The sequence below is a fragment of the Microbacterium sp. KR10-403 genome, assembly GCF_040196215.1.
Taxonomy (GTDB): Bacteria; Actinomycetota; Actinomycetes; order Actinomycetales; family Microbacteriaceae; genus Microbacterium.
In genome coordinates, this window is record NZ_JBEGDC010000002.1 from 112,754 (window position 1) to 169,395 (window position 56,642).

The following is a 56,642-nucleotide window of genomic DNA, read 5'->3' on the forward strand; positions in this document are numbered from 1 at the left end:
AGAGCGGGTCGCAGCCGTCGGCGTTGCCGCTCGAGAGCGCCACGACGTCTCCGGTCACCGGCGCGCTGCTCCAGTCGTACGCGATCGAGTTCTGACCGGTGACGACGCCGGCGTCATCGGCGGGCCGATCCACCTGCAGCCCGTCCATCTGCTGGTACGAGTCGACGGTGCTCGCGACCGCGAGCGCGCCGACCGCGTTGCCGGGAGCGCCCCCGGTGTCGGTGAGGTCGCCGTTGTTGCCCATCGCGATGACGGGCAGCACGCCCTGTGCGGCCAGGGCGTTCACGACGTCGTTCTCGGGGTCGTCGACCGTGGCGTAGTCGGCGCCGAGCGAGAGGTTCACCACGTCGGCCTTGACCATCGAGCCGTCGCCCTTCAGGTCGAGCGCCCGGTCGAGCGCCGGGATGACGACGTCCGTCGACCCGGTGCACCCGAAGACCTTCAGGGGGTAGACCGTCGCCTCGGGAGCGGTGCCGGGAAGGACCTTCATCTTCGCGACGTCGTCGGCGCTGAGCGTCGAGTAGTCGCCCGTGTACGTGGAGCCGTCGGCGTTCTCGCCGTAGCCGGCCGTGATGCCGGCGACATGCGTGCCGTGCGCGGCACAGCCGATCGGGTCGGGGTCGGGGTGGGCGACCGGCTGGTAGTCGTCGGCGTCGGGGTCGGCGTTGTAGTCGTCGCCCGAGAAGTCGTAGCCGCCGCCGACCTTGACCTTGGCGGCCGCCGTCAGGGTGTCATACCAGTTCGCGTTCGCGTTGTCGGCGTGTGCGGCATCCCACGCGGCCGTCGTGCCCTCGCCGCCGAAGTCCGCGTGCGTGTAGTCGAGGCCGGTGTCGATGATGGCCACCTTCACGCCCTCACCGGTGTTGCCGCTCTCCTCCCACGTCGCGATCGTGTTCGTCAGATCGGTCGCATTCGCATTCAGCGCGTGCTTGGGGACGAGCGGGGTGATCTTGACGACGTCGCTGCGGTCGGCGATCTCCTTGATCGCGCTGACGTCGGCGTTGATCGCCACGCCGGGGAGGGCGTTGCCGACCTGCCAGAGTTCCTTGGCCTTGCCGTCCTTCGCGCGCGCGTCCTTGACGACGGCGTCGGACTTCTTCTTCGCCGCCGCCTTCGCGGCCTTGGCGTCGGCCCGCTGCGAGCTCGCGCTCTTGCCCGCGCTCTTGGCCTCGTCGGCAGCGGCCGCGGCGCCCTGGCCGCTCAGCTGCACGAACACGGACCGGCGCCCGGTCATGCGATCGAGGCCGCCGGCGAGCTTCGAGGCCGACAGCACGCCGTGCGCGGCCGTGGGCACGGCATCGGCGTTCGGGTCGTCCGGCGTGCTCGCCGCGTTCGCCCCCGCGGGCCACATCATCGCGCACGCGACGGCGGCAGCAGAGAGGGCGGCCACCGACCGCCCTCTGGATCGGAACTTACTGGTCATGTACCGACACTCCTTCGTGCCAACAGCCCGGCCGCGCGACGGTGTGGTTCACCGCCGTCGACGCCCGCCCGAACGGGGGACTACCGGGACATGGACGCGATTACGCTATCGGTCCGCGTCGGCGCGCCGCCAGAGTGAATCGCCGCATAGCAGGCGCATAACCAAAGATGAGCAAGTTGTAATCTTCGGGGCCCGTGGCGTGCGTCGTCAGTCGGCGTCGTCGAGCTCGCGCGGCTTCACATACGGGTCGGACTCCCCCGCGTAGGCGGCACCCGCCGCCAGACCCGCCACGTGCGCATCGCGCTCGTGCGCCTCGCGCAGCAGATCCTCGATGTGGCCGGCGTTCTCCGGGATCGCGTCGGGGATGAACTCGAGCGTCGGGGTGAGACGGATCGCGAGCTGGCGACCCACCTCGCTGCGCAGCATCCCGGTCGCCGCCTTCAAGGCGTCGGCGGTGTCCGCGCGCTCCTTCTCGTCGCCGAGCACCGTGTAGAACACGGATGCGTGCTGCAGATCGCCGGTCACCTTGACATCGGTGATCGTCACGAAGCCGAGCCGCGGATCGCGCAGCCCCTTCTCGAGACGCTGGGCGATGAGAACGCGGATGCGGTCGGCCAGACGTGCCTGTCGTTCCGAAGACATGATTCCTCCTGTGCGCGGGGGCGCCCGCAGGCGCCCCCGCGTCGCGCGCTATGCGCGGGGCTTCTCCACCAGCTCGGTGGTCTCGATCTCGTCGCCAACCTGGATGTCGTTGTACTTGCCGAGGCCGATACCGGCTTCGTAGTCGGTACGGACCTCGGTGACGTCGTCCTTGAACCGGCGCAGCGACTCGATGGCGAGGCCATCGGCGAGCACGACGCCGTCGCGGATGACACGGGCCTTCGCGTTGCGGGTGATGGTGCCCGACCGCACGATGACACCGGCGATGTTGCCGAACTTCGAGGAGCGGAACACCTCGCGGATCTCGGCGACACCCGACTGGACCTCTTCGTACTCCGGCTTGAGCATGCCCTTGAGCGAGTTCTCGATGTCTTCCAGCGCGGAGTAGATCACCGAGTAGAAGCGGATGTCGACGCCCTCGCGCTGTGCGCGCTCACGTGCCTTCTGGTCGGGACGCACGTTGAAGCCGACGATGATCGCGTTGTCGATCGTGGCCAGGTCGACGTCCGACTCGGTGACGGCACCCACACCGCGGTGCAGGATGCGCAGCTGGACCGAATCGTCGACCTCGATCTTCATGAGGGACTCCTCCAGTGCCTCGACGGCACCGGACACGTCGCCCTTGATGATGAGGTTGAGGGACTCGACCTTGCCCTCCTCGAGCGCCTTCGTGAAGTCCTCGAGCGAGATGCGCTTGCGGGCCTTGGCCAGCTGCGCGTTGCGCTCGGCCGCTTCACGCTTCTCGGCGATCTGGCGGGCCATGCGGTCTTCCTCGGTCACGATGAACGTGTCGCCGGCGCGCGGCACCGAGTTCAGACCCTGCACCTGGACCGGACGGGAGGGAGCGGCCTCTTCGACCGCGTCGCCGTTCTCGTCGAGCATCGCCCGCACGCGCCCGTAGGCGGTGCCGGCGACGATCGCGTCACCGACGCGCAGCGTGCCGGACTGGATGAGCACGGTCGCCACAGAACCACGGCCCTTGTCGAGCTTGGCTTCGATCGCGACGCCGCGGGCGTCCTTGTTCGGGTTCGCACGCAGGTCGAGGCCGGCGTCGGCGGTGAGCAGCACGGCGTCCAGAAGCTCCTGGATGCCGATGTTCTCGCGCGCCGAGACGTCGACGAACATGACGTCCCCGCCGTACTCCTCGGCGACCAGGCCGTACTCGGTGAGCTGCTGGCGCACCTTGGCCGGGTTGGCGTCGGGCTTGTCGATCTTGTTGACCGCCACCACGATCGGCACATTCGCCGCCTGGGCGTGGTTCAGCGCCTCCACCGTCTGCGGCATGATGCCGTCGTCGGCGGCGACCACGAGGATCGCGATGTCGGTCACCTGCGCACCACGGGCACGCATGGCGGTGAACGCCTCGTGACCCGGGGTGTCGATGAAGGTGATCGCGCGCTCGATCTCCTCGTGCTCGGTCCAGATCTGGTAGGCGCCGATGTGCTGGGTGATGCCGCCGGCCTCGCCCGCCACCACGTTCGTCTGCCGGATGGCGTCCAGCAGACGGGTCTTGCCGTGGTCGACGTGGCCCATGACGGTGACCACCGGAGGACGGATCTCAAGGTCCGAGTCGTCCTCGTCGGCCAGCTCCTGCTCGAGGTCGAGCCCGAAGCCCTCGAGGAGCTCCTTGTCCTCGTCCTCGGGCGAGACCATCTGGATCTTGTAGCCGAGCTCGGCGCCCAGCACCTCGAAGGTGGCCTCGTCGAGCGACTCGGTCGCCGTGGCCATCTCACCGAGGTTGAACAGGATCGTCACCAGCGTGCCCGGCTGCACGGTGTAGCCGCGCAGCGCCTCGAGCTTGTCGGCGAAGTCGGAGATCGACGCACCGCGGCGCAGGCGGATGATCTCGCCGTTGCCCTTCTGGACGTTGACGCCGCCGACGACGGGCGCCGACCGCATCTCGAACTCTTGCCGCTTCGCGCGCCTCGACTTGCGCTGCTTCGACTTGCCGCCGCCCTTGCCGAACGCGCCGGCTGTGCCGCCGCCGCGACCGCGACCGCCGCCACCGGGACGACCGGCGAAGCCGCCGCCCGGACGGCTCGGGAAGCCGCCGCCTGTACCGGCACCGGCACCGGCGCCGGGGCGCCCGGGACGCTGCTGGAAGGGCGCGCCGCCGCCGGGACGACCCGGACGACCGCCACCCGCACCGCCGGGACGACCCGGGCGCGGGGCGCCGGGACGGGGCGAGCCCGGGCGCGGCGGCTGAGGCCGCGGCGCCTGCGGACGCGGGATGTTGCCCGGGTTCGGGCGCTGGCCCATGCCCTGCGCGGGCGCGAAGGGGTTGTTGCCCGGACGGGGACCCGCCGGACGCTGGCCCATGCCCTGGGAGGACGAGAAGGGGTTGTTGCCCGGACGCGGACCCGAAGGACGCGGGCCCGGAGTGGGCGCGCCCGGCTTGGGCGCGGATGTCTTGTCGGACGCCGCGGACGCCGCCGGGGCCTCGGGGGCCGCCTCGGCGGGCTTGGGCGCCTCGGTCTTCGGCTCCTCCGCCGTCGGCGCCGCGGGCTGCGCGGGTGCCGCGGGCTTCGCGGACGCCGGCGTCTTCGCGGCGGGCTTGGCCGCCTGCGGCTTCGGGGCCGCGGGCCGCACCGGGCCGGGGCGTCCGGCCGGCTGGGGCTTCGCGCCGTCGGCCGCGCCGTCGCCGGACGCCTTCGCGCCGTCGGCCGCGAGGGCATTGCGGAGCTTACGGGCCACCGGGGGTTCGATGGTCGACGACGGGCTCTTGACGAACTCGCCGAGCTCCTTCAGCTTCGCGAGGGCGACCTTGCTGTCGACGCCGAGCTCGGAAGCGATCTCGTGCACGCGTGGTTTTGCCACAATTCTCCTGTCTGAGGTCTCCCCCGGACAGGGCAGACCGTTAGTCGCGGACGGGTCTCATTTCGAGCCGTTCACTTTGTTTCCATAGCCGTTCAGCCTTTTCGCTGCAGATGCTCTTCGATGGTCTGCGTGTCAAGCGGACCTGACACACGCAATGCGCGTACGAACGCCCGTCGCCGCACTGCGGCCTGCAGGCATTCACCCGTGTCGTGGACCCAGGCGCCCCGCCCGGGCATCGACGCACGCTCGTCAAGGACAAGGTGGGAGTCGATGGCCACCACTCGCAAGAGAGAGGACCGGGGGGAACGCCGACGGCACCCGACGCACGTTCGTACGGGGTCCATCTTACCCTGTCACGCGCCTTCGAGAATCGAGTCCGGCTGGATGTCGATCTTCGCGCCGGTCAGCTTCGCGGCGAGCCGCGCGTTCTGCCCTTCCTTGCCGATCGCCAGCGACAGCTGGTAGTCGGGCACGAGCGCCCGAACGGCCTTGGTCGTGGCATCCAGCACGAAACTCGATGTCACCTTCGCGGGCGACAGCGCGTTCGCCACGAACTTCGCGAGCTCGGGGTCGTAGTCGACGATGTCGATCTTCTCGCCGCCCAGCTCGTCGGTGACCGCGCGCACGCGCCGCCCCAGCTCGCCGATGCACGCGCCCTTCGCGTTCACCGCCGGGTCGTTGGCCTTCACCGCGATCTTCGTGCGGTGCCCGGCCTCGCGCGCGAGCGACACGATCTCGACGACGCCGCTCGCGATCTCGGGGACCTCCAGCGCGAACAGCTTGCGGACGAGGCCCGGGTGCGTGCGCGAGACGGTGATCGACGGGCCCTTCGTGCCCTTCGACACGCTGGTCACGTACACGCGCAGGCGGGCGCCGTGCGCGTAGTCCTCGCCGGGCACCTGCTCCTCGGGCGGGAGGATCGCCTCGACGGTGCCGAGGTCGACGTGCACCATGCGCGGGTTCGGGCCCTGCTGCACGACACCGGCGACGATGTCGCCCTCCTTGCCGCGGAACTCGCCGAGCACCGCGTCATCGGCGATGTCGCGCAGCCGCTGGCTGATGACCTGCTTGGCCGCGAACGCCGCGATCCGGCCGAAGTCCTCGGGAGTGCTCTCCTCTTCGCCGATGACAGCACCGTCGTCATCGAGCAGGGGCACGTAGACGGCGACGTGGCCGGTCTTGCGGTCGAGCTGGGCGCGCGTCCCCTCCGGCAGCGTGCCGGTCGCCGACGTGTGCTTGGCATAGGCGGTCAGGATCGCCTGCTCGATGATGTGCACGAGCTCGTCGAAGGGGATCTCCTTCTCCCGCTCGACCGTTCTCAGCAGTCCCAGGTCGATATCCATCGCGGCCTCCCTCTTCAGCTTTCGCAGGCGCGCACACGCGCCGACATCCCTACAACGTTACCGGATGCCGCGTCCGCCCATTCTGTGAGGACGCCGGTCAGGCGCAGCGCGAGGTCGGCGCCGCACGATGGGCGAACAGCCCGCCGGTCCAGTCGAGGAGCTTCGAGATCGCCTGCGAGCCCGGCTGCAGGATGTCCTGATGGTGGGTCACCGGATACTCCACCCATTCGACGTCGTTGCCGGCCTTGCACAGCCGCGTGACGTAGGCGACCTGCTGGCTGGTCGGGATGACCTCGTCATCGGCCCCCCACTGGATCAGCAGCGGCGCCGGCCAGGTGCCCATGGCCGTGTTCTCACCGAGCCGGCGACCGAGGTTTCCGGCGGTCAGGTCGCCGATGTACAGCGTCTGGTGCTCGGAGATGCCCAGCGCCGCCAGCACCGACACCATCAGCGCCGGCTCGCTCGGGCATCGCTGCGCCAGCTCGCGGACGATGGCGCGGGTGCCCGGCGAGACATAGTCGGCCAGGCGCACGTCGGGGTACGTCTCCGAGTAGGGCACCAGCACCCAGGCTGTGAGGACCGTCAGCTCGGGGCTGGCGAAACCGGCGGTCAGGTCGCGGGCCAGGGCGAGCGGGTCTCCGGCGGGCGCCAGCGCGGCCGTGCCCAGGACGTTCAGATCGGGCGTGTACTTCTTCGCGAGACGACTGGCCCACAGCGCCGCATGCCCGCCCTGCGAGTGCCCCCACACGACGACGTCGTCGGACGCCCAGACATGCGGCAGCTTCTCGGCGGCCACCACCGCGTCCAGCGCGGACCGCCCCTCACCCTGCCCGATGAGATAGGGGAACACCCCGGGGGTGCCCTGCCCGGCGTAGTCGGGTGCCACGACCATCCATCCGTGCGCGAGCGCCCGGTCGAGCCCCGGGATCGCCCACTTCGTGGCGGCGTTGTCGGTGAGGCTCGGTGCGCACCCGCGCGCGACGCCCGTGGTGCCGTGGTTCCAGAGCACCACCGGGTGCGGTGTGAGCTGGATCTCCTCCTCCGGGACGATCACCAGTGCGCTGGCGGCGACTGTCTGGCCGTGCGCGTCGGTCGTCGAGTACAGGATGCGCGTGACGGTCGCACCCGGCGGGATCGTGCCGCCGTACGGTGCGGTGCGGATGAGCTCGCCGTGCCCCGACGGCAGCGTCGCCGGCGGATCGTAGAACGCGTCGACGACCGGTGCGCCGTCTTCGAGCCAGCCGTTGAGGAACCATCCCCCGGCCGTGGTGACCACCAGCAGAAGAGCGAGCACGTAGCGTCCGGCGTCGGCCAGCCGGGGCCGCGGACGGCGCGCGGGCAGCGGTCGTCCCCCACGGTCGGGGCGGCTGCGCAGCAGCACGACGCCGCGCGCGAGCAGGGACGCGCCGAACACCAGGGTGCGCACGCCGAACACGACGGCGACCACCAGGACCGTGACATCCGGCCAGGTCAGCGACAGGATGCCGAACACCACCTGCGCGCCGCCCCAGGCCGCCGACAGCACCCGCTGGCTGACGCGGACACGCTCCCCCGACCGGCTCGGGATCAGGGCGTCGCCGATCGAGGCGATGCCGCTCAGCAGCAGCAGGATCGCCAGCACGGTCGGCAGCACGTTCAGGCTCGAGCCGAGCCAGACCAGCACGAGGATGCCGGCGACGATCCACACGATGGCGAAGATGCGCGTCCACCACGCGGGCGACCGGTGCCGGGAGATGAGCTCGACCACTCCGGAGATGACCGCGCTGGCGCCGACGTACACGCCGAGCAGCACGAGCGAGGTCAGCGGGCGCGAGACGGTGAGCACGCCGAGAACCGTCACCACGGCCCCCACGACGATCATCGCCCGGGGCGGCGCCTGCGAGACGAGGCCGGGCAGGGCGCTCCACCGCCGAGTGCCGCGATCCGTCATCGTGCCATGATAGGTCGGCCCCGCCGGGCGGCCGCCGAGTGCGCGATCGTCACGCGGCGTCGTCGTCGACCCAGTCGTTCACCGCCCCGATGAGCCGATACAGGTCGCCGACCTCGAACGGGTTGTAGTGCATCACCAGGCGCGGCAGCTCGAGCCGGTCGCCGTCGTGCTGCTCGTCGCGCAGCGGGCCGCTGCGCTCGATCTCGCCCTGCGTGAGCCGGTGCGCGAAGCGCTCGTTGAGCTCGATCAGCTGCGCATCGGTGGGCGCCGTGCGGATGCGCAGCACGAGCCGCTCGCGCACCCACCGCAGCGAGTCGTAGTTGCGCCAGAACCCCAGGATGTGGTCGATGGCGGCCCGCACCGAGTCGGTCACCAGCACGCGGTCGAAGTCGTCCGCGTTGATGACGCCGGCCGGCACCAGGTGCTGGTCGACGAAACGGCGCAGACCGCCCCAGAACGTGCCGCCGGGCTCGTCGAGCAGCACGATCGGCATCGGCTCGGCCTTGCCGGTCTGCTGCAGAGTGAGCAGCTCGAACATCTCATCCATCGTCCCGAACCCGCCGGGCAGGCAGATGAAGCCGTGCGACTCCTTCATGAGCATGAGCTTGCGGGTGAAGAAGTACTTCATCGACACGACGTTCTCGCTGTCGGCCAGCAGGGCGTTGGGCTTCTCCTCGAACGGCAGCCGGATCGACACGCCGATCGACCGGTCTGCGCCGGCGCCCTCGGTCCCGGCCTGCATGATCCCGGGGCCTGCACCGGTGACCACCATCCAGCCGTGCTCCGAGAGGATGTGCGCGGCACGGCGTGCCTGCCGGTACAGCGGGTCGTCGGGCTTCGTGCGCGCCGACCCGAACACCGTCACCTTCGGCACCGCGCCATAGGGCGCGAACAGCGAGAACGCCGAGCGCATCTCGGTGAGCGCGGCCGAGGTGATCTTCAGATCGAGCCGGTCGGTGTCGTCCATGCCCAGACCCACACCGGTGGCGAGGATCCGGGCGACCAGGTCTTCGTGCTCGTCGATGCCCGCGGCATCCATCGCCTGCCGCAGCGCCTCGGTGACCTCACCCGGCAGCATGTTCGTGGAGGAATCAGCCATGCCTCCACCTTCGCATGCGCAGAGCCGGTCAGCGCTCCTCGACGAGCCGGGCGACCGCGTCGGCGGCCGGCAGCGTCTCGCGCTCACCGGTCCGGCGGTTCCACAGTTCGACCTCGCCTGCGGCGGCTCCCCGGCCGGCCACCAGCACGCGCGGCACGCCGATCAGCTCGGCGTCGCCGAACTTCACACCCGGCGAGGTCTTGGCGCGGTCGTCGTAGAGCACGTCGAAGCCCGCGCCCTCGAGCTGGGCCGAGAGCTTCTCGGCGAGCTCGAAGGCCGCAGCGTCCTTGCCCGTGGCGACCACGTGCACGTCGAACGGCGCGACCGAGGCGGGCCAGACGAGCCCGCGGTCGTCGTTGTTCAGCTCGGCGATGATCGCGAGGATGCGGGTCACGCCGATGCCGTACGAGCCCATCGTGACGGTGACCTGCTTGCCGTTCTCGTCGAGCACCTTCAGCCCCAGCGCCTCGGCGTACTTGCGCCCGAGCTGGAACACGTGCCCGATCTCCATGCCGCGCGCCAGATGCACGGGGCCCGAGCCGTCGGGGGCCGGATCGCCGTCGCGGACGCTGGCCACCTCGACGAAGCCGTCGCCGGCGAAGTCGCGGCCGGCCACGAGCGAGTGCACGTGCTTCTGGTCGATGTTGGCGCCGGTGATCCAGCGGGTGCCGTCGACCACGCGGGGGTCGAGCAGGTACCGGATGCCCGTCGTCGACTCCTCGCCCAGGACGGGGCCGGCCTCGGACCACGGCCCGATGTAGCCCTTGACCAGTCCCGGGTGCTTCGCGAAGTCCTCGGGGGTCGCCGCCTCGACCTCGGCGGGTGCGAAGGCCACCTCGGCGCGCTTGTCGTCCACGTCGCGGTCGCCGGGGATGCCGACGATCACCAGCTCGCGGGTTCCGTCGAGGTGGGTGAGCGCGAGCACGACGTTCTTCAGCGTGTCGGCGGCGGTGTACTCGCCGTCGAGAACGGCGTTGCTGTGCGCGACGAGCGTCTCGATGGTGGGCGTGTTCGGCGAGTCGAAGATCTCGGCGGCCGGCGCGTCGTCGAACGGCAGGGCCTCGGGCACCACGGTCGTGAACGCCTCGACGTTGGCGGCATAGCCGCCGTCGGAGCGGACGAAGGTGTCTTCGCCGACGGCGGTCGGGTGCAGGAACTCCTCACTGCGCGAGCCGCCCATGGCCCCGGCATCGGCCTTCACGATCACGTACTCCAGCCCCAGGCGCTGGAAGATGCGCTCGTACGCGTCGCGCTGGGTGAAGTACGAGACGTCGAGCCCCTCGTCGGTGTGGTCGAACGAGTAGGCGTCCTTCATGGTGAACTCGCGGCCGCGCAGGAGGCCGGCGCGGGGACGGGCCTCGTCGCGGTACTTGTCCTGGATCTGGTAGATCGTCAGCGGAAGGTCCTTGTACGACGAGTACAGGTCCTTCACGAGCAGAGTGAAGGCCTCTTCGTGCGTGGGGGCGAGCAGATAGTCGCCGCCCTTGCGGTCCTGCAGGCGGAACAGCAGGTCGCCGTACTCGTCCCACCGGCCGGTCGCCTCGTACGGATCGCGGGGCATGAGCGCCGGGAAGTGCACCTCCTGGGCGCCCGCGGCCTCCATCTCCTCGCGGATGACCTTCTCGATCTTCGCCTTCACGCGCAGGCCGAGCGGCAGCCAGGCGAACACGCCGGCCGCCTGCCGCCGGATGTAGCCGGCGCGCACGAGCAGCTTGTGACTGGTGACCTCCGCGTCAGCGGGGTCTTCCCTCAGGGTGCGGACGAAGAACTTCGAGAGACGGGTGACCACGATCCCCCAGTCTAGAGGGGTGGATGCCGCGGGTCCCGCCCCACTCTGGGGCGCGCCCCGTACACTGACGACGTGCCCGGCCGTCGACCACATCTGACCTCCGCTGCGGCCGGGGACGCCCTGGCCGCCTCTCTCGCGGCGCTGCGCGCCGAGCTCGAGCTGCCCGACGGCTTCGCGCCGGACGTGCTGGCCGAGGCCGATGCCGCTGCGCGCGACGTGCGCGCGGCGCCCGGCGACGCGCTCTTCGACCTGCGCGACGTCGAATTCCTCACCATCGACCCCGAAGGGTCCCGCGATCTCGACCAGGCCCTGCACCTGCAGCGGACGGCGACCGGCGGCATCCTGCACTACGCCATCGCGGATGTTCCGGCGTTCGTCCGCCCGACCGGCGCGATCGACGCCGAGGCGCGTGACCGCGGCGAGACCCTGTATGCGGTGGACGGGCGCATCCCGCTTCACCCGCCCGTCCTCAGCGAGGGCGCGGCCTCGCTGCTCGAGGGCCAGGACCGCCGCGCATTCGTCTGGCGGTTCGAGCTCGACGAGCGCGCCGAGCCCGTGGCGACCTCGCTGCGGCGCGCCGTGGTGCGCTCCCGCCGGCAGTGGACCTACCCCGACGCGCAGCGCGCGATCGACGACGGCTCGGCCCCCGAATCGCTGAAGAACCTGCCGTGGTTCGGGCAGCAGCGCTCCGAGCGCGAGCGCGAGCGCGGCGGTGCGAGCCTGAACTCCCCCGAGGTCGAGGTCACGCCCGTCGACGGCACGTACCGCCTCGAGCGGCGCCGCACGCTGCCGGTCGAGGACTGGAACGCGCACGTCTCGCTGCTGACGGGCATGGAGGCGGCGCGCATCATGCTCGACGGCGGCGTCGGCATCCTGCGCACGATGCCCGCGGCCGACCCCGAAGACGTCGCGGCGTTCCGCGCGCAGACCGTGGCGCTCGGACTGCCCTGGCCCGAGGACATCGGCTACGGAGAGTATCTGCGCGGACTGAGCGGCGACGACGCGAAGACCCTGGCGGTGCAGGATGCCGCGGCGAGCCTCTTCCGCGGCGCCGGCTACACCGCGTTCGACGGACAGGTGCCCGACGACACCGTGCAGTCGGCCATCGCGGCCCCCTACGCGCACACGACCGCTCCCCTGCGCCGACTCGTCGACCGGTGGTCGCTCGTGGTCTGCGAGGCACTGGCGAACGGTCGCGACGTGCCCGTCTGGGCCCGCGAGAGCCTGCACGAGCTTCCGAAGCTCATGGGCCGGGCGGGCCAGCGCGCGTCGCGACTCGAGAACGCGACCGTCGACCGCGTCGAGGCGGCCGTGCTCACCGGCCACGAGAACCGCGTGTTCACGGGCGTCGTGCTCGGCCACCGCGGTGACGGGGCGCGCGTGCAGCTGACGGGGCCGCTGGTGTCGGTGAAGGTGCCGGCGCTGGATGCCGCGGCCGGCGCGACCGTGCAGCTGCGGCTGCAGCGGGCCGACATCGCCACGGGCGAGATCGACCTGGTGCCGGCATGAGCGGCGTGCTGCTGACCGGGTTCGAACCGTTCGCCGACGATCCGGTGAACCCGTCGGGCGACGCCGTGCGGCTCGCCGCCGAGCTGTGGGACGGGCCGGAGACGCTGGTCACCGCGGTGCTGCCGGTGACGTTCGCGGACGCCGGTGTGCGCCTGCGCGCGCTGATCGCCGAGCACGACCCCGATGTCGTACTCGCCACGGGTCTTGCCAGCGGCCGCTCGACCGTGAGCATCGAGCGCGTCGCCGTCAACCTCATCGACGCGAGCATCCCCGACAACGCCGGCGCGCAGCCCGTGGATGCGCCGTGTGTGCCCGGCGGACCCCCGGCGTGGTTCGCGACCGTGCCGGTGAAGGCGATCGCACGCGCCGTCGCCGCTGCCGGCATCCCCTCGTCGCTCTCGTTGTCGGCGGGCACCTACGTGTGCAACCACGTCTTCTCGAACGCGGTCGACGCCGGCAGGCGCGCCGGGTTCATCCACGTGCCCTGGGGAACCGGCCAGGCGCCGCACGACGAGCCCGAGCTGCCGGTGGCCGACCTCGCACGCGCGTTCGTCATCGCCGCGCGCACCGCGCTGGACGTGCACGACGACGAAGCGACACCCGGCGGGGCCGTGCACTGAGCGTGCGCCTCGCTACGCTGGCCTGATGGCCCGAATGCCCGCCGCCGAGGTCGACGTGACGCTCGGGCTCGTCGAGCGTCTGCTGCGGGCGCAGCACCCCGACCTCGCCGGACTCCCCCTGTCGATCGCGGCGAACGGGTGGGACAACGTCATGGCCCGCCTGGGCGACGACCTGGCGGTGCGGCTGCCGCGCCGGCAGGCGGCCGCCGTCCTCGTCGAGCACGAGCAGCTCGTGCTGCCACGGCTGGCTCCGCGGCTGCCGGTGGCGGTGCCCCTGCCGGTGCGGGTGGGACGGGCGACGGACTTCTTCCCCTGGTCGTGGTCCGTGGTGCCGTGGCTGCCGGGCGCCCCGGCGTTCCGGCAGACCGCCGCCGAGCGGGATCGGTGGGCGACCGCACTGGCCGATGTGCTCGTCGCGCTGCACACGCCCGCCGACGCCGACGCACCGCGCAACCCCGTGCGGGGCGAGCCGCTGGCCGAGCGCGCGGCCATCACCCGGGCGCGCATCGACAGCGCCGATGCGACCGGCCGGCTGCGCACGCGGTACGAGACGGACGCCGCCGCACCGCGGCATCCCGGCCCCGCGCTCTGGGTCCACGGCGACCCGCACCCACTGAACATGCTCTCCGACGAGACCGGCCTGCGCGCGCTCATCGACTTCGGCGACGTGACCGCGGGAGACCCCGCGACCGACCTCGCCACGGCCTGGCTGACGTTCGGGCCCGCCGGACGGGCGGCGTTCATCGCCCGCTACAGCGCGGGCGCGGCGACGGATGCCGCGCTCTGGGCCCGCGCGCGCGCCTGGGCCGCGCGCATGACCTCATCACTGTTGACGGCCAGCGACGACCACCCCGAGCTCGCGGCGCTCGGGCGCTTCGCGCTGGGTCAGGTGCTGGCGGACGACTGAGCCGCCTCAGCCGGCGCGGCTGGCCAGCAGCGCACGCACGTGCGCCTCGATCTCGGCGTCGTCGACCCGGCCCATGCGCGCCAGCCGCGCGGAGTCGATCGCCGCCGGGCGCTGCTGCTCGGCCCGCTCGACGAGCGGCCCGTCGATCGCGGCCTGACGCAGCTGCTCGCGCTCGGCCGCCGCGGCCAGCACCGCCGCAGCCCGCGACCCCTGTGACGCGGTGAGCGGCCGCGGCAGCTCACGCGGCTGCCAGGCCCGTTCGTCGACGAGGGAGATGTCCTGCGGCTCCTGCGCGGCACGGCGGGTCTGCACCGGCACCGCCGCCGGCATCGGGCGCGCAGCCGCACGGGCACCGACGCGGGCCATCTGCACGAGCAGCAGCGCGCACACCACGACCACCGCGCCCCCGGCCCACACCGGCGCCGCGGTGGCACCCGCGAGCAGCAGGAACACACCCCATCCGGTCAGGGCGAGGCCGAGGCATCCCGTCACCGTCACGCTCAGCCGCATGCGGCGCCGCGCACGTGCCCGCCGTGCGGCGGGAAGGCGGCGCGCCGCGGCGATCTCGGCACGCGCGCGCCGCTCGGCCGCGGCCCGCTCGGCATCGGCGCGCTCACGGTCGACACGCGCCTGCTCGAGCTGCGCGCGGCTGCGCGCGAGCTCGGCCTGTTCACGCTCGGCGAGCGTGCGCCGCTCGATCTCGTCGCGCTCGGTCTGCGCCTTGCGGGCGAGCTCTTCGCGCTCGGCCTGCGCCTTGCGCGCGAGCTTCTGCTGCGCGAGCGCGGTGCGGGCGTTCAGCTCCACCCGCACTTCGTCGGGCGTCTCGCTCGTCTCCGCGAGCACCCGCAGCGCTTGATTCAGCCGCACGGCATTGCGCTGCGCGGCGTCGTACTGATGCCGGCTGTACCAGCTCGGCAGCAGATAGACCAGCCACAGCACCACCGCCACCAGGACGATGATCCCCCCGCCCAACACCTGCCCACCCATGCAGACCACGGTAAGCGACGGTGCGCCGGTTGCCCCGCACCCGGTCGCGTGTCGGGCACGCGGCCGCACCGAGGCTAGGCGGACAGGCGGTCGGCCGGAGGGATGGATGCCGCATCCTGCGGCGCCCGCCCGGCCACCCACCGACCCAGCACGCCCTCGGGGACGTCCTCTCGGGTCAGCGCGAACGCGTAGTGGTCGCGCCAGTCCCCGTCGATGTGGATGAACCGCCGACGCAGACCCTCGTAGCGGAATCCGAGCTTCTCGACGACGCGCAGGCTCGCCTTGTTCTCGGGACGGATGCAGATCTCCATGCGGTGCAGCCGCAGCTCGCGGAAGCAGATGTCGGTCGCGAGGGCCACCGCGGTCGGCGTGATGTCGCGGCCCGCGAACCGTTCGCTGACCCAGTATCCGATCGTCGCCGATGCGAGCGAGCCCCGCGAGATCCCCCACACGTTGAGCTGCCCGGCCACCTCGCCCTGCCACTCCATGACGAACGGGACGCCGCTGCCGTCGCGGTACTGCTGCAGCAGCCGGCGGATGCCCAGACGCATGTCCAGCGACACCGGCCCGTCGGGGCTCGTGGCCTCCCACGGGCGCAACCAGGCGCGGTTGCTCAGCAGCTCCTGCTGCAGCACGCGCGCGTCCTTCTGGCGGATCAGCCGGATCGACACCGGCCCATGACGCTGCGGATCAGTGAGGTCCACGTCGCTCCTCCCGACCGCTCACAGCGACTGTGCGAACTCCTTGACCCAGGGCCGGAGCTCCGACCCGAGGTCCTCTCGGTCCACGGCCAGCTGAAGGATGGCCTTGATGTAGTCCACCTTATCGCCGGTGTCATAGCGACGCCCGCGGAACACGACGCCGTACACGCCGGCATCGGCGTCGCCGGCGAGCTCCTGCAGCGCATCGGTGAGCTGGATCTCGCCGCCCTTGCCCGGCTCGGTGCGCTCGAGGATCTCGAAGACCTCCGGCGAGAGCACGTAACGGCCGATCACGGCGAGGTTCGAGGGGGCGTCCTCGGCGGCGGGCTTCTCGACGAGGCCCGTCACCCGCACGACGTCGGGGTCGTCGGTGGGCTCGACGGCGGCGGCGCCGTACAGGTGGATCTGTGCCGGGTCGACCTCCATCAGCGCGATGACCGTGGCGCCGCGCTTGTCGTACTCGCCGAGCATCTTGGGCAGCAGCGGGTCGCGCTCGTCGATGAGGTCATCGCCCAGCAGCACCGCGAACGGGTGGTCGCCCACGTGCGCCTTCGCACGTCCGACCGCGTGGCCGAGCCCGCGCGGCTCGCCCTGTCGCAGGATGTGGATGTCGGCGAGCTCACTGGACTCCTGCACCTTGGCGAGCTTGGCCGCGTCGCCCTTGCGCTTGAGGGTCTCCTCGAGCTCGGGGACCGAGTCGAAGTGGTTCGCGATGTTGTTCTTGTTGCGTCCGACGATGATCAGCACGTCGTCGATGCCGCTGGCCACCGCTTCTTCGACCACGTACTGGATCGCGGGCTTGTCGACGACCGGCAGCATCTCCTTGGGCATCGCCTTGGTCGCGGGAAGGAAGCGCGTGCCCAGCCCCGCGGCGGGGATGACGGCCTTGAAAGGCTTGTGTGACATGGCTCTCATGTTAGCGACCGTAGAATCGGGTGCATGGCGGACCGGATCGACGACGCGAAGCGCGCACTGCGCGCCGAGCTGCGTGAGCGGCGCGAACTGCTCACGGATGCGACGAGGAAGGATGCCGCGGCCGGCCTCGCGGCGCAGCTCGAGGCCCTCGTCGACCGTTTCGGCGCCCGTTCGGTCTCGTGCTATCTGTCGACGCGGGCCGAGCCCGAGACCCGGCCGTTCCTGAATGCGGCGGTGGCCCGCGGCATCCGGGTCCTCCTCCCCATCACGCGCGTCGACGGCCTGCTCGACTGGGTCGTCGCCGACCCCGACGCCGACGTCACCGAGGGCGTGCTGGGCATTCCCGAGCCGGTCGGCGAGCTGCTCGGCCCCATCGCGGTGAACGACGTCGACCTGATGATCATCCCGGCGGCGGCCGTCGACCGCACCGGCATGCGCCTGGGCTGGGGCCGCGGCTATTTCGACAAGACGCTCGGCTCGATCCAGAACTGCCCGCCGGTGTACGCCGTGATCTACGACACCGAGCTGCTCGACGAGGTGCCGCGCGATCTGCACGATCAGCCCGTCACCGGCGTGGTGACCCCCACGCGCACCATCACCCTCGCATCCGAGGAACGCTGAATCCGGAGAACAATGCCCACCTACGCATACGCCTGCAAGAACTGCGGTCACCGCTTCGACGCGGTCCAGTCGTTCGCCGACCCGTCGCTGACCGAATGCCCAGAGTGCGGCGGCCCCCTGCGCAAGCAGTACGGGTCGATCGGCGTCACGTTCAACGGCTCGGGCTTCTACCGCACCGACTCGCGCAAGAAGACGTCGTCCGGCGATTCGGGTGGCGCATCGTCGCCGTCTTCGACATCATCGTCTTCGGAGACAAAAGCCTCCCCCGCACCCGCGGGCTCGTGACCGGCGGAAGCCGGCGGACATTCGGGGGGACCGACATGATCAAGGGCTTCAGAGAATTCATCGCGCAAGGCAATGTGATCGACCTGGCCGTCGCGGTCGTCATCGGCGCTGCCTTCAGCGCCATCATCACCGCCCTGGTGAACAGCATCGTCAACCCGATCATCGCGCTGTTCTTCAACGCGAAGAGCCTTGACCACGTGGTCTGGACGGTTCACGGGATCTACGGCCAGGAGGTCGACTTCCCGCTGGGCGGCCTCGTCGGTGCGGTCATCAACTTCCTCGCCATCGCGATCATCGTCTACTTCGTGTTCGTGTACCCGATGAACCGGTACAAGGAGCACCGCGCGGCCAAGCTCGCCGCCGGCGTCGAAGAGCCCGAGACGCTGCCCAGCGAGCAGGAGCTGCTGGTGCAGATCCGCGACCTGCTGGAGAAGCAGAAGAGCTAGTAGTGCGGCGGCTTCTCGCGCCGCATCCGCTCGTCATTCGGACCGGTCTCGGCCTCGAGGTCCTCCTCGTCAGCCGGGACCGGTTCTTCGCGTGTACCCGGTGCCGGCGTCAAGCGGGCGCGGCGCGAGCCCGGCAGGCGCACGACGCGCTGCCGCTCGCGCGGATCGTCAGTCGACATCGATGGGCTGGGTCTCGGCATCGGCGCGCGGCGTCTCGGGGTCGACCCCGAGGATGCCCGCGATGCGCGTGGCGACCGCCGCCGGGTCGCTGTAGAGGTCGAACGAGTGCACCCGCACATAGTGCCACCCGAGCCTGCGCAGCACCTGCGGCCGCAGCCGCAGCGCCTCGCGCAGGGATCCCGATGCGGCCTCCGGATCGGACTCGGCGACCACGGCCTTGCCGTTGTACTGCGCGACGAGGGGCAGGCGTCCGCGGTAGTGCACGTCGACCGAGACGCCCAGGCGCCGCAGCTCGCGCGCCAGTGCCAGGGTGAGCGGGTCGGCGAGGTCTTCGAGGCGCGCTTCGCGTGCGCGGGCGGCGATGCCGCCCAGCACCGTCATGAGGGTGGATGCCCCGTGCTCGAGGCGTCCCTCGTCGAACGCCGACGGGCGGATGCACGAGACGATGACCATCGACCGGCGCGCACGCGTCATGCCGACCGTGAGCAGCCGTTCGCCGTCGGGCGTGGACAGGTCGCCGAAGTCGGTGAGGACCCGCCCGTGGCGGGTCAGGCCGAAGCCGAGTGAGAACACGACGCGGTCGCGGCTCTCGGCCACCGACTCTTCGAGCGTGAGTACGGCGAAGGGCTCCGCGGTGTCGCGGGAGAGGAAGTCGGCGACGTCCGCACGACCGGCGAACGCGGCATCCACCGCAGCCCGCACCCGCTCGGCATGCCGGGCGCTCGCGGTGACGACCATGAGCGATTCGCCGCCGCGGTTGACGGCGTGCTCGACGACGAGGGTGACCACCCGGGCGACCTCGGCGTCGGGGCTCTCCACCGCCCCCGTCTGCGGGTCGGGCACGCCCATGCCGCCCTCGACGTAGTCGACGGCCAGGCTCCCCCGTCCGAGGTACGACCCCGCCCACGGCACCGAGACGAGCTCGCCGCCGTAGAACGCGTCGTTGACCAGCTCGGCGAGGTCTTCTCCGCCGGCGCGATAGCTGCGGGTGAGCGTCTCGACCGGCACGAGCTCGGCGAGGCGCTCGAAGACGCTCACCGTGTCGAACGGGTCGGCCTCGTCGTCGACGTCCTGGTCGACGGGGACCCGGCCGGCCGCGACCCGGAACGGCGTCGGCTGCTGCGTGACCGGGTCGCCGAACGCCACGACCTGGCGGGCCCGGCGCAGCGCCGGCGCCGCCTCGGCGAGGTTCACCGCGCCCGCGTCGGCAATCAGCACGGTGTCGAAGGTGAGGTCGTCGGGGATCTGCGACACCTCATACGGAGACGCGATCCAGGCGGGGGCCAGGGTCTCGGCGAGCGCGGGCGCGATCGTCGTCAGCCCCGCCGGGGTGATCTCACCGGCCTTGAGCGCGCGCTTGAGCCGTTCGGCCTCATCGGCGTGGTCGACGAGGCCGATCCGCCACTGGGCGGCCAGGCGCGCGGCCAGGAGCGGACCGGATGCCGCCACGTGCGCCTCGTCGACGAGACGGAAGTCGCGCTCGAGGCGGTCGACGACGCTCGTGTTCGCGCCGAGCAGCGCGCGATCGGTGCGCAGCAGGTGCTCGAGCGCCGACTGCCACCAGGCGAACTCCAGTTCGGCGCGCACGCGCTCTTCGGGCACGTGGCGCACGCTGAGTTCGAGCAGCAGCGGTTCGAGCCCCTTCTCGGCGAGCTCGGTGCGCAGCGTGGCGCGCTCGACGAGGTTCTCGAAATAGGCCGAGTCGGCCGCGAGCCCGCCGAGCTCGCGGATGAGACTCTGCACCGGCTGCGAGGCCAGGGGCTCGGTGCGGCCGAGGATCTCGTCGAGTCGCTCGAGGCCTGCCTGCGTGCGCTCCCAGAGCGCGGTGACCTCGCCGATGCCCACGGGCACCTCGGGGCCGGCGACGGCCTGATCGGCGAACGACTCCCACTCGCTGCGCTGCCGTTGGATGCGCACCAGGGCGTCGTGCATGTCGGTGACGTGCACGCCCGGGCGCACGTACTCGCGGGCGAGCCGGCGCAGCCGGCGCCGATCCGCCCCCTTCAGGTTCGGGGCATCGCGCCGGGGCGCGTGAGCCTGGATGAGCTCGGTCAGCGGACGCTCGAACACGGTGGCGCTGAAGCGGTCGAGGGAGTCGCGCACGCCCTGCAGCAGACGCAGGTAGGCGCCGAGCTCGGCGATCGTGCGAAACGGCCGCATCCGCGTCTGCGCGACCAGCTCGTAGCCGCGCTCGAGCAGAGTGGGCACGTCTTCGCGGTGCAGAGTGCGGGCCAGCGCATGCGCGTCGCGTGCGGCATCCGTCGTCCGGAACGTCACCCCGTACCAGGGCGAGTCGTCGGGCCCGAACCGGAACTCGCCCAGCTGCGCCGCGGCGACGAGCTTGTCGGCGGCGTCGCGCCGCGAGTCCTTCAGCCGCTGCAGCGTCGCGGCGTCGAACCGCGCACGGGTCGTCGGCGGCTCGTTCACCGCCGCCAGAGCCGTCAGCTCGCGCGCGATGTCGAGCGCAGAGACGCCCAGTTCGGGGCGCACGGCGGTCAGCGCGCCGCGGTAGTCGCGGAGCACCGCGCGCAGTCGCAGCAGTGCATCGTCGACCTCGGCGTTCTTGGGCGCCGTCGCCTTCTCGTTGCGGCCGATCGCCCGGATGAGGTCGCGGCGCAGGTGCGCCGGCGACGCCGCGAGCCCGTCGAGGCCGATGCCCGACAGGCGGTGGCGCACGCCCTCGAGGGTCGAGCGCCGGGCGCTGACCACGAGCACCCGCTTGCCGTCGTCGATGAGCGCGCCCAGCGCGTTGATGACGGTCTGCGTGCCGCCGGTGCCGGGCAGCGTGTGCACGACGAGCGACTGCCCGTCCACGATGCGGGCGAGCACGTGCTCCTGTTCGGCGTCCGCATCGAGGAGGAAGGTGTCGGATGCCGGGGGCCGCTCATCGGGATCGGTGACCGCCGGGGCGTCCCGGCGCAGCGACAGGAGCGCACGGTCGTCCTCGTGCCCGGCGAGCGCGTTCAGCATCGGGTTGTCGAGACGCCGCAGATCGCGGGCCTGCCGTGCGCCGACGTCGGCGAACGTCGAGATCACCAGGCGCGGACGCACGCTGAACGAGGGGATGTGGGCGGTCAGCAGACGCAGATGGTCGATGACCGGCTGCGGCTTGAACACGCCGCCCGAGGTGGCCATCGACGCCAGCTGGGCGCCGTCGATCTCGACGCCGAACCGGTCGCGCAGCTGCCGGACCAGCTCGGGGTTGACGGTGAACACGCCGTGCAGCTTGAGCTCGAAGTCGGTGTGATGCCGGCGGATGGCGGTCGGGCGCAGCAGGACGGGCGCGGTGAAGCGCTCCCCGTCGATCTCCCAGTCGGCCAGGCCCATCGCGAACCGGACGGCGTCCAAGCCGCGGGAGGTGCGCAGCTCGACGCTCTTCGACGCGATCTGGGCGGCGGCGAGCCTCGCCGTGCGCAGCGCGACCTCGTCGCGGAAGAGGTTCGACAGCAGCGTGGAGCGCCCCGTGATGAACTGCGGCAGGCTGCCCGGATGAGCCTTGGAGATCTCGATGAGGGGATCGCGGCCCTCCGCGAAATGGACGAGGGTCGACCGCCCGCCCAGGCGTGCGGCCTGCGCACGGATGCGCTCCCGCTCCGGCTCCGCGAAATGCATGACCGTCACCCCCGGCTCTGCGAGCCTGAGGGAAGCCGGGGTCACCGGCGTCGGGGCCACGTCGTCATCCGTGCCGGCCACCGCACGTCCCTCACCTCGCCACACACGAACACCCTAAGCGGCCGAGGCCGGGCCGAGCGGCATCTGGTCGCGAGTTTCGCGCTATTGCGGCCGAGACACGCCGTGGTGATCGGCGGTTCCTCCCCAGGCGGGGGTGCGCGGCGAGTTCTCCACCGATCCGCCGCCCCGTCTCCCCACAGCCGTCGCGCGTGGCCAGGATGGAGGAATGACCGAAGCCACCTTCACCGTTCATCCTTCCCCCGTGGGCGATGTGCTGCTGGTGTCGACCGCCGCGGGCCTGGTGACCGTGCACGTGCTGCACGGCAGCGAGCGCGACATCGACGAGCAGCTGTCCTCCCTCACCGGTCCGCTGCGCAGCGTGCCCGGCCGCGACGACGGCGGCGCCGACACCGTGCGCCGGCAGCTCGACGAGTACTTCGAGGGTCGCCGCGAGACGTTCGACCTGTCGCTGGACTGGCGCCTGGTGCACGGTTTCTCCCGCGACGCGCTCGAGGCCGTATGCCGCATCCCCTACGCACAGACCGCCGGATACGGCGAGGTCGCGGCGATGGCCGGCATCCCCCGCGCGGCACGGGCCGTCGGCAACGCCTGCGCGCGCACCCCGTTCTCGATCGTGGTGCCGGTGCACCGCGTGGTGCGCGCCGACGGATCGATCGGGGGCTACGGCGGTCGCGCCGAGGTCAAGCGCTGGCTGCTGGAACACGAACGGGCCGCGGGCGAGTAGGCCGCCCGCGGCCCGTGTCGATCCGAGATCGACGACGTGGCGTCGACTCAGTGGACGGTCGGCTTCTCCGCACCGAATCCGGTGAGCGAGCGCACCTCCATCTCGGCGGCGCGTTCCGGGTCCTCGTCCTTCTTGGAGAGGACCGAGCCCAGCCAGCCGAGCGCGAAGCCGATCGGGATCGAGACGATGCCCGGGTTGTTCAGCGGCCAGATGGCCGTGCCGACGTTCGCGAACACGCTCGTCTCGCCGCCCCAGAACACCGGAGACAGGAAGATGAGGATCAGCGCGGAGGCCAGGCCGCCGTACATGCTCCACACCGCGCCGCGCGTGGTGAAGTTCTTCCAGAACAGCGAGTAGAGGATCGTCGGCAGGTTGGCCGACGCCGCCACGGCGAAGGCCAGTGCCACCAGGAACGCGACGTTCTGGTGCTGCACGCCGACGCCGCCGATGATCGCGAGCACGCCGATGACGACGACGGTGCGGCGGGCGACCTTGACCTCACTGCCGGGGGCGGCCTTACCCTTCTTGATCACACTGGCGTAGATGTCGTGCGAGAACGACGCGGCCGCCGTGATCGTCAGGCCCGCCACCACCGCGAGGATCGTCGCGAACGCGACCGCCGAGATGATGCCGAGCAGCACGGGACCGCCCAGGTGCGCGGCCAGCAGCGGCGCCGCCGAGTTGACGCCGCCGGGCGCCGCCTTGATGGCCTCGGGCCCGACCAGCGCGCCCGCGCCGTAGCCGAGCACGAGGGTGAGCAGGTAGAAGATGCCGATGAGCCAGATCGCCCACACCACCGAACGGCGGGCCTCCTTGGCCGTGGGCACCGTGTAGAAGCGCATCAGCACATGCGGCAGGCCGGCGGTGCCGAGCACCAGGGCGAGCGCGAGGGAGATGAAGTCCCACGGGTTGGCGCCGTACTGCAGGCCGGGGCCGAGCACCTTGTCACCCGCCGGCGAGCCCGCCGCGGCCTGCGCGAGCAGCTCGTTGATGCTGAAGCCGTGCAGCGCCAGCACCCAGACCGTCATGACGACGGCGCCGATGATCAGCAGGCCCGCCTTCACGATCTGCACCCAGGTGGTGCCCTTCATACCGCCGACGAGCACGTAGATGATCATCAGCACGCCGACGACCGCGATGACCACCGACTGGCCGACCTGACCATCGATGCCCAGCAGCAGCGAGACGAGCCCTCCGGCGCCGGCCATCTGCGCCAGCAGGTAGAAGAGGCACACGACGAGCGTCGTGATCGCGGCCGCCATGCGCACCGGGCGCTGCTTGAGCCGGAACGACAGCACGTCGGCCATCGTGAACTTGCCGGTGTTGCGCATGAGCTCGGCCACCAGCAGCAGTGCGACGAGCCAGGCGACGAGGAACCCGATCGAGTAGAGGAACCCGTCATAGCCGTTCACGGCGATGGCGCCGCAGATGCCCAGGAACGACGCCGCCGACAGGTAGTCGCCGGAGATCGCGAAGCCGTTCTGGGGCCCGGTGAACGAGCGCCCGGCCGCGTAGTAGTCGGCGGCCGTCTTGTTGTTGCGACTGGCGCGGACCACGATGAACAGCGTCACCGCCACGAACAGCGCGAAGATCGTCATGTTCAGGATCGGATTGTTGTCGACTTTCGTGGTCTCCGCCGCGAAAACGGCGAGGGACGACATTCCACCGGTCATTTCGCAGCCTCCTCAGCGGCCTCGAGCTCTTCGCGAATGGCCACGGCCTTCGGGTCGAGCTTGCGATTCGCATATGACACGTACCAGGTGGTGATCGCGAATGTGGTGACGAATTGGCCGAGTCCGAACAGCAGACCGACGGTGATGTCGCCCCACACCTTCTGCGCCATGAAGTCCGATGCGAACGACGACAGCAGAACGTAGATGAAATACCAGATCAGGAATGCCACCGACAAGGGGAAGACGAAGCTGCGCTGCGTCTTCTTCAATTCTCGGAACGGCGCCGACTCCTGAACGGCGACGTAGTCGATATCTCCGGTCTCGGCGATATCGGCAGTGGATTCAGACACGGGGCCTCCTTGCCTCATGACGTTGCGGCGCACCGATGCGCCGCGACTGCTTTCGCCTGTCATCCGGCGACAGGCGGGTAGTAGGGTTGACGCTACGAAAAATGCGCCCGCCCCCGTCACCCCCGGAAGTAGGTAGTGCGTGAGAGCGTCCACGGTGGACTCCGACGCGGAACTGATCGCGCACGCCGTCTCAGATCTGACGCGGCGCACGCGGTTCCCGGTCGCGTTCGGGGGGATGCTGCGAGACGGCGCCGTCCACGTGAGCGCCGTCGCCGGCGCTCGTACCCGGCACCTCGAGGCGCTCATCGTCGAGTCGGGGCGCGGACTCGGCGGGCGTGCCGTGCTCGAGACGCGCCCGCGCCTCGCCCTGGACTACCGCACCGCCAAGAGCATCACCCACGACTACGACCGGATGGTGCTCGGCGAGGGCATCGCGACGCTGTTCGCCGTCCCGGTCGTCGTGTCGGGCACGCCCCGGGGCGTGCTGTACTGCGGCTCGTGGGGGCAGGCCCCCGTGGCCGAGGTCGCCGCGCGTCCGGCGGTCGCGGTGGCCGACGAGGTGGCGGACGAGCTGCGGATCCGCGATGAGGTGGAGCGCCGCCTGTCGCGCGCACGCGTCGAGCCCGCCGCCGACGCCATGTCGGCGGTGGCCCGCGAACAGCTGCGCGAGGCATATGCCGAATTGCGGCGCATCGCCGCCGATGTGCATGATTCCGGAATTCGAGAGAGATTGACGCGCCTGCAGGAAAGGCTCGCATCGGCATCCATCACCGATTCCGAAAGCGGGGTGAACACGGCCCTCTCCCCCCGCGAGACCGACGTGCTCGCCTGTGCCGCATTGGGCTCCACGAACGCCGAGATCGCCGTGGCGCTGGGCTTGAAGGAGACGACGGTGAAGTCATATCTCGCCTCCGCGATGTCGAAATTGGATGCCTCGACCCGCCATTCCGCGGTGACGAAAGCACGGCGCGCCGGAATTCTCCCTTAGCGAAAAGAGAAAGCCATGAATTAGGCTGAATTCATGGCTCGCAAAATCGTGCATCAGCTCGTCGACGACATCGACGGAACCGTCCTCGAACCCGGACAGGGTCAGACCGTGCTCTTCTCGCTCGACGGGGTCGGTTTCGAGATCGACCTCACCGACGCGAACGCCGATGCACTGCGTGCGACGCTCGCGCCCTACGTCTCGGCGGCGCGTGCGGTCTCGGGCACCCGTGGGCGCCGTGCCGCGGCGAAGCCCTCGGCGGGCCGCCGCGACCTGGCCGCCGTGCGCGCATGGGCGCGCGACAACGGACACCAGGTCTCCGACCGCGGTCGGGTGCCGGCCACCGTGCTCGACGCCTACGACGCGGCGCACTGACCTCGCGCCGCACCGGCCTCGCAGCGCACTGATCAGGCTGCGGCGAACCTGCTGCGCTGCCAGCCCAGCGCCGGCGCGATCTCGTTCGCGATGAGCTGGATCGACCGCAGCACCAGTTCGTGCGGCGGGTCCACCGGGTGCGCCTGGAAGACGATGTCGCTGGCCTGGCTGAGGATGGCGTCGGCGCCGAGCGTCTGAACGAGTTCGCTCGGGGTCCCCACGTGCACGTCCAGGACCGCCAGTGCCTCTGCCGTGGAGGCACCCTCGGGCAGCACCACGCCCGCCCGCGCCGCGATCGGCGCCGCCCGTTCCAGCGCGCGCTCGGCGAGGGCGCGGGCGGTGATGCGGTCGTCGGTCGCGAACACCGTGCGCGAGGCGAACACACGCGGCACGGCGTGCGACGGCAGGGCGTCGAGGTAGGCGCGCACGATCGGCGTCTGCACGTCGGAAAGCACCTTCCCCGCGTGCGGCTGCGTGCGCGCGAGCATCAGCCCGTGCCCGGCCGCCCCGATCCGGGCGCCGCCCTCCGGCGAGAACGTCGCCTCCCACAGCGCGGCACCGAGCTCGGGAGCGGGCGGATAGAGCGCCGCGCCCTCGTCGGTGAGCGGCCGGCCCGCCAGCGCGTCCGACAGCCGGCGCAGGTGCGCGGCATACCCGGCATGCCGGGCCGCGGCATCCTTCCCGAATGCCGCGAACGACGCGTCGGGCTGACCGCTGCCGAGTCCCAGCTCGAACCGGCCGCCCGAGAGGCGGGTCAGCACCGCGGCATCTTCCGCGACCCGCAGCGGATCCTCCAGCGGCAGCGCGACGACGCCCGTGCCGAGGATGATGCGCTCGGTGTAGGCGCTGGCGTAGGCGAGCAGCACGAACGGCGAGGGAAGCCCGCCCTCCTCCCGGTCGAAGTGATGCTGCGCGACCCACGCCGTGTCGAAGCCGGCGCGCTCCGCGGCGACGATCTGCTCCACGGCGAAGCGGAAGCGGTCCGCGGCGGTGGCCTCTTCGAGCACACGGGTGAAGAAACCGAGTCGCGGGCGGACTGATCGGGGCATGACGGACTCCTGTTCGACGTGTTCCGACGCTAGAGCGCCCGACCGCGCCACGGTGTGCGGGTGACCACGTGTGACATCCGGTGACGCTTTGTGACGCCCGGCCGTCGCCGGGCCGTAGGCTGAGCAGGATCGCAGAATGCGCAACCGCCGACGACCCGAAAGGCACCTTCATGCCCGGAATCCACGATGACATCACCACCACATTCGGTGACACGCCGCTCGTCCGGCTGAACCGCGTGACGGAGGGGGTGGATGCCGAGATCCTGGCGAAGCTGGAGTTCTTCAACCCCGGGTCGAGCGTCAAGGACCGTCTGGGCATCGCGCTGGTCAACGCGGCGGAGGCATCGGGCGAGCTCCAGCCGGGTGGCACGATCGTCGAGTCCACCAGTGGCAACACCGGCATCGCGCTGGCGCTGGCGGGAGCGGCTCGGGGCTACAAGGTCATCATCACGATGCCGGCGTCGCTGTCGAAAGAGCGCCGGTATCTGCTGCGCGCCCTGGGCGCCGAGCTCGTGCTGACCGACCCGTACAAGGGGATGACGGGCGCGATCGCGGTCGCCGAGGAGATCGTCGCCAAGACCCCGGGCGCCATCCTCGCCAAGCAGTTCGAGAACCCGGCCAACGCCGAGATCCACCGCAAGACCACCGCCGAGGAGATCTGGCGCGACACCGACGGCGACGTCGACATCTTCGTCGCCGGCGTCGGCACCGGCGGCACCATCACCGGCGTCGGTCAGGTGCTCAAGGAGCGCAAGCCCGACGTGAAGGTCGTCGCCGTCGAGCCGTCCGACTCGCCGCTGCTCGCCGAAGGCCACGCCGGCCCCGCCAAGATCCAGGGCATCGGCCCGAACTTCGTCCCCGCGGTGCTCGACACCTCGATCTACGACGAGGTCATCGGAGTCGGCTTCGAAGACGCACTGGCCACCTCGCGCGCCCTCGCCGCGAAGGAGGGCATCCTCTGCGGCATGTCGGCGGGTGCCGCCACCTGGGCCGCTCTGCAGCTCGCCGCGCGCCCCGAGAACGCGGGCAAGAAGATCGTCGTCATCATCCCCGACACGGGCGAGCGGTATCTGACCACCGCCCTGTTCGAGGACGTCCGCGAAGGCTGAGATGAGCGCCTGGGGACGGATCAGAGAGGATGTCGCGGCCGCGCGACTGCGTGACCCCGCCGCGCGCGGGTCGTTCGAGATCGCTCTGCTGTACCCGGGTCTGCACGCGATCTGGGCCCACCGGGTCTGGCATGCGCTGTGGCGCCGGCGCCTGCGACTGCTCGCACGCGCCGGCTCACAGCTGACCCGCTGGCTCACCGGCATCGAGATCCACCCCGGCGCGACGATCGGCCGGCGGTTCTTCATCGACCACGGTATGGGCGTGGTCATCGGCGAGACCGCCGAGGTCGGCGACGACGTCATGCTCTACCACGGCGTCACGCTCGGCGGCCGTCAGCGCGAGGGCGGCAAGCGGCATCCCACCATCGGCGACGGCGTGGCCGTCGGCGCCGGTGCGAAGGTCCTCGGCGCGATCACGATCGGCGCCGGATCCGTGATCGGCGCGAACGCCGTCGTCACGAAGGACGCCCCGGCCGACAGCATCCTCGTCGGGATCCCGGCGAAGCCGCGACCGAGGGTGCCCGGCGAAGACACCCGGTCGCTGCTGGCGGCTCCCGAGTACTACATCTAAGCGCGGGTCGCCTGCACCTTCTTCTTCACGAAGAGCATCGGCAGCAGCAGAGTCGCCAGCGCCGTCACGACCCAGACGATGACCGGTGCGAGCACCCAGGTGAGCGCACCCGAGATGCGCAGGCCGCCGACGGGCAGCAGCACCACGATCAGCAGCGCCACGAGCGTCGAGAAGATGCCGATGCCGCCCAGCAGGGCCGGGGCGTAGCGCTTGGCCATCTTCGCGATCCACGGCGCCAGCACGCTCTGCAGGATCGCGAAGATCACCACGCACAGCACGAAGCCCCACCAGTCGGCCCACACGATGGTGAAGTCGGGCAGGATGAGGTCGGCCACCACGAGCCCGAGGGCCGCGGACAGCAGGAAGATGAGGGCCCGCAGCAGGAACATGATCATGCTCCGACCCTAGCGGCGCGGCGGCGGAACCAGTGTCAGGCGGAGCCTGCGAGCGCGGCCAGCCGCGCCTCTTCGTCCGCGGTGATGCACGAGTCGATCACGGGGCCCAGGGCGCCGTCCATGACCTGGTCGAGGTTGTACGCCTTGTACCCGGTGCGGTGATCGGCGATGCGGTTCTCCGGGAAGTTGTAGGTGCGGATCCGCTCGGAGCGGTCCATCCCCCGGATCTGCGAGTGACGGGCGTCGGATGCCGCAGCCGCCAGCTCCTCCTGCTGGCGCGCGAGCAGCCGGGCGCGCAGGACGCGCATGCCGGCCTCGCGGTTCTGCAGCTGGCTCTTCTCGTTCTGCATCGAGACGACGATGCCGGTGGGCACGTGCGTGATGCGCACGGCCGAGTCGGTCGTGTTCACGGACTGGCCGCCGGGGCCCGAAGACCGGTACACGTCGATCTTCAGGTCGTTCGGGTTGATCTCGATCTCGTCGGGCTCGTCGACCTCGGGGAACACCAGCACGCCGGTGGTCGAGGTGTGGATGCGGCCCTGCGACTCGGTGGCGGGCACGCGCTGCACGCGGTGCACACCGCCCTCGTACTTCAGGTGCGCCCAGACGCCCTGCGCGGGGTCGGTCGACGACCCCTTGATGGCCACCTGGACGTCCTTGTAACCGCCCAGGTCGGATTCGTTGCGCTCGAGCAGCTCGGTCTTCCACCCCTGCGACGCCGCGTACTGGAGATACATCCGCAGCAGATCGGCGGCGAACAGCGCCGACTCGGCTCCGCCCTCCCCCGCCTTGATCTCCATGATGACGTCACGTGCGTCATCGGGGTCGCGCGGGATGAGCAGCCGCCGCAGCCTCTCCTCGGCTGCGGCGAGCTGCTCTTCGAGCGCGGGGACCTCCTCGGCGAACGCCTCGTCCTCCTTGGCGAGCTCGCGCGCCGCCTCGAGGTCGTCGGAGGCCGCCGTCCACGCGTCGTGTGCGGCCACGATCTTCGACAGCTCGGCATACCGACGGTTCACGCGCTTCGCGCGCGCGGCGTCGGCGTGCACCGCCGGATCGGAGAGCTCGACCTGGACGGCCTTGTGCTCTTCGATCAGCGCTTTGACGGAGTCGAACATCGCGGGCTCGGACACGTCAGGCTCAGCGGATGCTGTTCTCGTGGCCGTAGCTGTGGCCGCCGGCGTGGTTCGAGGTCGGTGCGGGGATCGACTTCTGCATCTGCACGAGGAACTCGACGTTCGAGCCGGTCTCCTTGAGCTTGCCGAGCACGACCTCGAGCGCCTGCTGCGGGTCGAGGCCCGCGAGGGCACGGCGCAGCTTCCACGTGATCTTCACCTCGTCGGGCGAGAGCAGCATCTCTTCGCGACGGGTGCTCGACGCATTGACGTCGACCGCCGGGAAGATGCGCTTGTCGGCGAGCTGGCGGTTCAGGCGCAACTCGCTGTTGCCGGTGCCCTTGAACTCCTCGAAGATGACCTCGTCCATCTTGGAGCCGGTCTCCACGAGAGCGGTGGCCAGGATCGTGAGCGACCCGCCGTTCTCGATGTTGCGCGCCGCGCCGAAGAACCGCTTGGGCGGGTACAGCGCCGATGCGTCGACACCGCCGGTGAGCACCCGGCCGCTGGTGGGCGCCGACACGTTGTAGGCGCGGCCCAGACGCGTGATCGAGTCGAGCAGCACGACGACGTCGCGACCCAGCTCGACGAGACGCTTGGCGCGCTCGATGGCGAGCTCGGCGACCGTCGTGTGGTCTTCCGCCGGACGGTCGAAGGTCGAGGCGATGACCTCGCCCTTGACCGTGCGCTGCATGTCGGTGACCTCTTCGGGGCGCTCGTCGACGAGCACGACCATGAGGTGCACCTCGGGGTTGTTGATCGCGATGGCGTTGGCGATCTGCTGCAGCACGATGGTCTTGCCGGCCTTGGGCGGCGCGACGATGAGGCCGCGCTGGCCCTTGCCGATCGGGGCGACCAGGTCGATGATGCGCTGCGTGAGCTTCTCGGGCGCGGTCTCGAGGCGCAGGCGCTCCTGCGGGTAGAGCGGCGTGAGCTTCGAGAACTCGACGCGGGTCGCGGCATCCTCCGTGCTCAGTCCGTTGATCGAGTCAACCTTGACCAGCGCGTGGTACTTCTGCCGGCCCGACTGCTCGCCCTCGCGCGGCTGCTTGATGGCGCCGACGATCGCGTCGCCCTTGCGCAGGTTGTACTTCTTGACCTGTCCCAGCGACACGTACACGTCGGTGGCGCCGGGCAGGTATCCGCTGGTGCGCACGAACGCGTAGTTGTCGAGGACATCGAGGATGCCCGCGACCGGGATGAGGACGTCATCCTCGCTGATCTCGGTCTCGAACTCGTCGTTCTGCTGAGCGTTGCGGCGCTTGTTGCGCTGGCGGTTGCGGTTGTTGCCGCCGCCCTGCTCGTCGTCGTCCGACGGAGCGCTCTGGCCGCCGCCGTTGCTGTTGCTGTTGCTGTTGCCACCGGCGTTGCGGTTGCGGTTGCGGTTGCGGTTGCGGCCGCGTCGTCCGGACTGCTCGCCGCCCTCGTTCTGGCCTCCGTCGGCGCTCTCGCCGCCGGACTGCTTCTTGTCGGCCTCATCGGCCTTGTCGGCGCCGTCGGCCTTCTCGCCGGCGCGCTGCGCATCGGCGCCGTTCTTATCGGCACCGCTCTTGTCGGCGCCGCTCTCGTCGGCACCGCCGTTCTCGCCCTCGGCGGCATCGGCCTTCGCCGGCGCCTTCGCCCGGCTGCCGCGGCCCGACCGTGCCGGCTTCTCGGCGTCGGCGGGCTTCTCGGCGGCGTCGGATGCCGCGGCGGGCGCCTCGGTCGCGGCCGGTGCCTCGGCAGCAGCCGCCTCGGCCGGTGCCTCTTCGGCGGGCTTCTTCTTCGCCGGCGTGCGGCGCTTGGCGGCCGGCTTCTTCGCGACCGGCTCGTCGCTCTTCTCCGCCCCGTCGGCGGCGGCCGCGGCCGGCGCCTCAGCGGGCGCGGCGGGGGCGGACGACTCAGGCGTCACGACCTCGGTCTTGGCACGGCGCGGCGCACGCTTGCGCGGCGCGGTCGCCGGGGCCGCGTCGGCGGCCGGGGCGGCGGGTGTGTTCTCCGCGGGTGCCGGGGCGGCGGCGCTGCCCGCGTCGGACGCGACGGTGCGATCCGCGGTGGGTGCGTCGGTGTGGATCTCGGAGATGGACTCCACGAGTTCTCCCTTGTGAAACGAATGGATGGAGCTGACCCGCACGGCGCCGTCGTCGACGCGCGCCGATGAACCCGTAAGCCGGATCTGAGACCGGGACAGGCCCTCAGGACCTGACCGGATCGATGATGCCGGCCGTCGGGGGCAATGCGGGGGTTCGCAGAAATGCGATGGAGGTATGGATTCTCGCGGCTCTATGTCGCGGGCGACACGGGCTGCGAAGCGCCCTCCGTATAGTCCCTCACTGTACCACCCTTGAAGTCGACGGCGAGCATCAGCGACTCCCAGGGCGTGTTGGTGAGGGATGCCGCGAGACGGGTCGCCTCGAGGCGCCGGCCGGGTCCGTCGGCCATGACGAGGACGCTGGGTCCGGCCCCCGAGAGCACCGCCGCGAAGCCGGCCTGACGCAGCCCGCGCACCAGGGTGTCGGTGTCGGGCATCGCCTGCGCACGATAGTTCTGGTGCAGCTTGTCGTCGGTGGCCGCGAGCAGCAGCTCGGGGCTCTGCGTCAGCGCCGCGATCAGCAGCGCCGAGCGTGACACGTTGAAGACGGCGTCCTCGCGCGTGACCTGCTGAGGAGTCAGCTCCCGTGAGATGCGCGTGGGCATGGTCGACTCGGGGACGAACACCACGGGCGACACACCGCGGTGCACGAGCAGCTTCTTGTACTGCGGCCCGTTCTCGTCCATCCAGGCGATCGTCAACCCGCCGAACAGCGCGGGAGCGACGTTGTCGGGGTGCCCCTCGAGCTCGGTCGCCAGCCGCAGCAGCAGCGACGGACCGAACTCGACATCGCCGGCCAGCAGCCCGCGCGCGGCCAGGAGGCCCGCGACCACCGCCGCACCCGACGAGCCCAGACCGCGACCGTGCGGGATGACGATGCGCTGCGACAGCGCGATGCCGGGCATGCGCCGCCCCACGGACTCGAAGGCGTACGCGATGGCCCGGATGACGAGGTTCGTCGCGTCGCGCGGCACGAGGTCGGCCCCGGGCCCCTCCACGTCGACCTGGATCTCACCCTCCGGCAGCGCCGTGACGCGCAGCTCGTCGTAGAGGCTCAGTGCCAGCCCGAGCGTGTCGAATCCCGGCCCCAGGTTCGCGCTGGTGGCGGGCACCCGCACCCAGACGGCGCGGCCGGGGACCGCCGCCGGTGAGGGCGGCGCGGTTCTCACGCGGTCGCCTCCGCGCCCGACAGCGAGAGCACATCGGCGACCTCGCGGGTGTCGGCGTCGACGACGATCGGGGCGACCTCGGTGCCGTCGGCGTTGCGCAGGGCCCACTGCGGGTCCTTCAGGCCGTGGCCGGTGACGGTGAGCACGACGCGCGCGCCGGCCGGGATGATGCCCGCCTCTGCGCGGTCGAGCAGACCGGCGACGCTGATGGCCGAAGCCGGCTCGACGAAGACGCCGACCTCGGCGGCCAGCAGCTTCTGCGCGGCCAGGATCGCGGGGTCCTCGATCGCACCGAACCAGCCGTTCGTGGCATCCCGCGCCTCCAGCGCCAGGTGCCACGACGCGGGGTTGCCGATGCGGATGGCGGTGGCCACCGTCTCGGGCGCCGTCACGACCTCGCCGCGCACGATGGGCGCGGAGCCGGCCGCCTGGAAGCCGAACATGCGCGGCACGCGGGTCGACGCGCCGCGTGCGGCCTCCTCGCGGTAACCGCGCGTGTAGGCGGTGTAGTTGCCCGCGTTGCCGACCGGGATGAAGTGGAAGTCGGGGGCGTCGCCGAGCTGCTCGACGATCTCGTAGGCAGCGGTCTTCTGGCCCTCGATGCGGTCGGGGTTGACCGAGTTGACCAGGTGCACCGGGTAGTTGTCGGACAGCTCGCGCGCGATCTCGAGGCAGTCGTCGAAGTTGCCGCGGATCTGGATGAGCGTGCCGCCGTGGGCGACGGCCTGGCTCAGCTTGCCCATCGCGATCTTGCCCTCGGGCACGAGCACCGCGGCGGTGATGCCGGCGTGCGCGGCGTAGGCCGCGGCCGACGCCGACGTGTTGCCGGTGGATGCGCAGATGACGGCCTTCGCGCCCTTCTCGACCGCGCGCGAGAGCGCGACGGTCATCCCCCGGTCCTTGAACGACCCGGTGGGGTTCATCCCCTCGAACTTCACCCAGACGTCCGCACCGGTGCGCCGCGACAGCGCAGGGGCGGGGATGAGCGGGGTGCCGCCCTCGCCGAGGGTCACGACGGTGGACGTCTCGGTGACGCCGAGCCGGTCGGCGTACTCGCGGAGGACTCCGCGCCAGACATGTGCCATTTCAGTCTCCTTCCACACGCAGGACCGAGACGACGCGCTCGACCACGTCGTCGTCGGCGAGCCGTGCCACGGTCTCGCTGAGGTCCTGCTCCAAAGCTTTGTGCGTGCCGATCACCAGGCGGGCCGATGCCGCGCCCTCTTCGGTGTGCTCCAGGGTCTGTTCCACGGTCGCGATCGAGACGCGTCCGTCGGAGAGCAGGCCCGCCACCCGGGCGAGCACGCCGGGGCGGTCGTCGACCTCGAGGGTGACCTGGTACCGGGTGACGACCTGGCCGATGTCGACCGTGGGCAGGTTGGCCCGGGTCGACTCGCCCACGCCCGCGCCGCCGGCGATGTGACGCCGCGCGGCCGAGACGACGTCGCCGAGCACAGCGGATGCGGTCTGCACCCCACCGGCGCCGGCGCCGTAGAACATGAGGTTTCCGGCCGCCTCGGCCTGCACGAACACGGCGTTGTTGACGCCGTGGACGCTGGCCAGCGGGTGCTCGCGCCGGATGAGTGCGGGGTACACCCGCACCGAGATCGCTTCATCGCCGGACTCGTCGTCGCGCCCGGTGAGCCGTTCGCAGACCGCGACGAGCTTGATGACGTAGCCGGCATGCCGCGCGGCATCCATCATCTGCTTCGTGACGCCCGTGATGCCCTCGCGGTGCACGGCCTCGAGCGGCACCGACGTGTGGAACGCCAGGCTCGCGAGCAGGGCGGCCTTCTGCGCGGCGTCGTAGCCCTCGATGTCGGCGGTCGGGTCGGCCTCGGCATAGCCCAGGCGCTGCGCGTCGGCGAGGATCTCGGCCATCTCCGAGCCCTCGGCGTCCATCCGGTCGAGGATGTAGTTCGTGGTGCCGTTGACGATGCCGACGATGCGGTCGACACGGTCACCGGCCAGCGAGTCGCGCAGCGGACGGATGATCGGGATGGCCCCGGCCACGGCCGCCTCGTAGTAGACCGAGGCGCCCACCTGGTCGGCGGCGTCGAAGACCTCCGAGCCGTGCGTGGCCAGAAGCGCCTTGTTCGCGGTCACGACGTCGGCGCCCGAGTTCACGGCCTGCAGCAGGTACTCGCGGGCCGGCTCGATGCCGCCCATGAGCTCGATGACGATGTCACTGCCGACGATGAGGGTCTCGGCGTCGGTGGTCAGCAGCTCGCGCGGCAGGTCCACATCACGGGGCGCGTCGATGTCGCGCACGGCGATGCCGGCGAGCTCCAGTGCGGCGCCGGAGCGGTCCGCGAGCTCGTCGGCGTTCTCGATGAGCAGACGCGCGACCTGGGAGCCGACGGCCCCCGCTCCGAGGAGTGCGACGCGCAGGCGACGGTAGTCGATCATGCCTTCCCTTCTGCGCCGACGTCTGCACGCAGCAGGTCGGCGATGGTCTGTCCGCGCACGATCACGCGGGCGGCCCCGTCGCGCACGGCGACGACGGCCGGGCGCGGCAGGTAGTTGTAGTTGCTCGCCAGCGAGAAGCAGTACGCGCCGGTGGCGGGCACGGCCAGCAGGTCCCCGGGGGCGACGTCGGCGGGCAGGTACTCCCGGTCGACGACGATGTCTCCCGACTCGCAGTGCTTGCCGACCACCCGCGACAGGGCGGGGGCGGCACCCGAGACGCGCGAGGCGATGCGGGCGCAGTAGTCGGCGCCGTACAGGGCGGGCCGCGCGTTGTCGCTCATGCCGCCGTCGACGCTCACGTAGAGGCGCTGCCGCCCCTCACCGAGCTCGACAGGCTTGACGGTGCCGACCTCGTAGAGGCTGACGCCCGCCTGGCCGACGATGGCGCGGCCGGGTTCGAAGGCGAGGTCGGGAATCGGGATGCCGCGCACCTCGCATTCGCGGGCGACGGCCTCGACGATGCCGGCGGCGAGGTCTTCGATCGGCGTCGGGTCGTCGGCGGGGGTGTAGGCGATGCCGAAGCCGCCGCCGAGGTTCAGGAGCGGGATCGGCCCGCCCGCCAGCAGCTGCGCGTGCAGGTCCACCAGGCGCGATGCGGACTCGGCGAAGCCGGCGACGCCGAAGATCTGCGAGCCGATGTGGCAGTGCAGGCCCTGGAAGCTCAGCGAGCGGAGCTCTCGGATGCGCGCGACCGCGGCGGGCGCGGCATCCATCGCAAAACCGAACTTCTGGTCTTCGTGCGCCGTCGCGAGGAACTCGTGCGTCTCGGCGTGCACGCCGCTGTTGACGCGCAGCAGCACATTCTGCACCGCCCCGGCGCGGTCGGCGATCGCCGCGAGCCGTTCGATCTCGATCAGGCTGTCGACGATCACGGTTCCGACGCCGACCTCGACGGCGCGGGTGAGCTCGTCGACGGACTTGTTGTTGCCGTGGAAGCCGATGCGCGCGGGGTCGGTGCCCGCTGCCAGGGCGACGGCGAGCTCTCCCCCGCTGCACACGTCGAGGTTCATGCCGGCCTCGGCCGTCCACCGCACGACCTCGGTGCACAGGAACGCCTTGCCGGCGTAGTAGACGCGCACGTCGATGCCGTGCGCGTCGGCCGCTGCGCGGAACGCCGCGACGGTGCGCTGCGCATGTGCGCGCACCTCGTCCTCGTCGACCACGTAGAGCGGCGTGCCGAAGGACTGCGCCAGCTCGGTCGCCGTCACTCCCCCGACCACGAGGGCGCCGTCGTCGTCGCGATGTGCCGAGACGGGCCAGACCCGCTCGTGCAGGGCATCGGCGTCGTCGGGGACGGGGAGCGGATCACGGGTGGGTGAGGCGGACAAGGGGGACCAATCGAAGGATGCTGCGGTGCGGCGTTTCCGGAACGGAAGAGTCCGGTCGCGTCGCTCGCCGGGCGTCGACGCATGCACCGGGTGATGCTGGCCAGTCTAGCGGGGTCAACCGCACGTTCCCGGCTTCTGTAACGCGGCGTCGGAGAGCATGTGCGGATCGACGGTGAACGAGGCGTCGACGGTGCTCGCGCCCACGGCGATCTTCGACAGCGTCAGCCCCTTCGGGAAGCGATCGGCCACGCACACGGTGCGGTCGGCGAGGATGCCGTCGGCCAGGCTCCCGAAGCGGGCGCGGATGGTGTCGGCATCCATGTTCAGTCCGCCCACCGTGAACTTCTCGGGGGTCAGGACGAGCGCGCCGTCCTTCGCACTCGGCGTGAAGGTCAGGGCGAAGGAGATGCCCGAGAGGAACTGCGCCGGGTTCAGCGAGACGACGAGGTTGCCGCCGTCGACCTTCAGGGAACCGGCGACCGTGTCGTCGAAGTTGCCGATGAGCTTCACGAGGGCGTCGGGGGCCAGACTCACGGTGGCATCGGCGCTGCCCACCTCGCCGTCGCCGCTCGTGGGGACGTCGGTCGCGTGGACGGTGAGGCTCCCGGTCGCACCGCCCAGCGGCGCTTCGGGGACCGTGACGGTCAGCGCCGACAGTCGGCCGGCGATCACCTGCGGGATCATCGGCTCGTCGACGTCCACGTCGACCTCTGCATCGGGGCCGAGGTCGAGGGCCGTCCGCGTCTGCGCGGTGACCTCGGCGACCACCTTGTCCTTCAGCCAGGCGTTGCCGGCGAACCAGCCGATCACCCCGGCGACGGCGAGCACGGCCACGATGATGAGCGTCGTCACCGCGGCGACGACGCCGCGACGCTTTTTCTTCGGCTTCGCGGGCTGCGGAGGAGTGGATGCCGCGGCCTGCGGATAGGCGGCGGTCTGCGGGTGCGCGGGCTGCGCATACGCCGCGGTCTGCGGGGAGGTGGGCTGCGCTTCGCCGACGACCGGCAGCGGCAGGGTGGTCGCCTCGGGCTCGGGGGCGGGCTCGGCGGCCGTGCGAGCGGGCTCGGATGCGGAGGCCGGCTGCGCGGGCAGCGGCGGCCTGGGCGGGATGACCTGCCCGTCCCCCGGCAGCGGCGGTTTCGGCGGGACCGCGATGGGCTCCGTCGGATCTTCCGGCTGGGTGGAGCGTTCGGCCATCTCTCCTCCGGTCACATGCGCTCGGGCGCACTCACTCCGAGAAGGTCCAGGCCGTTGCGCAGAACCTGTCCGGTGGCGTCGTTCAGCCACCGGCGAGTGTGGTGCACGGGTTCGATCGGGGCGTCTCCCAGCGGGATGACGCGGCAGTTGTCGTACCAGCGGTGGAAGAGCCCGGCGAGCTCTTCGAGATAACGGGCGACGCGGTGCGGCTCGCGCATCTGGGCGGCGAACGCCACGATGCGCGGGAACTCCTGCAGCGCACCCAGAAGCGCCGCCTCGGTCTCGTGGGTGAGGGTCTCGGGCGCGAACACGCCGCGGTCGACACCGGCGTCGTCCGCATTGCGGGCGACGTTGTGCGTGCGGGCGTGCGCGTACTGCACGTAGAAGACCGGGTTGTCGTTGGTGCGCTTGCGCAGCAGGTCGGGGTCGAGGTCGAGCGGCGAGTCGGCGGGGTAACGGCCCAGCGAGTAGCGCAGTGCGTCGGTGCCCAGCCAATTGAGCAGGTCGTCCATCTCGATGATGTTGCCGGCGCGCTTGCTCAGGCGCGCGCCGTTGATCGAGACCATCTGGCCGATGAGCACCTGGATGTTCTTCTCCGGGTCCTCTCCCGCCGCTCCCGCGATCGCCTTCAGGCGGTGCACGTACCCATGGTGGTCGGCACCGAGCAGGTAGATCTTGTTCTGGAAGCCGCGGTCGCCCTTGTTGAGGTAGTAGGCGGCGTCGGCGGCGAAGTAGGTGTACTCGCCGTTGGAACGGCGGATCACCCGGTCCTTGTCGTCGCCGAAGTCGGACGTGCGCACCCACACCGCACCGTCCGCGTCGAAGACGTGTCCCTGCTCGCGCAGGCGCTCCACGGCCTGATCGATGAGGCTCATGCCGTTCTCGCCGGGCGCATGCAGCGTGCGCTCGGAGAACCACACGTCGAAGGGCACGTTGAACCGGTCCAGCGAGTTCTTGATCTCGGCGAGCTGATACTCGTAGGCGAGGTCCTCGGCCACGACGAGCTGCTCGTCGTCGGGCAGTTCGAGCAGATCGGGGCGCGCCTCGAGCACCCGGCCGGCGAGGGTCGTGATGTACTCGCCGGGGTACCCGCCTTCCGGCGTCGGCTCGCCCTTGGCTGCGGCGACGATGGATGCCGCGAAGCGGCCCATCTGCGCGCCGGCATCGTTGATGTAGTACTCGCGGACGGCGGTCGCGCCGCTGGCCAGCAGCAGGCGCACGATCGAATCGCCGAGCGCCGCCCAGCGGGTGTGCGCGATGTGCAGCGGGCCGGTCGGGTTCGCCGAGACGAATTCGACGTTGACGGTGTTGCCGCGCTGCGACTCGTTGGTGCCGAACGCGGCACCCGCGTCGACGATGGTCTTCGCGAGCGAACCGGCGGCCGCGGCATCCAACCGCACGTTGATGAAGCCGGGACCGGCGACCTCGACGGATGCGACACCGGCGACCTCGCCGAGCTTCTCTGCGATCTCGGCCGCGAACTCACGGGGGTTCGCGCCGACCTTCTTCGCGAGCTTGAGCGCGGCGTTGGACGCCCAGTCGCCGTGGTCGCGGTTCTTGGGCCGCTCCAGCAGCAGATCGGCGGGGATCAGGCCCTCGGCGGAGCCGGCTCGTCGCGCCTCCGCGAGCGGGCGGATGACGTCGAGCAGGGCTGCGGAGAGGGCTTCAGGATCCATAGACCGACAATTCTATGGCGAGCCGCCCGCGCGGCCGCTGAGAACGCCACCGCGGCGCGCCTGTCACTCTCATCTGGCCGCGCCGCCCTTCTCAGAAGGGTGCGTGTTCAGGTGCGTGTTCAGAAGGGTGCGGGGTCGTTTGCGTATTGTGTGGCAGTCGTGTGTCGGTGGTGGGGGTCGGGGTCGATCAGGGCGACGGGTTCGAATCTGACCGTGCCCGGTGGTCTTGTCACGTGCTGCCGCCCGGTGGGGGCGGTGAAGATCAGGACCCCGCCGGCGAGCTGTTCGACCTCCCACGCGGTCTCGTGTTTGAGAGTGTGGTGGCGTTCACAGAAGTGCTCGAGGTTGCACAGGCACGTCGGGCCACCCGCCGCGTGCGGGATCGTGTGGTCGATATCGCATTTGACCGCACGTCTGCGGCATCCGGGGAACCGGCATTGCTGGTCCCTGGCCTGCAGGAATCGTTTCTGCCGCTTGGAGGGCCGGTACCGGTCCACACAGACCGGCACCCCGGTTGCCTGGTCGGTGAACACCCGGCTCCACATCGAGCACCCACCCGCGAGCCGCCTGGCCGTGTGGTCGTCGATCGGGCCGAACCCGTCCACGGTGGCCCCGCCCACCCGGGCACCGGTGAGGGTCTCTGCCGGGATGGTGACCTGCACCTCCGGGCAGATCGCCGAGAGCGCGTCCCGCGCCTGTTCATCGGCACCGTGCCCGGTGAACGAGGCGGCCAGCAGCAGGTCGCAGAACATGTCCGCCATGATCTGCGCCACTGACCGGTCATCGAACACCGGCTCGCCCGTCCCGTCAGAATCAGCATCACAGCCAGAACCGGAGCCATCGCTGGCGTCGGTGTCAAAGTCGATGCCCTTGGCCGTGTTGCCGGCGTCAGCGTCAGCGACGCCCGCGGCCACGTCGCTCGTGTCGGCGTCGGCCGGTCCGGCGGTGGCAGTGGTGGTGTCGTTTTCGACCTTCTCCGCGGTCTTCTCGGCCTGGTTCTGTGCGAACAGGACGGTGGCTGCTTCCCGCAGCCGGGCCACCGCACCTACGCCCTCGGTGGTCGGGACGTCCGCGGTGATCCGGGCAAGACCGGGCTCCAACTCGCGTACCGACACCCGCCGCCGTGCCACCGCGTCCCGCACCCGCGCCTGGGTGCCTTCCGGGTCCAGCCGGACCACGAGTCCTGCCAACCCGGCCTTCAACTGTGCCGGGGTCATCTCCCGGGCCATATCCCGCGCGACCGCCTCGAACTCAGCGCGCACCCCGGGATCATCGATCTGCACGCCGGCCTCGGCGATCAGGGTCGCGTGTTCCCCGGAGAACTCTCCCGCACTGGCATCACACAACGTCTCATAGAACGACCCCACCAGCGTGGACGCCTGCGACACCTTCCGCGCCACCTGCCACTCACTCAACCGCAGCCCGGCCGCGATCTCCGCGTACAGCTCCCGCATCGCCAGCTGCGACGCATCCACCACCGCACCCTCACACCCACCCCGGACGGCACGCTCGGCCTCACGCCGCTGCACGAGGTCCGCGACCCGGGCGAAGAAGAACATCTCCGCCGCGAACGCCCGCCCCGCAGCCGCACGCGAGGACACCAGAGAATCCAACAGCTCATCCACCTCCGACACAACAGGAGACACACCCACCGACACCGTGAGCCCCCTTCCCCGGATGAACCGATACCACCATAGTATCGAACATGCCTACGGATAACAAGGGGTGAGAATGGATTCTCTCAAGTATTTTTCGCATGATTCAGGCCAACCGCGAAGCGACTCACCGTACACACGGGGAACGAGTGAGATTCGTATCTTCGTATGGAATGACCGGCTCTTGACCCCCGGCCGGCATCCACCGCCACCCTCACGATCCCACCGGCCACCGACATCCTCCCCAGCCCACAGACCCGCCCCCACAGAACCGGACCAGACACCACGACCCCGGCATCCCCTCGCCCTCGGCCCGACGAATGGAGCCGCACTGACAGAGCCCCCGGCCGCGGCATCCACCCCTCCACTCACCCGACCGCCCGACCAGGAGTTGAATGGATGCCGTTGAATAGATGTCGGAAAGGGACCTGAATGACCAGACTGATGATCATCGTCGGCAGCGTGCGCGAGGGACGTATCGGCCTGCCGATCGCCCAGTGGGTGCAGAAGGAGGCCGACGCCGACAGCCGCTTCGATGTCGACTTCGCCGACCTCAAGGAGATCGCGCTGCCGCTGATGGACGAGCCGAACCACCCGCGTCTGCGCCAGTACACGAAGGACTACACGAAGGCATGGAGCGAACGGGTGGATGCCGCGGACGCGTTCATCTTCGTGCAGCCCGAGTACAACTACAGCTACGCGCCGAGCCTGAAGAACGCGCTCGACTACCTGCATCAGGAGTGGCGCCGCAAGCCGGTCGGCACCGTCAGCTACGGCGGCATCTCGGGCGGCACCCGCGGCGTGGTCGCGCTGCGTCCGGTGCAGCAGGCGCTGGGGCTGGTTCCCACGAGTTCGAACGTCGAGCTGGCCTGGGCCGCGCAGCAGCTCGATGACGACGGCGTGTTCCAGCCGCGCGAGAGCAACGAGCGGATGCTGCACGCACAGTTCGACGAGCTCGTCGCGCTGGCCGACGCGCTGCGTCCCCTGCGCGGCTGACACCCGCGCGGCCGACACCCGCGCGGCCGAGCGCGCGCCGCGTCGTCACACCTCGGCGCGGCGCGCACTCCCGCGGATGTAGAGCGCGGTCAGGAGCGTGCCGGCCACCAGCACCGCTCCCCCGATGACGACCGTCGCGGGGATGCCGAGCAGCGTCCCCAGCGCCCCGATCGTCACTCCGCTGAACGTCTGCATGCCGGGGCCGAACATGCTGTAGGCCCCGAGCACCCGGCCACGCTCGGCCGGCGGGGCCTCCAGCTGGACGATCGCCTGCCCCGTCGAGGTCGCGGTGATCTGCGAGAACCCGGTGAGCACGAGCGCGATGAGCGCGACCACGAGCGAACCGGTGAAGGCGAACAGCATCGCGAACAGTCCGAACGTGAGGGAGCTGATCACCGCCGTGCGCACCGTGGGCGGGATCCAGCCGCTGGCCTCGAGGAAGAACCCGCCGACCACCCCGCCGATCCCCAGCGCGAACAGCAGCGCTCCGTAGACGAGCTCGGCGTCGGCGCCCGTCGGCGTCAACTCGTTGCCGAACACCGGCATCGCCGTCTGCAGCACGGCGCCGATCGAGACCGACGCGAGGGCCGCGAGGATCAGCATCCCCATGATCACGTGATCTCTCCGCACGGTGCCCAGCACCCGGAACGACTGCCACAGCGACACCCGGCCCGTCCCGTAGAGTCCCTCGCGGGAGTGCCCGGTGAACTTCGTGCGCGCCAGGAACAGCGTCAGCGGCAGGTAGAAGACGATGTTGGCGAAGATGCCCCAGGTCGTGCCGAGCGTCAGCAGCAGCGCCGAGCCCACGACCGGACCGAACAGGATGCCGAGGCTGCGGAACGTCGCATTGATGCGCACGGCACTGGGCAGCTGCTCGCGCCCCGCGAAGTCATAGAGCATCATCTGCTCGGCGGGGCCCCACAGGCATCCCGCCAGCCCGTGCAGCACCAGGAGCACGCACGCTTCCCACAGCTGCAGCGTTCCGGTCAGGAACAGGATGCCCCAGCACAGCGACACGAACATGAACAGGATCTGCGCGATCTGGATGATCCGCCGGCAGTCGAATCGCTGCGCGAGCGCGCCGGCATACACCGACAGCAGCAGGTAGGGCAGCCAGTGACTGACGAGCTGGAAGCCCACCAGGATCGGCGAGTGGAACGTGTTCCACAGCACCAGATAGGTGATGACGTGCTCGATGTTGTCGCCCATCATCGCCAGGCCCGCGCCCACGAGGTACGGCGCGGTCTTCCAGCTGCGCAGAACCGCGAACTTGGGAGCGGGGGCAGGGACGGTCACCGCTCCATCCTGGCGCAGGTTCGGGATGCCGCGGCGCGGCGAGGCTCGCTCAGTGAGCGGTCGGAGGCGGGCAGATCTGTCGCTGTTGCGCACTCCCGCGGCCGGAAACGTGCAACAGCGCCAGGTTCTCGAACGGCCCCGCGCCGCGGTCTGAGACGGCGTCTTCGCACTGATAGTCTTGACCGGTACGCCTCCGTAGCTCAGGGGATAGAGCGTTGGTTTCCGGTACCAAAGGTCGCAGGTTCGATTCCTGTCGGGGGCACCAGATCTGAATGTGAAGAGGGTCCGTCCGCAACGACGGACCCTCTTCACATCTCCAGGACCGGTGGGATCCCCGCCGGTCGGAGGCTCCGCGCGTGCGCCCCTCAGTCCCGCTCGTACGCCAGGTCGCGGATCTCGCGGCCCGCAGCGATGCCCTTGCGCTCGAACGCCGTCATGACGCGGCCCTCGAACCTCGGCGCCCACTCCCCCTCGAACGCACGACGGAAGCCGGGCGCGGCATCCATCACCTCCACCATCTGGAGGGCGTAGTCCTCCCAGTCGGTGGCCAGGCGCAGCACGCCTCCCGGCTTCAGCGCACGGCCGGCGAGCGCCGTGAACTCCGGCGCGATCAGGCGCCGCTTCACGTGCCGCTTCTTGTGCCACGGGTCCGGGAAGAACACCCAGAGCTCGTCGACGCTCTCCTCGGGCAGCAGGTGCTCGAGCACCTCGGGCGCGTTGGCCTCGGCCAGCCGCAGGTTGCCCGCGCCGGCGGCATCCGCGTCCTTCATCGTGCGGGCCAGGCCCGCCTTGAACACCTCCACCGCGAGGAAGTCGACGTCGGGGCGGGACGATGCCGCATGCACGATCGCATGCCCCTGACCCGAGCCGATCTCGACCACGAGGGATGCAGACCTGCCCCACACCGCCTCCGGATCGATGCGCGCGTCGTGGGCGACACTCGTCGTCGACACCTCGCGCGGCACGTCGATCAGGTAGCGGGGAGAGAGCTCGGCCCAGGCGCGCTCCTGCCCCTCGCTCATGCGCCCGCTGCGGCGCACGAACGAGACGGTCTTCTTGCGGTATTCGGGGTCGGGTGTGGACACCCGTCCAGACTATGCGGCTATGTAGCCGATGAAGATGATGCCGAGGAACAGCGTCCAGATCACGGCGCCGATGTACCCGAGCACCAGGCCGATCATGAGCATCATCTTCTGCGCGCCGCGCACGTAGGTGGTCGCGACTCCGTCGAATCGGCCGCCGGCAGCCTCGAACTCCTTCATCTTCTTCAGGCCGACATGACCGAGGAGAACGGCCACGATGCTGATGCCGAAGAGCCCGGTCATGAGGGTGGCGACCGGCAGAAGTCCTCCCGGAGGGTGCAGCGCCGCGGAGGCGTAGGCGGGCATGCCGGCCGGCTGCGGGGCGGGCGCCACGGGCCCGATCGGGATCGGTTCGGGGTCGATGTTCTGAGCAGACATTTCAGGACTCCTTCCACGCTCTGAACTCTGCGCCCCAGCATGCTCGGACGCCTCGGCCGCCGAATCGGGAGATACCCCTATCTTTCGGGCTGACCTGCGGGTTCCCGCGTGCCACAATGACGACATGGGGCACCTGCGCGGTCAGGTGATGCTGGGGCGCGAGCACGAACTCGACGTGCTGCGTGACGCGGTCGCGCGCGCTCGCGAGGGCGGCACGCACCTCGTCCTGGTCTCGGGCGAACCGGGTATCGGCCGCAGCCGCCTTCTCACCGAGTTCGCCGCAGGCCTCGATGATGAACGGCTCGCCGTCACGCGCGGCGTCGCGATGTCCACGGGCGAGCTCCCCTTCGCACTGCTGTCCGAACTTCTGGCCCGGCTCCTGCACGACGACCACGATCTCCTCACCCCGGACGAGCGCGACGGCCTGTCGCCGCTGCTCGCCGGCGGTGCCCGGTCGGGTGATCGGACGATCATTCTGTCGACGGCACTGCGCCTGCTCGACCGGATCGCGGCGGACCGCCTCCTGGTCTGGCTCATCGACGACCTGCAGTGGGCCGACGGCGCGGGCCTCGATCTGCTCGCAGCCGCGGCGGGCACCGGACTCGACCGGCGGCTGCTGGTGGTCGCAGCCGTGCGCACTGACAGCCGCGACGACGAGGCGGTGCTGGCCCGCTTCACCCCCGGGGCCGAAACGATCACGCTGGCGCCGCTCACACGTGATCAGGTGCGCCGGCGGCTCGACGATCTGGGGGTGGATGCCGCGACCCGCACCGATGTGGAACGGCTGGCCGGCGGCATCCCACTCCTCATCGAAGAACTCGCCGCGACCCACGGTGTTCCGCGGTCGGGCTCGCGGGTGCTCGGCGCACAGGCACGTCTGGACGCTCTCACCCCCGGCACGGCGCGACTGATCGAGGCGGCCGCCATCGGCGCCGATCATCTGCGCATCGAGCTTCTCGGACCGGTCGCGTCGCTGGACGACGACGCTCTTGACGCCGCGATCGGGGAAGCCACGGCGGCCGGCGTCCTCGCGGAGACGCCGACCCACGACGCGCTCGTGTTCCGCCACCCTCTGCTGAGGGAGGTCGCCGATCGATCCATCGCCCCGGTCGCGCGCCGACGCTGGCACCGTTTGTGGGCACAGGTCCTGGAGACCCACCCCGATGCCACGCCCGGCCCGACGGCCGCGATCGCCGTCGCGCGCCATCGACTGCACGCCGGCGAACGCGTCGACGCCCTGGCCGCCGCAGTCCGCGCGGCGCGAGCCGCGGGCGAACTCGACCTTCACGAGGTCGAGGCGGAGATGTGGGAGCAGATCTTCACGCTCTGGGACGGCGAGACTCCCCTCCCGGGCCTCGAGCGTTTCACACCCCGTGAGATCCGGCGCTTCCGACGCTGGGCGATCGGACAGATCGACGCCGACCGCTACCTCGAGCTTCTCACCGAGGACCTCCATGCCGCGCACGACGACTCGACGCGCGCGTGTCTGCAGCTCGGGCTGACCGTCCAGGGCGGCACCGCGCTGGCCACAGACCCCGGTCATGCCAGCCTGTCCGAGATGGAGACCCGGGCGCGCACCGGGCCTCGTGACCTGGTGCTGGCGATCTTCCTGAACAACCTCAGCGAGCTGTATCTCAACGACGGGGATATGGAGCGTGCTCGAGCACTCGCGGCGGAGAGCGCGCAGATCCTGGAGGAACGCGACGAGGCGAGGGACGCCGTCCGGGCCCGCACGGAGCTCGCCTATCTCGACGCCGCGGAGGGCCGATCGCAGGAGGCGATCGCACAGCTGGAAGAACTGCTGGCCGCCGCGGATCCCCACCAGGCGTATGTCCACCGGTGGGTGGGATACGTGCTGACGATCATCCATGCGCTCCGTGGAGATGCGGATGCCGCCGACGCGGCCTTCGAGCTCGCGGGGGCGACCCTCGACGCCCGCCTGGACTGGCCGACGTTCGAGACGCAGCTGAGCGCGGTCATGCCGACGTGGATCGACGTCGGCCGCTGGCGGCACGCGGAGTCGGCGCGCGAGCGTTATCGCTTCCTCTGGGAAGGGCACCTCGTGCTCTCCGACCTGCACGCCGCGCAGCTCGAGCTGCTGCGCACGGGGCGCGTGGCGGATGCGGAGCTGTGGACGGGACTGCCCGCCCGTGAGGGCGAGACGGGCGGCATCGACCCGGCCTCGGCGCGAATGATGGCCGCCCGCGTCCACGGAGCCGCCCACGACCTCCCGCGCATGCGCCGTGTGCTCGAGCCGGTGTGGACGCAGACGCACCCGCGCTTCAGCGACCACGCGATGCTCGGGTTCCTCTGGCGGACGGTGCGCGACATCACACGCATCGAGGTGGATGCCGCGGCTGCGCACCCCGATCCGGACGACCGACGAGCCGCCGACGCGCACCTCGCCCTGATCGCCGACGTCGCCGGTCGGATGAGCCGCCACGGCGCGCTGGGTGAGGCGTGGGCCGCCGAACTCGACGCTCAGCGCGCTCGGTTCCACGGCGAGAGCACCGCCGAGGCGTTCGCAGAGGCGGCGGCGCTCTGGCGCGCGGTCGGGAACACCCACGACGCCGCCGTCTGCGATCTGCGCTGCGCCGAAGCGCTCATCGCCCGTGGGCACCGTGACGATGCCGTTCGCGCCGCGCGTGACGCACTCGATGTCGCCGACGGGCTCGACGCCGCACCACTGCGCCGGCGCGCGAGCACGCTGCTGCGCAGCATCCGCCCCTCCCACCGCAGCAGCGGCGTGCTGACCGTGCGTGAGCTCGAGGTGCTGAGGCTGATCGCGACGGGCCGCACGAATCGGCAGATCGCCGAGGAACTGTTCATCTCGCCGAAGACGACCGACATCCACGTGTCGCGCATCCTCACGAAGCTCGACGCGGCGAACCGCACCGAGGCCACCGCGATCGGCCGCGCGACGGGAGTGATCGAGTGACTCAGCCCTCGACCGTGACGAAGTCGATCAGCTCTTCGACCCGGCCCAGGAGCGCCGGCTCGAGGTCGCGGTAGGTGTGCACGCGCGACAGGATGTGCTGCCACGCCCGCGCGATGTCGGCCTGGTCGTCGGCGGGCCACCCGAAGGCGCGGCAGATGCCGACCTTCCACTCGATGCCGCGCGGGATCACCGGCCACGCGGAGATGCCGAGCGAGGCCGGCCGCACACACTGCCAGACGTCGATGAAGGGATGCCCCACGATGCGCACGTGCGCACCGTGCGGCCCGCGCTCCACCGCCTCGGCGATGCGCGCCTCCTTCGAGCCGGGCACCAGGTGGTCGACGAGCACCCCGTAGCGCCGCTGCGCCGACGGCGGGTCGTCGCGGAGCGCGGCATCCAGCAGATCCACGCCCTGCAGGTACTCGACCACCACGCCCTCCGCGCGCAGGTCGGCGCCCCACACCTTCTCCACGAGCTCGGCGTCATGCCGCCCCTCGACGAAGATGCGGCTCGCGCGCGCCACGCGGGCGCGCTGGTCGGCGGCGGCGAACGAGCCCGACGCGGTGCGCTTGTGCCCACCAGGCGCCGCCCGAGGTGTGGGCGGCGCGAGGATCACCGGCTCGCCGTCGACGAGGAAACCCGGTCCGAGCGGGAACATGCGGCGCTTGCCGAGCCGGTCCTCGAGCTCGACGAGCCCGCCTTCGACCCGCACCACCGCGCCGCAGTAGCCGTCTTCGGCGACCTCCACCACGACGTCACGATCGGCGGGCACCCGCTCCAGCTCACGCTGGAACTGCGTGCGCCACCCCTGCGCGAGCACGTCCGTGCCGTAACGGTCGTCCATGTCACCGAACCTCCCCGTGCCCCAGAGCCTTCCGAACCGGCAAGCGTAGCCGCCCGAGGCCCGCACCGCCGGGAGCGACGCACCCCCTACCGTCATATGCCCGAGTCTGAATAGACTCGCCTTCAAGCAAGCGTCCTGGGGGAAGGGACACGGATGCGTCTACGCCGCCTCATCACCGTCGTCGCGGCGTGCGCCGCCCTCGTTCTGGCTCCGGCCGTCGCCGCGAGCGCCACCGATCCGGTCACGCTCGGCCAGAGCTACGTGCTCGACGACGCCGGCGTGCTCAGTTCGTCCGAGCTCGCCGACGCCGAGCAGGCAGCGCAGGACTTCGCCGACAGCACCGACATGAACCTGTGGACGGTCTACGTCTCCACGTTCACCGGCGCCGACTCGTCGGAGGACTGGGCCAACCAGACGGCGGAGGACAACGGTCTCGGCCCGAACCAGTACCTGCTGGCGATCGCCGTGGATTCGCGGCAGTTCTATCTGTCGGGCGACTCGGCGGGGCCTGTCTCCGACGAGGCACTGGGCACCATCGAGCAGCAGCGCATCCAGCCGACGCTGGCCTCCGGCGACTGGGCCGGCGCAGTCAAGGCCGCCGCCGACGGCCTGAAGGACGCAGCCGGCGGAGGCTCGGGCGGCGTCTCGAGCGGAGCGGGCGGCGCGAGCGGCATCGTCTGGATCGTCGTCATCCTCCTCGTCATCGTCGCGATCGTCCTCATCATCTGGCTGATCATCCGCTCGCGGCGCAAGAAGACCGCGACGGCCTCGGGCCCCGCCCTGCAGAAGCTCAGCACCGCCGAGCTCGCGCGCCGGGCCGGCTCCGCGCTCGTGCAGACCGACGACGCCGTGCGCACGAGCGACCAGGAACTCGGCTTCGCCGCCGCCCAGTTCGGCGACGCGGCGACCGCCGACTTCACGACCGCGCTGGCTCAGGCCAAGAAGGACCTCGACCAGGCCTTCGCACTCAAGCAGAAGCTCGATGACGCCGAGCCGGACACCGAAGAGGAGACGCGCGCCTGGAACACGCAGATCGTCGACCTCTGCGAGCACGCGAACAAGCTCCTCGACGAGAAGGCCGCCGCCTTCGACGAGCTGCGCAAGCTCGAGCAGAACGCCCCGCAGGCCCTTGCGCAGGTGCAGACCGAGCGCGAGAAGGTCGCATCGGCGATGGATGCCGCGACCGCGACGCTCACGCAGCTGCAGGGCTCGTATGCGCCCGAGGCGCTGGCCACCGTCGCCGACAATCCGGCGCAGGCGCAGCAGCGGCTCGCGTTCGCCGACGAGCAGGTCGCCCAGGCGCAGCAGCACCTGGCCGCAGGCGACGGCGGGCAGGCCGCGGTCGCCATCCGCGCCGCCGAGCAGGCGGTCGACCAGGCGAAGCTGCTCGAAGACGCCATCGGCAAGCTCGGAACCGATCTGTCAACCGGCGAGAAGAGCGTCGCCGCCCTGATCGTCGACCTCGAGGGCGACCTCGCCTCGGCCGGCGCCGTGCCCGATCCGAACGGCCAGGTCGCCGCCACGGTCACCGCGACGCGCACGCAGGTCGACGCAGCCAAGGCCGACATGGCGGCGTCGCGCAAGCATCCCCTCGCGACACTCAAGGCGCTCGAGGCCGTCAACACCCAGATCGACCAGGTGCTGCAGGGGGCGCGGGATGCCGCGACCCGCGCGCAGCGCGCGCAGCAGATGCTCGGCCAGACGATGATGCAGGCCCAGGCGCAGGTCTCGGCCGCCGAAGACTACGTCACCGCACGCCGCGGGGCCGTGGGCACCGATGCCCGCACCCGTCTCGCGCAGGCCGGTGCCGAGCTCGCGCAGGCGCAGCAGCTGCAGACCACCGCCCCCGACCAGGCGCTGCAGCACGCCCAGCGCGCCGATCAGCTGGCAGGTCAGGCCCTGCAGCTCGCGCAGAACGACGTCGGCGGCTTCGACGCCGGCGCCGGCGGGCTGTTCGGCGGCGGCTCGGGCGGCGGGGGCGGCAACAACGTCATGGGCGCCGTACTCGGCGGCATCGTCATCAACTCGCTGCTGGGCGGCGGGGGCGGCGGTCGTCGCGGCGGAGGCGGCGGCTTCGGTGGCTTCGGTGGCGGCGGCTTCGGCGGAGGCGGCGGCGGTCGCAGCCGAGGGGGCGGCGGCGGCTTCAGCGCCGGCAGCTTCGGCGGCGGGGGCACCCGCAGCCGTCGGGGAGGCGGTCGCTTCTGACCGGCACCCACAGTCTCGATTCGACAATGAACCTCGACAGGAAGGAAACCTGATGGCCAAGCAGTCCATCTTCGGCCGGATCTCCACGCTCGTTCGCGCGAACATCAACGCGATGCTGGATTCCGCCGAAGACCCCAAGAAGATGCTCGACCAGCTCGTGCGCGACTACACCAACAACATCGCCGACGCCGAGTCGGCGATCGCCGAGACCATCGGCAACCTGCGGCTGCTTGAGCGCGACCACGAAGAGGACGTGCAGGCGGCCAAGGAGTGGGGCAACAAGGCCCTCGCCGCCAGCAAGAAGGCCGATGAGCTGCGCGCGGCAGGCAACACCGCCGATGCCGACAAGTTCGACAATCTCGCCAAGGTCGCCCTGCAGCGGCAGATCCAGTCCGAGAACGAGGCGAAGGCCGCCGAGCCGCAGCTGGCCGCGCAGAACGACGCGGTCGCCAAGCTCAAGGACGGCCTCAACGGCATGAAGGAGAAGCTGAACCAGCTCAAGGCCAAGTCGTCGGAGCTGATCGCACGGCAGAAGACCGCCGAGGCCCAGAACAAGGTCGCCGACGCCGTCAAGTCGATCGACGTGATGGACCCGACGAGCGACCTCGGTCGCTTCGAAGACAAGATCCGTCGCCAGGAGGCCCTCGCCCAGGGCAAGCAGGAGCTGGCCGCGTCGAGCCTCGACGCGCAGTTCAACTCCCTCGACGACATCGGCGAGCTCACCGAGGTCGACGCGCGCCTCGCAGCGCTGAAGGCCGGCAGCACGCCGGCCGTGGCCGCACCGACCCCGGCCGCCGAGATCTCGTCGGCGCCGTACACGCCCGGTCAGTGACAAGATGAAGGATGCCGCGACCGCGCGACGTGCGCGGGTCGCGGCATCCCGTCGTCTCCGGTGTGAAGTGACCGGCGTGAGGTGTCCGGCCGGAAGGGATGAGTGCCGATGACCCGATTCATCATCGCGCCGCAGTGGCAGGGGTCGGTGTCGTCGCGCGCCATGCTCCTCGTCGACGGCGCGGCCGCGATCGCCGGCGATCTGCCCCGCTCCGCGTGCACGCACGTGGAGGTTCCGCTCGAGGCCGGCGAGTCGCTGGGCACCGCGGTGCGGCGGCTCAGCTCGCTGCAGCACACCCGGCGTCTGCTCGACGAGGAGCTGTCCGCGTCCGACGAGCACGCGCTCGTGGTCGGCGGCGACTGCGGGGTCGCCGTCCCGGCGATCGCGCGCGCCGCCGCGCGGCATCCCGGTCTCGTCGTCGTCTGGTGCGACGCGCACGGCGACCTGCACACCCCCGAGTCGTCGCCCTCCGGCGCGTTCGGCGGCATGGCGCTGCGCTCCGCGCTCGGCGAGGGCGAGCCGTCGCTGGCCGGATCGGGCGTGACGGCAGACCGCACCGTGCTCGTCGGCGCCCGCGATCTCGAGCAGGCCGAGGAGGACTACCGTGACGCGAGCGGCATGCGGCATCTGTTCGCCGAGAGCCTGGCCGACCCCGACGCGCTCGCGCAGGCCGTCGGCGACGCCGAGGCGGTGTACGTGCACGTCGACCTCGATGTGCTCGACCCCACCGAGATGACCGGCGTGAACATGGCCGTGCCGTTCGGCGCCCGGGCCGCCGAACTCGTGGCCGCCATCGCACGGCTGCGCGAGCGGGTCCCCCTCGCGGGGGCCTCGCTGACCGGGTTCGCCCCGGTGACCCCCGATGCCGCCGTCGACGATCTGGGCACGATCCTGCGGCTGGTCGGGGCGCTGGCATGAGCCCGATCCCCACGCCGCCCGACGGCTGGCGCGAGCGCGCCGACCGGGCCGTCGCCCGCGGCAGGAGGTGGGACCGGCTCATCCCCCCGTTCCTGCTCGACTCGCCGATCAGCCGCGCCGGCGCCTGGTACGGCACCGCCGTGGGATGGATCTGGGGCTCGATCTGGAGCACCGGGCGCATCAAGCGCCACGGCGAGCTGTGGGTGTTCCAGGGGATGCCGCCGCGCACGTTCCGCCGCGGCGGCGTGTGCGTCGGCCGCTGCTTCCTCACCGGCGATGACACCCCGACCGAGCGCGTGCTGCGTCACGAGGCCGTGCATGCGCGCCAGTGGCGGCGCTACGGCATCCTCATGCCGTTCCTCTACCTGTTCGCGGGGACCGATCCGCTGCGCAACCGGTTCGAGATCGAGGCCGGGCTCGAAGACGGCAACTACGTGCCGCGCGGCTGACTCAGGCCAGGCCGTACTCGGCGGGCACGTGCAGCGTCGACGCCTCGCGGCCGAGGTGCTCGCCCAGGTGGTCGACGATCTCGGCCGTGCCGAGGTAGCCGGCCAGCAGGAAGACCCGGGTGCTGTCGTCGTCGGCGCACATCATCTCGTCGGCCCACGCGTTCACCGCGCGCGCGAGTGCGTCGCCGCGGTGGCAGCGGCGCCCCGACCCGGTGCGGCCGGTGCGCAGCGAGCGGTCGAGCCAGGTGACGGTCATGCGGCCGGGCACATCCAGGGCGCCGACCCACGAGGCGTCGGGAACCTCGACGAACACGCGGCCGGTGGCGCAGATCGGCAGCGTGGCCAGCAGCGCCTGCAGCTCGCCCAGCGAGCGCTCGTCGGCGGCGATCAGATGCTGAACGATGCCGCGGCGCGCGACGCGACGTGCGACGGCGCTCATCGGGGCGGTGGTTGTGGTGGCCATATCCCCTTCAGTGTAACCCAAGGATAGGCATGCCTAACCTTCTCGCATCGGCTTCGCGGCGAGAGCGGTCCTGACGGCGGAGATCAGTCGCGCGGCGGCACGGGATACCGGCCCGCGATCGCGATCCGGTTGAACGAGTTGATCGACACGAGGATCCAGCAGAGCGCGACGTACTCCTGCTCGGAGAGCACTCCCCCGACCCGGTCGTACACGTCGTCGGGCACGCCGCCGTCGTGGATGAAGGTGAAGGCCTCGGTGAGCTCCAGCGCGGCGCGCTCCCGCTCGGTGAACACCCCGGACTCGCGCCAGGTGGCGATCTGCATCACCAGGTCGGTGCCGAGCCCCACCGCGGTCGCGCGGTCGAGGTGCACCCGCACGCAGTAGGCGCAGCCGTTCAGCTGCGAGGCGTGCAGCTGCACGATCTCGGCCAGCCGTGCATCGATGCCGGCCTGGTCGGCGATCTCCTTGACGGTCTTGGAGAACGACTCCAGCGCCTTGTAGGCGGGCATGGCGGCGCGGGACAGGTGCACGCGAGGCTCGTCGGACATGAGGTCAGCCTATCTGCGGGATGATGGCGGGGTGATCGACGATGATTTCGACGAGTTCTCCTTCCTTCCCGCGCAGGCCGCCGAGAACGGCATCGACGGCCCCCTGCCGCACGGCGAACGACTCGACCTGCCCCTCCCCGACGGCCGCGCCCTCTCCGCACTGCGCTGGGCACCGGCATCCGCCCCCGATGCTCCCCCGCAGGTGACGTTCCTGCACGGGGCGGGCCTGAACGCGCACACCTGGGACACCGTGATCCTCGCGCTCGGGCTGCCGGCGCTGGCGATCGACCTGCCCGGCCACGGCGACTCGTCGTGGCGCGACGACGCCGCCTACGTCGCCCCGGTCCTCGCACCCGACGTCGTGGCCGCGCTGCGCGCATGGACCGACCGACCGCAGCTTCTGGTCGGGCACTCGCTGGGCGGTCTCGCCGCGGCGGCGGTCGCGGCATCCGCTCCCGATCTCGCGCGCGAGCTCGTCCTCGTCGACATCACGCCCGGCATCGATCCGGGCGGCGACGCCCAGCAGATCGCGCAGTTCTTCGCCGGCCCCACCGACTGGGCCGGCCGCGACGAGCTGGTGCAGCGGGCGCTGCGGTTCGGCCTGGGCGGCTCGCCCGCGGCCGCCGAGCGCGGCGTCTTCCTCAACTCGCGCGTGCGCGCGGACGGCCGCGTCGAGTGGAAGCACCACTTCGCGCACCTCGCGGCGCTGATGGCCGCGCACCCCGAGGCGGCGCCCGTCGCGGCCGTGCTCGACGCGAGCGGATGGGACGACCTCGACGCCGTGACCGCGCCGATCACGCTGATCCGCGGCGAGCGCGGATTCGTGACGGATGCCGATGCCGCCGACTTCGCGGCCCGCCTGCCCGCAGCGGGTCTCGCGACGCTGCCGGGCGGGCACAACCTGCAGGAGGATGCCCCGCTCGCCCTCGCGAGACTGCTCGCCGAGCACCGGGAATGACGGCGGGTCTCAGCTGTGTTGCATTCCGCATGCGTTGTGTCGGTGGCACCACCACCGGCGCTCTAGGCTTGTCCGGAGCCCGAAAGGAACCCCATGCATCGTCGTACCCTCGCCGCCGCGACGGCCCTGTTCGCCGCCGCAGCCCTCGCCCTGACCGGTTGCACCGGGGGCGGGACTGAGCCCAGCGCGAGCGCCGGCACGCCCGATCCCGACGCGTCGGTCGCGATCCGCCTGGTGCTCGAGCCGAGCAACCTCGACATCCGGCAGACGGCGGGGGCCGCGCTCGACCAGATCCTGATGGACAACGTGTACCAGGGCCTGGTGCGCCGCACCCCCGACCAGAAGATCGAGCCCGAGCTGGCGAGTGCATTCGACAAGTCCGACGACGGCCTCACCTACACGTTCACCCTCCGCGAGGGCGTCACCTTCGCCGACGGGCAGAAGCTGACCCCTGCCGACGTCGTGTGGTCGCTCGAGCAGCACAAGAGCCAGGCGGGCTGGGCCGACGCCGACACGCTCTCGCGCGTGAAGTCGATCGACGCCGATGGGCAGACCATCACGATCACGATGAAGGAGCCCGACTCGCAGCTGCTCTGGAACCTCTCCGGTCGCGCCGGCGTGATCCTGAAGAAGGGCGACACGGTCGACTACAAGACCGAGACCAACGGCACCGGCCCGTTCGTCCTCGGCAGCTGGAAGCAGGGCGACTCGATCACCTTCGAGCGCAACGACAAGTACTGGGGCGATGCGGCGAAGGTCAAGGAGGTCGTCTTCGACTACATCCCCGACAACCAGGCCGCCCTCAACGCCGCGCAGGCCGGCGAGGTGGACGTCGTCACCGGGTTCGACGCGAACCTGACCGACCAGATCCAGGCGAACGGCGACTACAAGGTCGTGCTCGG

The 56,642-nt window shown here is 70.9% G+C and carries 51 protein-coding genes and 1 tRNA gene (2 of these 52 running past the window's edge); 20 read left to right on the forward strand and 32 right to left on the reverse strand.

Going from position 1 to position 56,642, the window contains the following annotated elements; genetic code table 11:
• From ABMQ42_RS04305 to ABMQ42_RS04340, 8 genes are all read right to left on the reverse strand, one after another.
• Nucleotides 1-1,423 carry the 5' end (the start) of a S8 family peptidase gene (locus ABMQ42_RS04305; protein ID WP_349721626.1) on the reverse strand. It extends 1,964 nt beyond the left edge of the window, so 1,423 of the gene's 3,387 nt are visible here — the first part of the coding sequence; it begins with the start codon at nt 1,421-1,423; its stop codon lies beyond the left edge, outside the window.
• Between the two features lie 207 nt (nt 1,424-1,630).
• A complete protein-coding gene (gene rbfA, locus ABMQ42_RS04310) occupies nt 1,631-2,065 on the reverse strand; it encodes a 30S ribosome-binding factor RbfA (RefSeq protein ID WP_349721627.1) in 435 nt (144 codons plus the stop codon).
• Nucleotides 2,066-2,113: 48 nt separating this feature from the next.
• A complete protein-coding gene (gene infB / locus ABMQ42_RS04315; RefSeq protein WP_349721628.1) occupies nt 2,114-4,900 on the reverse strand; it encodes a translation initiation factor IF-2 in 2,787 nt (928 codons plus the stop codon).
• A 92-nt stretch (nt 4,901-4,992) separates the two neighbouring features.
• On the reverse strand, nt 4,993-5,244 hold the full coding sequence (locus ABMQ42_RS04320; protein WP_349721629.1) for a YlxR family protein: 252 nt from the start codon (nt 5,242-5,244) through the stop codon (nt 4,993-4,995).
• Nucleotides 5,245-5,253: 9 nt separating this feature from the next.
• Nucleotides 5,254-6,243 (reverse strand): transcription termination factor NusA, encoded by a 990-nt coding sequence (gene nusA / locus ABMQ42_RS04325; protein WP_349721630.1) that lies wholly within the window; start codon nt 6,241-6,243, stop codon nt 5,254-5,256.
• 97 nt (nt 6,244-6,340) lie between these two features.
• Nucleotides 6,341-8,173: a lipase family protein gene (locus ABMQ42_RS04330; protein ID WP_349721631.1), complete on the reverse strand. Its 1,833-nt coding sequence runs from the start codon at nt 8,171-8,173 to the stop codon at nt 6,341-6,343.
• A 49-nt stretch (nt 8,174-8,222) separates the two neighbouring features.
• A complete protein-coding gene (locus ABMQ42_RS04335) occupies nt 8,223-9,272 on the reverse strand; it encodes an LOG family protein (protein ID WP_349721632.1) in 1,050 nt (349 codons plus the stop codon).
• Nucleotides 9,273-9,300: 28 nt separating this feature from the next.
• Nucleotides 9,301-11,061: a proline--tRNA ligase gene (locus tag ABMQ42_RS04340; RefSeq protein WP_349721633.1), complete on the reverse strand. Its 1,761-nt coding sequence runs from the start codon at nt 11,059-11,061 to the stop codon at nt 9,301-9,303.
• A gap of 72 nt (nt 11,062-11,133) precedes the next feature.
• On the opposite strand from ABMQ42_RS04340, the gene ABMQ42_RS04345 reads away from it, so the two are divergent.
• From ABMQ42_RS04345 to ABMQ42_RS04355, 3 genes are read left to right on the forward strand one after another with little or no spacing between them, the layout of a single operon-like run.
• Complete coding sequence (locus ABMQ42_RS04345; protein WP_349721634.1) at nt 11,134-12,570, forward strand: RNB domain-containing ribonuclease; 1,437 nt, start codon at nt 11,134-11,136, stop codon at nt 12,568-12,570.
• Entirely contained in the window at nt 12,567-13,190 is a 624-nt protein-coding gene (locus tag ABMQ42_RS04350; RefSeq protein WP_349721635.1) for a pyroglutamyl-peptidase I, read from the forward strand. Before ABMQ42_RS04345 ends, ABMQ42_RS04350 begins: the two co-directional genes overlap by 4 nt.
• Nucleotides 13,191-13,215: 25 nt before the next feature.
• The gene (locus tag ABMQ42_RS04355; RefSeq protein ID WP_349721636.1) at nt 13,216-14,097 is read left to right on the forward strand and encodes an aminoglycoside phosphotransferase family protein; all 882 of its coding nucleotides are present in this window, start codon (nt 13,216-13,218) and stop codon (nt 14,095-14,097) included.
• Between the two features lie 6 nt (nt 14,098-14,103).
• Here the strand turns inward: ABMQ42_RS04355 and ABMQ42_RS04360 are convergent, their stop codons facing one another.
• The 3 genes from ABMQ42_RS04360 to galU all read right to left on the reverse strand — a co-directional run bounded on the left by ABMQ42_RS04360 (nt 14,104) and on the right by galU (nt 16,691).
• Complete coding sequence (locus ABMQ42_RS04360) at nt 14,104-15,084, reverse strand: large exoprotein (protein ID WP_349721637.1); 981 nt, start codon at nt 15,082-15,084, stop codon at nt 14,104-14,106.
• A gap of 74 nt (nt 15,085-15,158) precedes the next feature.
• Nucleotides 15,159-15,788, reverse strand: coding sequence for a GNAT family N-acetyltransferase (locus ABMQ42_RS04365; protein WP_349721638.1), 630 nt, complete (start codon nt 15,786-15,788; stop codon nt 15,159-15,161).
• Nucleotides 15,789-15,806: 18 nt separating this feature from the next.
• Nucleotides 15,807-16,691: a UTP--glucose-1-phosphate uridylyltransferase GalU gene (gene galU, locus ABMQ42_RS04370; RefSeq protein WP_349721639.1), complete on the reverse strand. Its 885-nt coding sequence runs from the start codon at nt 16,689-16,691 to the stop codon at nt 15,807-15,809.
• A 33-nt stretch (nt 16,692-16,724) separates the two neighbouring features.
• Here galU and ABMQ42_RS04375 point away from each other — a divergent pair, with 33 nt between their 5' ends.
• The 3 genes from ABMQ42_RS04375 to mscL are packed head-to-tail and all read left to right on the forward strand — an operon-like array spanning nt 16,725 to nt 18,052.
• A complete protein-coding gene (locus ABMQ42_RS04375) occupies nt 16,725-17,321 on the forward strand; it encodes a 5-formyltetrahydrofolate cyclo-ligase (protein WP_349721640.1) in 597 nt (198 codons plus the stop codon).
• Between the two features lie 12 nt (nt 17,322-17,333).
• Complete coding sequence (locus ABMQ42_RS04380; RefSeq protein ID WP_349721641.1) at nt 17,334-17,606, forward strand: FmdB family zinc ribbon protein; 273 nt, start codon at nt 17,334-17,336, stop codon at nt 17,604-17,606.
• 35 nt (nt 17,607-17,641) lie between these two features.
• A complete protein-coding gene (mscL, locus tag ABMQ42_RS04385; RefSeq protein WP_349721642.1) occupies nt 17,642-18,052 on the forward strand; it encodes a large conductance mechanosensitive channel protein MscL in 411 nt (136 codons plus the stop codon).
• On the opposite strand, the gene ABMQ42_RS04390 is transcribed toward mscL, so the two are convergent.
• Both ABMQ42_RS04390 and ABMQ42_RS04395 read right to left on the reverse strand, forming a co-directional pair.
• Nucleotides 18,049-18,231 (reverse strand): hypothetical protein, encoded by a 183-nt coding sequence (locus tag ABMQ42_RS04390; protein ID WP_349721643.1) that lies wholly within the window; start codon nt 18,229-18,231, stop codon nt 18,049-18,051. The genes mscL and ABMQ42_RS04390 overlap by 4 nt on opposite strands.
• Nucleotides 18,221-21,925, reverse strand: coding sequence for an AAA family ATPase (locus tag ABMQ42_RS04395; RefSeq protein WP_502884612.1), 3,705 nt, complete (start codon nt 21,923-21,925; stop codon nt 18,221-18,223). Before ABMQ42_RS04395 ends, ABMQ42_RS04390 begins: the two co-directional genes overlap by 11 nt.
• Nucleotides 21,926-22,130: 205 nt before the next feature.
• Between ABMQ42_RS04395 and ABMQ42_RS04400 the strand changes: the two genes are divergently transcribed.
• Complete coding sequence (locus ABMQ42_RS04400) at nt 22,131-22,649, forward strand: methylated-DNA--[protein]-cysteine S-methyltransferase (RefSeq protein WP_349721644.1); 519 nt, start codon at nt 22,131-22,133, stop codon at nt 22,647-22,649.
• A gap of 47 nt (nt 22,650-22,696) precedes the next feature.
• Here ABMQ42_RS04400 and ABMQ42_RS04405 read toward each other — a convergent pair whose 3' ends face one another.
• Together ABMQ42_RS04405 and ABMQ42_RS04410 are read right to left on the reverse strand one after the other, a co-directional pair.
• Nucleotides 22,697-24,310, reverse strand: a complete 1,614-nt coding sequence (locus tag ABMQ42_RS04405) for a monocarboxylic acid transporter (RefSeq protein ID WP_349722075.1) — start codon at nt 24,308-24,310, stop codon at nt 22,697-22,699.
• An 8-nt stretch (nt 24,311-24,318) separates the two neighbouring features.
• Nucleotides 24,319-24,672, reverse strand: coding sequence for a DUF485 domain-containing protein (locus tag ABMQ42_RS04410; RefSeq protein WP_349721645.1), 354 nt, complete (start codon nt 24,670-24,672; stop codon nt 24,319-24,321).
• Between the two features lie 139 nt (nt 24,673-24,811).
• Between ABMQ42_RS04410 and ABMQ42_RS04415 the strand changes: the two genes are divergently transcribed.
• Nucleotides 24,812-25,660 carry a LuxR C-terminal-related transcriptional regulator gene (locus tag ABMQ42_RS04415; RefSeq protein WP_349721646.1) on the forward strand — a complete coding sequence of 283 codons (849 nt, stop codon included), beginning with the start codon at nt 24,812-24,814 and terminating at the stop codon, nt 25,658-25,660.
• A 33-nt stretch (nt 25,661-25,693) separates the two neighbouring features.
• Complete coding sequence (locus ABMQ42_RS04420) at nt 25,694-26,032, forward strand: histone-like nucleoid-structuring protein Lsr2 (protein ID WP_349721647.1); 339 nt, start codon at nt 25,694-25,696, stop codon at nt 26,030-26,032.
• Nucleotides 26,033-26,064: 32 nt separating this feature from the next.
• Here the strand turns inward: ABMQ42_RS04420 and ABMQ42_RS04425 are convergent, their stop codons facing one another.
• Nucleotides 26,065-27,081 (reverse strand): putative FMN-dependent luciferase-like monooxygenase, encoded by a 1,017-nt coding sequence (locus ABMQ42_RS04425; protein WP_349721648.1) that lies wholly within the window; start codon nt 27,079-27,081, stop codon nt 26,065-26,067.
• A 170-nt stretch (nt 27,082-27,251) separates the two neighbouring features.
• On the opposite strand from ABMQ42_RS04425, the gene cysK reads away from it, so the two are divergent.
• Nucleotides 27,252-28,190, forward strand: a complete 939-nt coding sequence (gene cysK, locus ABMQ42_RS04430; protein WP_349721649.1) for a cysteine synthase A — start codon at nt 27,252-27,254, stop codon at nt 28,188-28,190.
• A gap of 1 nt (nt 28,191) precedes the next feature.
• Nucleotides 28,192-28,761: a serine O-acetyltransferase EpsC gene (epsC, locus tag ABMQ42_RS04435; RefSeq protein ID WP_349721650.1), complete on the forward strand. Its 570-nt coding sequence runs from the start codon at nt 28,192-28,194 to the stop codon at nt 28,759-28,761.
• Here epsC and ABMQ42_RS04440 read toward each other — a convergent pair.
• From ABMQ42_RS04440 to ABMQ42_RS04485, 10 genes are all read right to left on the reverse strand, one after another.
• Nucleotides 28,758-29,156, reverse strand: a complete 399-nt coding sequence (locus ABMQ42_RS04440; RefSeq protein ID WP_349721651.1) for a hypothetical protein — start codon at nt 29,154-29,156, stop codon at nt 28,758-28,760. The genes epsC and ABMQ42_RS04440 overlap by 4 nt on opposite strands.
• A 35-nt stretch (nt 29,157-29,191) precedes the next feature.
• A complete protein-coding gene (prfA, locus tag ABMQ42_RS04445) occupies nt 29,192-30,271 on the reverse strand; it encodes a peptide chain release factor 1 (RefSeq protein ID WP_349722076.1) in 1,080 nt (359 codons plus the stop codon).
• A 22-nt stretch (nt 30,272-30,293) separates the two neighbouring features.
• On the reverse strand, nt 30,294-32,339 hold the full coding sequence (rho, locus tag ABMQ42_RS04450; protein ID WP_349721652.1) for a transcription termination factor Rho: 2,046 nt from the start codon (nt 32,337-32,339) through the stop codon (nt 30,294-30,296).
• Between the two features lie 191 nt (nt 32,340-32,530).
• Complete coding sequence (gene thrB / locus ABMQ42_RS04455; RefSeq protein WP_349721653.1) at nt 32,531-33,508, reverse strand: homoserine kinase; 978 nt, start codon at nt 33,506-33,508, stop codon at nt 32,531-32,533.
• Nucleotides 33,505-34,593 (reverse strand): threonine synthase, encoded by a 1,089-nt coding sequence (gene thrC, locus ABMQ42_RS04460; protein WP_349721654.1) that lies wholly within the window; start codon nt 34,591-34,593, stop codon nt 33,505-33,507. Before thrC ends, thrB begins: the two co-directional genes overlap by 4 nt.
• A 1-nt stretch (nt 34,594) precedes the next feature.
• Nucleotides 34,595-35,917: a homoserine dehydrogenase gene (locus ABMQ42_RS04465; protein WP_349721655.1), complete on the reverse strand. Its 1,323-nt coding sequence runs from the start codon at nt 35,915-35,917 to the stop codon at nt 34,595-34,597.
• Nucleotides 35,914-37,305, reverse strand: coding sequence for a diaminopimelate decarboxylase (gene lysA, locus ABMQ42_RS04470; RefSeq protein ID WP_349721656.1), 1,392 nt, complete (start codon nt 37,303-37,305; stop codon nt 35,914-35,916). Before lysA ends, ABMQ42_RS04465 begins: the two co-directional genes overlap by 4 nt.
• Nucleotides 37,306-37,419: 114 nt before the next feature.
• Complete coding sequence (locus ABMQ42_RS04475; protein ID WP_349721657.1) at nt 37,420-38,502, reverse strand: LmeA family phospholipid-binding protein; 1,083 nt, start codon at nt 38,500-38,502, stop codon at nt 37,420-37,422.
• An 11-nt stretch (nt 38,503-38,513) separates the two neighbouring features.
• Nucleotides 38,514-40,178: an arginine--tRNA ligase gene (gene argS / locus ABMQ42_RS04480; RefSeq protein WP_349721658.1), complete on the reverse strand. Its 1,665-nt coding sequence runs from the start codon at nt 40,176-40,178 to the stop codon at nt 38,514-38,516.
• A gap of 119 nt (nt 40,179-40,297) precedes the next feature.
• On the reverse strand, nt 40,298-41,803 hold the full coding sequence (locus tag ABMQ42_RS04485) for an HNH endonuclease signature motif containing protein (protein ID WP_349721659.1): 1,506 nt from the start codon (nt 41,801-41,803) through the stop codon (nt 40,298-40,300).
• 462 nt (nt 41,804-42,265) lie between these two features.
• Here ABMQ42_RS04485 and ABMQ42_RS04490 point away from each other — a divergent pair, with 462 nt between their 5' ends.
• Entirely contained in the window at nt 42,266-42,829 is a 564-nt protein-coding gene (locus ABMQ42_RS04490; protein ID WP_349721660.1) for an NADPH-dependent FMN reductase, read from the forward strand.
• A 45-nt stretch (nt 42,830-42,874) separates the two neighbouring features.
• Here ABMQ42_RS04490 and ABMQ42_RS04495 read toward each other — a convergent pair whose 3' ends face one another.
• Nucleotides 42,875-44,125 carry an MFS transporter gene (locus ABMQ42_RS04495; RefSeq protein ID WP_349721661.1) on the reverse strand — a complete coding sequence of 417 codons (1,251 nt, stop codon included), beginning with the start codon at nt 44,123-44,125 and terminating at the stop codon, nt 42,875-42,877.
• Nucleotides 44,126-44,314: 189 nt separating this feature from the next.
• On the opposite strand from ABMQ42_RS04495, the gene ABMQ42_RS04500 reads away from it, so the two are divergent.
• Nucleotides 44,315-44,390, forward strand: a tRNA-Arg gene (locus ABMQ42_RS04500).
• Between the two features lie 100 nt (nt 44,391-44,490).
• On the opposite strand, the gene trmB is transcribed toward ABMQ42_RS04500, so the two are convergent.
• Together trmB and ABMQ42_RS04510 are read right to left on the reverse strand one after the other, a co-directional pair.
• The gene (gene trmB, locus ABMQ42_RS04505; RefSeq protein WP_349722077.1) at nt 44,491-45,147 is read right to left on the reverse strand and encodes a tRNA (guanosine(46)-N7)-methyltransferase TrmB; all 657 of its coding nucleotides are present in this window, start codon (nt 45,145-45,147) and stop codon (nt 44,491-44,493) included.
• A 72-nt stretch (nt 45,148-45,219) separates the two neighbouring features.
• The gene (locus ABMQ42_RS04510; RefSeq protein ID WP_349721662.1) at nt 45,220-45,585 is read right to left on the reverse strand and encodes a hypothetical protein; all 366 of its coding nucleotides are present in this window, start codon (nt 45,583-45,585) and stop codon (nt 45,220-45,222) included.
• A gap of 124 nt (nt 45,586-45,709) precedes the next feature.
• Between ABMQ42_RS04510 and ABMQ42_RS04515 the strand changes: the two genes are divergently transcribed.
• Nucleotides 45,710-48,523, forward strand: coding sequence for a helix-turn-helix transcriptional regulator (locus ABMQ42_RS04515; RefSeq protein WP_349721663.1), 2,814 nt, complete (start codon nt 45,710-45,712; stop codon nt 48,521-48,523).
• A gap of 1 nt (nt 48,524) precedes the next feature.
• On the opposite strand, the gene ABMQ42_RS04520 is transcribed toward ABMQ42_RS04515, so the two are convergent.
• The gene (locus ABMQ42_RS04520; RefSeq protein ID WP_349721664.1) at nt 48,525-49,367 is read right to left on the reverse strand and encodes a DUF3097 domain-containing protein; all 843 of its coding nucleotides are present in this window, start codon (nt 49,365-49,367) and stop codon (nt 48,525-48,527) included.
• A 153-nt stretch (nt 49,368-49,520) separates the two neighbouring features.
• On the opposite strand from ABMQ42_RS04520, the gene ABMQ42_RS04525 reads away from it, so the two are divergent.
• The 4 genes from ABMQ42_RS04525 (at nt 49,521) to ABMQ42_RS04540 (ending at nt 53,771) form a co-directional block, all read left to right on the forward strand.
• Nucleotides 49,521-51,572 carry a TPM domain-containing protein gene (locus ABMQ42_RS04525; protein ID WP_349721665.1) on the forward strand — a complete coding sequence of 684 codons (2,052 nt, stop codon included), beginning with the start codon at nt 49,521-49,523 and terminating at the stop codon, nt 51,570-51,572.
• Nucleotides 51,573-51,624: 52 nt separating this feature from the next.
• Nucleotides 51,625-52,404 carry a PspA/IM30 family protein gene (locus ABMQ42_RS04530; protein ID WP_349721666.1) on the forward strand — a complete coding sequence of 260 codons (780 nt, stop codon included), beginning with the start codon at nt 51,625-51,627 and terminating at the stop codon, nt 52,402-52,404.
• Between the two features lie 108 nt (nt 52,405-52,512).
• Entirely contained in the window at nt 52,513-53,322 is an 810-nt protein-coding gene (locus tag ABMQ42_RS04535; RefSeq protein ID WP_349721667.1) for an arginase family protein, read from the forward strand.
• A complete protein-coding gene (locus tag ABMQ42_RS04540) occupies nt 53,319-53,771 on the forward strand; it encodes a Fe-S oxidoreductase (protein WP_349721668.1) in 453 nt (150 codons plus the stop codon). Before ABMQ42_RS04535 ends, ABMQ42_RS04540 begins: the two co-directional genes overlap by 4 nt.
• A gap of 1 nt (nt 53,772) precedes the next feature.
• Here ABMQ42_RS04540 and ABMQ42_RS04545 read toward each other — a convergent pair whose 3' ends face one another.
• Both ABMQ42_RS04545 and ABMQ42_RS04550 read right to left on the reverse strand, forming a co-directional pair.
• On the reverse strand, nt 53,773-54,234 hold the full coding sequence (locus ABMQ42_RS04545; RefSeq protein WP_349721669.1) for an SIP domain-containing protein: 462 nt from the start codon (nt 54,232-54,234) through the stop codon (nt 53,773-53,775).
• 83 nt (nt 54,235-54,317) lie between these two features.
• Entirely contained in the window at nt 54,318-54,782 is a 465-nt protein-coding gene (locus tag ABMQ42_RS04550) for a carboxymuconolactone decarboxylase family protein (RefSeq protein WP_349721670.1), read from the reverse strand.
• Nucleotides 54,783-54,816: 34 nt separating this feature from the next.
• Here ABMQ42_RS04550 and ABMQ42_RS04555 point away from each other — a divergent pair, with 34 nt between their 5' ends.
• Complete coding sequence (locus ABMQ42_RS04555) at nt 54,817-55,740, forward strand: alpha/beta fold hydrolase (protein ID WP_349722078.1); 924 nt, start codon at nt 54,817-54,819, stop codon at nt 55,738-55,740.
• A gap of 93 nt (nt 55,741-55,833) precedes the next feature.
• A protein-coding gene (locus tag ABMQ42_RS04560) for an ABC transporter substrate-binding protein (RefSeq protein WP_349721671.1) crosses the window boundary here: on the forward strand, nt 55,834-56,642 show its 5' portion. It continues 700 nt past the right edge of the window; 809 of the gene's 1,509 nt are visible here — the first part of the coding sequence; it begins with the start codon at nt 55,834-55,836; the stop codon falls past the right edge of the window.

What these genes read in the sequence shown, in the direction of transcription:
- rbfA (WP_349721627.1), bottom strand. Translation starts at nt 2,065, where the DNA reads ATGTCTTCGGAACGACAGGCACGTCTGGCCGACCGCATCCGCGTTCTC.
- ABMQ42_RS04320 (WP_349721629.1), bottom strand. Translation starts at nt 5,244, where the DNA reads ATGGACCCCGTACGAACGTGCGTCGGGTGCCGTCGGCGTTCCCCCCGG.
- nusA (WP_349721630.1), bottom strand. Translation starts at nt 6,243, where the DNA reads ATGGATATCGACCTGGGACTGCTGAGAACGGTCGAGCGGGAGAAGGAG.
- ABMQ42_RS04330 (WP_349721631.1), bottom strand. Translation starts at nt 8,173, where the DNA reads ATGACGGATCGCGGCACTCGGCGGTGGAGCGCCCTGCCCGGCCTCGTC.
- ABMQ42_RS04335 (WP_349721632.1), bottom strand. Translation starts at nt 9,272, where the DNA reads ATGGCTGATTCCTCCACGAACATGCTGCCGGGTGAGGTCACCGAGGCG.
- ABMQ42_RS04350 (WP_349721635.1), top strand. Translation starts at nt 12,567, where the DNA reads ATGAGCGGCGTGCTGCTGACCGGGTTCGAACCGTTCGCCGACGATCCG.
- ABMQ42_RS04355 (WP_349721636.1), top strand. Translation starts at nt 13,216, where the DNA reads ATGGCCCGAATGCCCGCCGCCGAGGTCGACGTGACGCTCGGGCTCGTC.
- ABMQ42_RS04360 (WP_349721637.1), bottom strand. Translation starts at nt 15,084, where the DNA reads ATGGGTGGGCAGGTGTTGGGCGGGGGGATCATCGTCCTGGTGGCGGTG.
- galU (WP_349721639.1), bottom strand. Translation starts at nt 16,691, where the DNA reads ATGTCACACAAGCCTTTCAAGGCCGTCATCCCCGCCGCGGGGCTGGGC.
- ABMQ42_RS04375 (WP_349721640.1), top strand. Translation starts at nt 16,725, where the DNA reads ATGGCGGACCGGATCGACGACGCGAAGCGCGCACTGCGCGCCGAGCTG.
- ABMQ42_RS04380 (WP_349721641.1), top strand. Translation starts at nt 17,334, where the DNA reads ATGCCCACCTACGCATACGCCTGCAAGAACTGCGGTCACCGCTTCGAC.
- mscL (WP_349721642.1), top strand. Translation starts at nt 17,642, where the DNA reads ATGATCAAGGGCTTCAGAGAATTCATCGCGCAAGGCAATGTGATCGAC.
- ABMQ42_RS04390 (WP_349721643.1), bottom strand. Translation starts at nt 18,231, where the DNA reads ATGTCGACTGACGATCCGCGCGAGCGGCAGCGCGTCGTGCGCCTGCCG.
- ABMQ42_RS04400 (WP_349721644.1), top strand. Translation starts at nt 22,131, where the DNA reads ATGACCGAAGCCACCTTCACCGTTCATCCTTCCCCCGTGGGCGATGTG.
- ABMQ42_RS04405 (WP_349722075.1), bottom strand. Translation starts at nt 24,310, where the DNA reads ATGTCGTCCCTCGCCGTTTTCGCGGCGGAGACCACGAAAGTCGACAAC.
- ABMQ42_RS04420 (WP_349721647.1), top strand. Translation starts at nt 25,694, where the DNA reads ATGGCTCGCAAAATCGTGCATCAGCTCGTCGACGACATCGACGGAACC.
- ABMQ42_RS04425 (WP_349721648.1), bottom strand. Translation starts at nt 27,081, where the DNA reads ATGCCCCGATCAGTCCGCCCGCGACTCGGTTTCTTCACCCGTGTGCTC.
- cysK (WP_349721649.1), top strand. Translation starts at nt 27,252, where the DNA reads ATGCCCGGAATCCACGATGACATCACCACCACATTCGGTGACACGCCG.
- epsC (WP_349721650.1), top strand. Translation starts at nt 28,192, where the DNA reads ATGAGCGCCTGGGGACGGATCAGAGAGGATGTCGCGGCCGCGCGACTG.
- ABMQ42_RS04440 (WP_349721651.1), bottom strand. Translation starts at nt 29,156, where the DNA reads ATGATCATGTTCCTGCTGCGGGCCCTCATCTTCCTGCTGTCCGCGGCC.
- prfA (WP_349722076.1), bottom strand. Translation starts at nt 30,271, where the DNA reads ATGTTCGACTCCGTCAAAGCGCTGATCGAAGAGCACAAGGCCGTCCAG.
- thrC (WP_349721654.1), bottom strand. Translation starts at nt 34,593, where the DNA reads ATGGCACATGTCTGGCGCGGAGTCCTCCGCGAGTACGCCGACCGGCTC.
- ABMQ42_RS04465 (WP_349721655.1), bottom strand. Translation starts at nt 35,917, where the DNA reads ATGATCGACTACCGTCGCCTGCGCGTCGCACTCCTCGGAGCGGGGGCC.
- ABMQ42_RS04475 (WP_349721657.1), bottom strand. Translation starts at nt 38,502, where the DNA reads ATGGCCGAACGCTCCACCCAGCCGGAAGATCCGACGGAGCCCATCGCG.
- argS (WP_349721658.1), bottom strand. Translation starts at nt 40,178, where the DNA reads ATGGATCCTGAAGCCCTCTCCGCAGCCCTGCTCGACGTCATCCGCCCG.
- ABMQ42_RS04490 (WP_349721660.1), top strand. Translation starts at nt 42,266, where the DNA reads ATGACCAGACTGATGATCATCGTCGGCAGCGTGCGCGAGGGACGTATC.
- trmB (WP_349722077.1), bottom strand. Translation starts at nt 45,147, where the DNA reads ATGAGCGAGGGGCAGGAGCGCGCCTGGGCCGAGCTCTCTCCCCGCTAC.
- ABMQ42_RS04510 (WP_349721662.1), bottom strand. Translation starts at nt 45,585, where the DNA reads ATGTCTGCTCAGAACATCGACCCCGAACCGATCCCGATCGGGCCCGTG.
- ABMQ42_RS04515 (WP_349721663.1), top strand. Translation starts at nt 45,710, where the DNA reads ATGGGGCACCTGCGCGGTCAGGTGATGCTGGGGCGCGAGCACGAACTC.
- ABMQ42_RS04520 (WP_349721664.1), bottom strand. Translation starts at nt 49,367, where the DNA reads ATGGACGACCGTTACGGCACGGACGTGCTCGCGCAGGGGTGGCGCACG.
- ABMQ42_RS04525 (WP_349721665.1), top strand. Translation starts at nt 49,521, where the DNA reads ATGCGTCTACGCCGCCTCATCACCGTCGTCGCGGCGTGCGCCGCCCTC.
- ABMQ42_RS04530 (WP_349721666.1), top strand. Translation starts at nt 51,625, where the DNA reads ATGGCCAAGCAGTCCATCTTCGGCCGGATCTCCACGCTCGTTCGCGCG.
- ABMQ42_RS04535 (WP_349721667.1), top strand. Translation starts at nt 52,513, where the DNA reads ATGACCCGATTCATCATCGCGCCGCAGTGGCAGGGGTCGGTGTCGTCG.
- ABMQ42_RS04540 (WP_349721668.1), top strand. Translation starts at nt 53,319, where the DNA reads ATGAGCCCGATCCCCACGCCGCCCGACGGCTGGCGCGAGCGCGCCGAC.
- ABMQ42_RS04545 (WP_349721669.1), bottom strand. Translation starts at nt 54,234, where the DNA reads ATGGCCACCACAACCACCGCCCCGATGAGCGCCGTCGCACGTCGCGTC.
- ABMQ42_RS04550 (WP_349721670.1), bottom strand. Translation starts at nt 54,782, where the DNA reads ATGTCCGACGAGCCTCGCGTGCACCTGTCCCGCGCCGCCATGCCCGCC.